Source organism: Mycoplasma aquilae ATCC BAA-1896, from assembly GCF_048074525.1.
GTDB classification, from domain to species: Bacteria; Bacillota_I; Bacilli_A; order Mycoplasmatales; family Metamycoplasmataceae; genus Mycoplasmopsis; species Mycoplasmopsis aquilae.
Genome location: NZ_CP182208.1, coordinates 865,070 through 922,740, shown reverse-complemented (window position 1 = coordinate 922,740; position 57,671 = coordinate 865,070). Strand labels below are relative to the sequence as shown.

General features: G+C 29.4%; 54 protein-coding genes, 8 tRNA genes, 2 rRNA genes and 1 pseudogene (2 of these 65 running past the window's edge). 52 read left to right on the top strand and 13 right to left on the bottom strand.

Annotation, left to right across the window (positions count from 1 at the left end; translation table 4 throughout):
- Nucleotides 1–332: the 3' end of a lysine--tRNA ligase gene (gene lysS / locus ACM0IS_RS03940; protein ID WP_416756207.1), read on the top strand. Its footprint begins 1,132 nt before the window's first position; the window shows 332 of its 1,464 coding nt (coding positions 1,133–1,464); its start codon lies beyond the left edge, outside the window; it ends in the stop codon at nt 330–332.
- 69 nt (nt 333–401) lie between these two features.
- On the opposite strand, the gene ACM0IS_RS03935 is transcribed toward lysS, so the two are convergent.
- The 3 genes from ACM0IS_RS03935 to ACM0IS_RS03925 form a co-directional block, all read right to left on the bottom strand.
- Entirely contained in the window at nt 402–1,193 is a 792-nt protein-coding gene (locus ACM0IS_RS03935; protein WP_416756206.1) for a Bpu10I family restriction endonuclease, read from the bottom strand.
- Between the two features lie 62 nt (nt 1,194–1,255).
- Nucleotides 1,256–2,395, bottom strand: coding sequence for a DNA cytosine methyltransferase (locus tag ACM0IS_RS03930; protein ID WP_416756205.1), 1,140 nt, complete (start codon nt 2,393–2,395; stop codon nt 1,256–1,258).
- Entirely contained in the window at nt 2,385–2,609 is a 225-nt protein-coding gene (locus tag ACM0IS_RS03925) for a helix-turn-helix domain-containing protein (protein WP_416756204.1), read from the bottom strand. Before ACM0IS_RS03925 ends, ACM0IS_RS03930 begins: the two co-directional genes overlap by 11 nt.
- Before the next feature lie 99 nt (nt 2,610–2,708).
- Between ACM0IS_RS03925 and ACM0IS_RS03920 the strand changes: the two genes are divergently transcribed.
- From ACM0IS_RS03920 to lepA, 3 genes are all read left to right on the top strand, one after another.
- Nucleotides 2,709–3,074 (top strand): helix-turn-helix domain-containing protein, encoded by a 366-nt coding sequence (locus ACM0IS_RS03920; RefSeq protein ID WP_416756658.1) that lies wholly within the window; start codon nt 2,709–2,711, stop codon nt 3,072–3,074.
- A gap of 203 nt (nt 3,075–3,277) precedes the next feature.
- Nucleotides 3,278–3,721, top strand: a complete 444-nt coding sequence (locus ACM0IS_RS03915) for an IS30 family transposase (RefSeq protein WP_416756656.1) — start codon at nt 3,278–3,280, stop codon at nt 3,719–3,721.
- Nucleotides 3,722–4,161: 440 nt separating this feature from the next.
- Entirely contained in the window at nt 4,162–5,970 is a 1,809-nt protein-coding gene (gene lepA, locus ACM0IS_RS03910) for a translation elongation factor 4 (protein ID WP_416756203.1), read from the top strand.
- Nucleotides 5,971–6,071: 101 nt separating this feature from the next.
- On the opposite strand, the gene ACM0IS_RS03905 is transcribed toward lepA, so the two are convergent.
- A complete protein-coding gene (locus ACM0IS_RS03905; protein WP_416756201.1) occupies nt 6,072–6,284 on the bottom strand; it encodes a hypothetical protein in 213 nt (70 codons plus the stop codon).
- Nucleotides 6,285–6,440: 156 nt separating this feature from the next.
- Entirely contained in the window at nt 6,441–6,770 is a 330-nt protein-coding gene (locus ACM0IS_RS03900; protein WP_416756200.1) for a hypothetical protein, read from the bottom strand.
- Between the two features lie 127 nt (nt 6,771–6,897).
- Between ACM0IS_RS03900 and ACM0IS_RS03895 the strand changes: the two genes are divergently transcribed.
- The 14 genes from ACM0IS_RS03895 to ACM0IS_RS03830 all read left to right on the top strand — a co-directional run bounded on the left by ACM0IS_RS03895 (nt 6,898) and on the right by ACM0IS_RS03830 (nt 15,644).
- Nucleotides 6,898–7,035 (top strand): hypothetical protein, encoded by a 138-nt coding sequence (locus ACM0IS_RS03895; RefSeq protein ID WP_416756199.1) that lies wholly within the window; start codon nt 6,898–6,900, stop codon nt 7,033–7,035.
- Nucleotides 7,036–7,040: 5 nt separating this feature from the next.
- Nucleotides 7,041–7,313, top strand: a complete 273-nt coding sequence (locus ACM0IS_RS03890; RefSeq protein WP_416756197.1) for a hypothetical protein — start codon at nt 7,041–7,043, stop codon at nt 7,311–7,313.
- Nucleotides 7,288–7,809 (top strand): hypothetical protein, encoded by a 522-nt coding sequence (locus ACM0IS_RS03885; protein ID WP_416756196.1) that lies wholly within the window; start codon nt 7,288–7,290, stop codon nt 7,807–7,809. The genes ACM0IS_RS03890 and ACM0IS_RS03885 overlap by 26 nt, the downstream gene beginning before the upstream one ends.
- 115 nt (nt 7,810–7,924) lie before the next feature.
- Entirely contained in the window at nt 7,925–8,281 is a 357-nt protein-coding gene (locus ACM0IS_RS03880; RefSeq protein ID WP_416754288.1) for a hypothetical protein, read from the top strand.
- Nucleotides 8,274–9,509: a hypothetical protein gene (locus tag ACM0IS_RS03875; RefSeq protein WP_416756195.1), complete on the top strand. Its 1,236-nt coding sequence runs from the start codon at nt 8,274–8,276 to the stop codon at nt 9,507–9,509. Before ACM0IS_RS03880 ends, ACM0IS_RS03875 begins: the two co-directional genes overlap by 8 nt.
- A complete protein-coding gene (locus ACM0IS_RS03870) occupies nt 9,509–11,434 on the top strand; it encodes a type IV secretory system conjugative DNA transfer family protein (RefSeq protein ID WP_416756194.1) in 1,926 nt (641 codons plus the stop codon). The genes ACM0IS_RS03875 and ACM0IS_RS03870 overlap by 1 nt, the downstream gene beginning before the upstream one ends.
- Nucleotides 11,418–12,299, top strand: a complete 882-nt coding sequence (locus tag ACM0IS_RS03865; protein WP_416756193.1) for a hypothetical protein — start codon at nt 11,418–11,420, stop codon at nt 12,297–12,299. The genes ACM0IS_RS03870 and ACM0IS_RS03865 overlap by 17 nt, the downstream gene beginning before the upstream one ends.
- Nucleotides 12,274–12,573, top strand: a complete 300-nt coding sequence (locus ACM0IS_RS03860) for a hypothetical protein (protein ID WP_416756192.1) — start codon at nt 12,274–12,276, stop codon at nt 12,571–12,573. Before ACM0IS_RS03865 ends, ACM0IS_RS03860 begins: the two co-directional genes overlap by 26 nt.
- A 1-nt stretch (nt 12,574) precedes the next feature.
- Nucleotides 12,575–12,943: a hypothetical protein gene (locus ACM0IS_RS03855; protein WP_416756189.1), complete on the top strand. Its 369-nt coding sequence runs from the start codon at nt 12,575–12,577 to the stop codon at nt 12,941–12,943.
- Nucleotides 12,944–13,309, top strand: coding sequence for a hypothetical protein (locus ACM0IS_RS03850; protein WP_416756188.1), 366 nt, complete (start codon nt 12,944–12,946; stop codon nt 13,307–13,309).
- The gene (locus tag ACM0IS_RS03845) at nt 13,302–13,943 is read left to right on the top strand and encodes a hypothetical protein (RefSeq protein WP_416756187.1); all 642 of its coding nucleotides are present in this window, start codon (nt 13,302–13,304) and stop codon (nt 13,941–13,943) included. Before ACM0IS_RS03850 ends, ACM0IS_RS03845 begins: the two co-directional genes overlap by 8 nt.
- Before the next feature lie 7 nt (nt 13,944–13,950).
- A complete protein-coding gene (locus ACM0IS_RS03840; protein ID WP_416756186.1) occupies nt 13,951–14,517 on the top strand; it encodes a hypothetical protein in 567 nt (188 codons plus the stop codon).
- Between the two features lies 1 nt (nt 14,518).
- Complete coding sequence (locus ACM0IS_RS03835; protein WP_416756185.1) at nt 14,519–14,998, top strand: hypothetical protein; 480 nt, start codon at nt 14,519–14,521, stop codon at nt 14,996–14,998.
- A 10-nt stretch (nt 14,999–15,008) separates the two neighbouring features.
- On the top strand, nt 15,009–15,644 hold the full coding sequence (locus ACM0IS_RS03830; protein ID WP_416756184.1) for a hypothetical protein: 636 nt from the start codon (nt 15,009–15,011) through the stop codon (nt 15,642–15,644).
- 20 nt (nt 15,645–15,664) lie between these two features.
- On the opposite strand, the gene ACM0IS_RS03825 is transcribed toward ACM0IS_RS03830, so the two are convergent.
- On the bottom strand, nt 15,665–16,117 hold the full coding sequence (locus ACM0IS_RS03825; RefSeq protein WP_416756183.1) for a hypothetical protein: 453 nt from the start codon (nt 16,115–16,117) through the stop codon (nt 15,665–15,667).
- Nucleotides 16,118–16,181: 64 nt separating this feature from the next.
- On the opposite strand from ACM0IS_RS03825, the gene ACM0IS_RS03820 reads away from it, so the two are divergent.
- The 14 genes from ACM0IS_RS03820 to ACM0IS_RS03755 all read left to right on the top strand — a co-directional run bounded on the left by ACM0IS_RS03820 (nt 16,182) and on the right by ACM0IS_RS03755 (nt 34,516).
- Complete coding sequence (locus ACM0IS_RS03820) at nt 16,182–16,697, top strand: single-stranded DNA-binding protein (RefSeq protein WP_416756182.1); 516 nt, start codon at nt 16,182–16,184, stop codon at nt 16,695–16,697.
- 11 nt (nt 16,698–16,708) lie between these two features.
- A complete protein-coding gene (locus tag ACM0IS_RS03815; protein ID WP_416756181.1) occupies nt 16,709–16,915 on the top strand; it encodes a hypothetical protein in 207 nt (68 codons plus the stop codon).
- Nucleotides 16,916–16,975: 60 nt separating this feature from the next.
- On the top strand, nt 16,976–18,514 hold the full coding sequence (locus tag ACM0IS_RS03810; protein WP_416756180.1) for an MAG3960 family lipoprotein: 1,539 nt from the start codon (nt 16,976–16,978) through the stop codon (nt 18,512–18,514).
- 171 nt (nt 18,515–18,685) lie between these two features.
- Nucleotides 18,686–20,989, top strand: coding sequence for a hypothetical protein (locus ACM0IS_RS03805; RefSeq protein ID WP_416756179.1), 2,304 nt, complete (start codon nt 18,686–18,688; stop codon nt 20,987–20,989).
- Nucleotides 20,990–21,003: 14 nt separating this feature from the next.
- Nucleotides 21,004–21,465, top strand: coding sequence for a single-stranded DNA-binding protein (locus tag ACM0IS_RS03800; protein WP_416756178.1), 462 nt, complete (start codon nt 21,004–21,006; stop codon nt 21,463–21,465).
- 6 nt (nt 21,466–21,471) lie between these two features.
- Nucleotides 21,472–21,951, top strand: coding sequence for a hypothetical protein (locus tag ACM0IS_RS03795; protein WP_416756176.1), 480 nt, complete (start codon nt 21,472–21,474; stop codon nt 21,949–21,951).
- A 6-nt stretch (nt 21,952–21,957) separates the two neighbouring features.
- Entirely contained in the window at nt 21,958–22,515 is a 558-nt protein-coding gene (locus ACM0IS_RS03790) for a hypothetical protein (protein WP_416756175.1), read from the top strand.
- A gap of 12 nt (nt 22,516–22,527) precedes the next feature.
- On the top strand, nt 22,528–22,890 hold the full coding sequence (locus ACM0IS_RS03785; protein ID WP_416754258.1) for an Mbov_0395 family pilin-like conjugal transfer protein: 363 nt from the start codon (nt 22,528–22,530) through the stop codon (nt 22,888–22,890).
- Nucleotides 22,891–22,902: 12 nt separating this feature from the next.
- Nucleotides 22,903–24,444: an Mbov_0396 family ICE element transmembrane protein gene (locus ACM0IS_RS03780; RefSeq protein WP_416756174.1), complete on the top strand. Its 1,542-nt coding sequence runs from the start codon at nt 22,903–22,905 to the stop codon at nt 24,442–24,444.
- Between the two features lie 3 nt (nt 24,445–24,447).
- The gene (locus tag ACM0IS_RS03775) at nt 24,448–27,153 is read left to right on the top strand and encodes an Mbov_0397 family ICE element conjugal transfer ATPase (protein WP_416756173.1); all 2,706 of its coding nucleotides are present in this window, start codon (nt 24,448–24,450) and stop codon (nt 27,151–27,153) included.
- 22 nt (nt 27,154–27,175) lie between these two features.
- Nucleotides 27,176–27,850 carry an Mbov_0398 family ICE element protein gene (locus ACM0IS_RS03770; RefSeq protein ID WP_416754253.1) on the top strand — a complete coding sequence of 225 codons (675 nt, stop codon included), beginning with the start codon at nt 27,176–27,178 and terminating at the stop codon, nt 27,848–27,850.
- Entirely contained in the window at nt 27,831–32,387 is a 4,557-nt protein-coding gene (locus ACM0IS_RS03765) for an Mbov_0399 family ICE element protein (RefSeq protein WP_416756171.1), read from the top strand. Before ACM0IS_RS03770 ends, ACM0IS_RS03765 begins: the two co-directional genes overlap by 20 nt.
- A 61-nt stretch (nt 32,388–32,448) precedes the next feature.
- A complete protein-coding gene (locus ACM0IS_RS03760; RefSeq protein WP_416756169.1) occupies nt 32,449–32,643 on the top strand; it encodes a hypothetical protein in 195 nt (64 codons plus the stop codon).
- Nucleotides 32,644–32,728: 85 nt separating this feature from the next.
- Nucleotides 32,729–34,516, top strand: a complete 1,788-nt coding sequence (locus tag ACM0IS_RS03755) for a hypothetical protein (RefSeq protein ID WP_416756168.1) — start codon at nt 32,729–32,731, stop codon at nt 34,514–34,516.
- A 21-nt stretch (nt 34,517–34,537) separates the two neighbouring features.
- Here ACM0IS_RS03755 and ACM0IS_RS03750 read toward each other — a convergent pair whose 3' ends face one another.
- On the bottom strand, nt 34,538–34,735 hold the full coding sequence (locus ACM0IS_RS03750; protein ID WP_416756167.1) for a hypothetical protein: 198 nt from the start codon (nt 34,733–34,735) through the stop codon (nt 34,538–34,540).
- Between the two features lie 132 nt (nt 34,736–34,867).
- The gene (locus tag ACM0IS_RS03745; protein WP_416756166.1) at nt 34,868–35,635 is read right to left on the bottom strand and encodes a ParA family protein; all 768 of its coding nucleotides are present in this window, start codon (nt 35,633–35,635) and stop codon (nt 34,868–34,870) included.
- A gap of 1,215 nt (nt 35,636–36,850) precedes the next feature.
- Between ACM0IS_RS03745 and ACM0IS_RS03740 the strand changes: the two genes are divergently transcribed.
- Both ACM0IS_RS03740 and ACM0IS_RS03735 read left to right on the top strand, forming a co-directional pair.
- Complete coding sequence (locus ACM0IS_RS03740; protein WP_416756165.1) at nt 36,851–37,807, top strand: Mbov_0400 family ICE element protein; 957 nt, start codon at nt 36,851–36,853, stop codon at nt 37,805–37,807.
- 106 nt (nt 37,808–37,913) lie between these two features.
- Nucleotides 37,914–39,140, top strand: a complete 1,227-nt coding sequence (locus tag ACM0IS_RS03735) for an Mbov_0401 family ICE element transposase-like protein (protein WP_416756163.1) — start codon at nt 37,914–37,916, stop codon at nt 39,138–39,140.
- A 657-nt stretch (nt 39,141–39,797) separates the two neighbouring features.
- On the opposite strand, the gene ACM0IS_RS03730 is transcribed toward ACM0IS_RS03735, so the two are convergent.
- The gene (locus ACM0IS_RS03730; RefSeq protein ID WP_416756162.1) at nt 39,798–40,349 is read right to left on the bottom strand and encodes a hypothetical protein; all 552 of its coding nucleotides are present in this window, start codon (nt 40,347–40,349) and stop codon (nt 39,798–39,800) included.
- Nucleotides 40,350–40,640: 291 nt separating this feature from the next.
- Here ACM0IS_RS03730 and rpsL point away from each other — a divergent pair, with 291 nt between their 5' ends.
- The 4 genes and pseudogenes from rpsL (at nt 40,641) to ACM0IS_RS03710 (ending at nt 45,010) form a co-directional block, all read left to right on the top strand.
- Nucleotides 40,641–41,051: a 30S ribosomal protein S12 gene (gene rpsL / locus ACM0IS_RS03725; RefSeq protein ID WP_078747258.1), complete on the top strand. Its 411-nt coding sequence runs from the start codon at nt 40,641–40,643 to the stop codon at nt 41,049–41,051.
- Nucleotides 41,052–41,112: 61 nt separating this feature from the next.
- Nucleotides 41,113–41,583 carry a 30S ribosomal protein S7 gene (rpsG, locus tag ACM0IS_RS03720; RefSeq protein ID WP_305938017.1) on the top strand — a complete coding sequence of 157 codons (471 nt, stop codon included), beginning with the start codon at nt 41,113–41,115 and terminating at the stop codon, nt 41,581–41,583.
- A 14-nt stretch (nt 41,584–41,597) separates the two neighbouring features.
- Nucleotides 41,598–43,688: an elongation factor G gene (gene fusA, locus ACM0IS_RS03715; protein WP_416756159.1), complete on the top strand. Its 2,091-nt coding sequence runs from the start codon at nt 41,598–41,600 to the stop codon at nt 43,686–43,688.
- A 235-nt stretch (nt 43,689–43,923) separates the two neighbouring features.
- Nucleotides 43,924–45,010: pseudogene (locus tag ACM0IS_RS03710) on the top strand (IS256 family transposase).
- Between the two features lie 558 nt (nt 45,011–45,568).
- On the opposite strand, the gene ACM0IS_RS03705 reads toward ACM0IS_RS03710, so the two are convergent.
- From ACM0IS_RS03705 to ACM0IS_RS03690, 4 genes are all read right to left on the bottom strand, one after another.
- Nucleotides 45,569–45,904 (bottom strand): transposase, encoded by a 336-nt coding sequence (locus ACM0IS_RS03705; protein ID WP_416756158.1) that lies wholly within the window; start codon nt 45,902–45,904, stop codon nt 45,569–45,571.
- Nucleotides 45,862–46,278: a hypothetical protein gene (locus ACM0IS_RS03700; RefSeq protein ID WP_416756157.1), complete on the bottom strand. Its 417-nt coding sequence runs from the start codon at nt 46,276–46,278 to the stop codon at nt 45,862–45,864. Before ACM0IS_RS03700 ends, ACM0IS_RS03705 begins: the two co-directional genes overlap by 43 nt.
- Before the next feature lie 68 nt (nt 46,279–46,346).
- Nucleotides 46,347–46,718, bottom strand: coding sequence for a hypothetical protein (locus ACM0IS_RS03695; RefSeq protein ID WP_416756156.1), 372 nt, complete (start codon nt 46,716–46,718; stop codon nt 46,347–46,349).
- A 28-nt stretch (nt 46,719–46,746) separates the two neighbouring features.
- Nucleotides 46,747–46,935 carry a hypothetical protein gene (locus ACM0IS_RS03690; protein ID WP_416756155.1) on the bottom strand — a complete coding sequence of 63 codons (189 nt, stop codon included), beginning with the start codon at nt 46,933–46,935 and terminating at the stop codon, nt 46,747–46,749.
- Nucleotides 46,936–47,392: 457 nt separating this feature from the next.
- Between ACM0IS_RS03690 and ACM0IS_RS03685 the strand changes: the two genes are divergently transcribed.
- From ACM0IS_RS03685 to ileS, 14 genes are all read left to right on the top strand, one after another.
- Nucleotides 47,393–48,028, top strand: coding sequence for a hypothetical protein (locus tag ACM0IS_RS03685; protein ID WP_416756154.1), 636 nt, complete (start codon nt 47,393–47,395; stop codon nt 48,026–48,028).
- A 172-nt stretch (nt 48,029–48,200) separates the two neighbouring features.
- The gene (gene parE / locus ACM0IS_RS03680) at nt 48,201–50,126 is read left to right on the top strand and encodes a DNA topoisomerase IV subunit B (RefSeq protein ID WP_416756153.1); all 1,926 of its coding nucleotides are present in this window, start codon (nt 48,201–48,203) and stop codon (nt 50,124–50,126) included.
- Nucleotides 50,127–50,215: 89 nt separating this feature from the next.
- Entirely contained in the window at nt 50,216–50,407 is a 192-nt protein-coding gene (rpmB, locus tag ACM0IS_RS03675) for a 50S ribosomal protein L28 (protein ID WP_416738512.1), read from the top strand.
- A gap of 161 nt (nt 50,408–50,568) precedes the next feature.
- Nucleotides 50,569–52,075, top strand: a 16S ribosomal RNA gene (locus ACM0IS_RS03670).
- A gap of 264 nt (nt 52,076–52,339) precedes the next feature.
- A 23S ribosomal RNA gene (locus ACM0IS_RS03665) occupies nt 52,340–55,220 on the top strand.
- Together the 16S and 23S rRNA genes with 8 tRNA genes alongside form the textbook arrangement of a ribosomal RNA operon.
- A gap of 112 nt (nt 55,221–55,332) precedes the next feature.
- Nucleotides 55,333–55,409 (top strand) — tRNA-Pro (locus tag ACM0IS_RS03660).
- Nucleotides 55,410–55,414: 5 nt separating this feature from the next.
- A tRNA-Ala gene (locus ACM0IS_RS03655) sits at nt 55,415–55,491 on the top strand.
- 5 nt (nt 55,492–55,496) lie between these two features.
- A tRNA-Met gene (locus ACM0IS_RS03650) sits at nt 55,497–55,573 on the top strand.
- Nucleotides 55,574–55,604: 31 nt separating this feature from the next.
- Nucleotides 55,605–55,680: transfer RNA gene (locus ACM0IS_RS03645), tRNA-Ile, on the top strand.
- 1 nt (nt 55,681) lies between these two features.
- Nucleotides 55,682–55,774: transfer RNA gene (locus ACM0IS_RS03640), tRNA-Ser, on the top strand.
- 21 nt (nt 55,775–55,795) lie between these two features.
- Nucleotides 55,796–55,870: transfer RNA gene (locus ACM0IS_RS03635), tRNA-Met, on the top strand.
- A 1-nt stretch (nt 55,871) separates the two neighbouring features.
- Nucleotides 55,872–55,948: transfer RNA gene (locus ACM0IS_RS03630), tRNA-Asp, on the top strand.
- Nucleotides 55,949–55,952: 4 nt separating this feature from the next.
- Nucleotides 55,953–56,028: transfer RNA gene (locus tag ACM0IS_RS03625), tRNA-Phe, on the top strand.
- A 90-nt stretch (nt 56,029–56,118) separates the two neighbouring features.
- Nucleotides 56,119–57,671, top strand: partial view of an isoleucine--tRNA ligase gene (gene ileS, locus ACM0IS_RS03620; RefSeq protein ID WP_416756151.1) — the 5' portion only. Its footprint extends 1,111 nt past the window's final position; 1,553 of the gene's 2,664 nt are visible here — the first part of the coding sequence; it begins with the start codon at nt 56,119–56,121; its stop codon lies beyond the right edge, outside the window.

The window sequence follows — 57,671 nt, the reverse complement described above, 5'->3', positions numbered from 1 at the left end:
CAATTGAAATATCTCCTCTAACAGCTAAAGGAAGTGATCCTAGATTTACTGAACGTGCTGAATTATTCATCAACACTAAAGAATATGCAAACATGTATACAGAGCTTTCAGATCCAATTGACCAATTACAACGTTTCCAAGAACAACTTGAGGAAAAGAACAATGGAAATGATGAAGCTAGTGATATTGACTGAGACTTTGTTGAAGCACTTGAATATGGAATGCCTCCTACAGGTGGATGTGGAATTGGAATTGATCGTTTAACTATGTTACTTGCTGAAAAAGATTCAATTAGAGATGTTCTATTATTCCCTACAATGAAAAGAAGATAATTATTAATTAAAAAATATCCAAATAAGATTGGATATTTTTTAATTATTTTAAAATCTGTAATCCATGCATTACTTATGAAGCATTCTTCCTGTCTTTTTTATTTTTTTATTATGTTGAAAAAAGAGATAAATAAAATTATAAACATCTTCATAGTACTCTGCGAAAGCTCTATAATCAAATGTATCAGTAGAATTCTTTCTAAGAACATAAATTTGATCTATTGATGAATCTTGTTCAACTGTTGAAAAATGATATTCTGCAAAATCAACGTAACCACATAAAACAAAACATTTTGAAAATGGAGTCGAAGACTTTATTTTTTTACTTGATGACATTATTTCACCTAACATTGTTGCATCAACATATGTTTTTACTTCAACTGAAATTAAAGGAAATATAATTTCTTTTGACTTGGTGCTTAATTGTAAGTTTATTTTGCGCCCTATGCAAAAATCTACATCTTTAGTCAAGACGTCAAAGGAGTTATCGTTGGAAATTTTGAGCCCTGCAAATATTTTTTTATTAAATACAGTAAATGAATTTTTATGTATTAAATCTAAATTTTCAAATAAATATATACTGAGCTCTTCTAAAAAACTAGAATCCAGTTTTGATTGTGACTTAATTTTATTTTCTTTTATAAATTCCATTAGATTCGCATAGTAATTTCAACATAAATTTGAAAAATCTATGAAGTATTCTTCATTTTTTATTTTTTTATTTAATTCTGATATTTTTTTTCTAAAGGGTAAATATTCATTATAATAGAAATCACTTATTCGATCTTTTTTGCCGTGATAATTTCTATTGACCTTATTCAATAAATTAGTTTCATGAGGGTATAATGTTTTTTTATTCATAGAATAATTATATATTTTTAGAAAAAAATACAAAGCCTACCTATGTCAGGCAGGCTTAAAAACTATTTTAAATATTTAATTAAATATTCTTTGATTTTTTTAGCAATTGCTTTAGCCAATAATGGAGGAACCGCATTTCCGATTTGCTGATATTGCGAAAGATTTTTCTCCCATGACATAGTTGTTCTTTTACCTTGAAATACATATCAGTCAGGAAATGATTGTAATCTTGCTGCCTCTCTTGCAGTAAAGTTTCTATTTAAGTGGGGGTGAATAAAATTTCCTTGAAAACTAGCAGCAATTGTAGGTGATGGCTTATCCCCATATGGTCGCATATTATTTTGAGCATACACCTTACCACTAATTTCGGAAATATTACCCCGTTTTCGCTGCATATGTTCTTTTGGGACATCGGCTAAAGAACAGCCGTTAGGAATTATTTTAAATCTATCAATTATTCTTTGCGTATGTTTCATTGCAACATGATTATATACATCAGTAGAATTTTCGCGTGCCCATACTTGAAAATTTGTTTTTGGAGGCATTTTGTATTTTGATATTTCAGCACCTTCACCTGCATTGATTGGTTCTAAGTCAGAAATTGCTGAATCTATTGAAATATAGTTATCTTCATTAAATAATACATCTGGCTTTAATTCATCTGGATAATATGGAATATCATTTCTAATGCCAATAAAAATAACTCTTTTTCGTGTTTGAGGGACTCCATAATCTGCTGCATTAAGAATAAAATAAGTGGAATTATAACCGGCTTTTTTATATTCATCAAGAATAATATCTATCACTTTAATATTTTCTTTTGTTTTCATTGAAAGAATACCAGGTACATTTTCCATCATAAAAAATGGAGGCATAACTTGTTTAACAATTCTAATAAAATCCATAAATAAACTGTTTCTTGGGTCGTTTTTATCACGTTTTCCACTCAATGAAAATCCTTGACAAGGTGGACCACCAATTACACCCACAGGAGATATGTGACTGTCATAATAACTGTGAATGTCATGCAATTTTGTTATATCTGTTGTTATGACTGTTGCTTCTTTATGATTATATTTAAATGTTTCTGATGCTCACAAATCTTTTTCAACAGCTATTAATGTTTTAAATCCCTCCATTTCATATCCAGTGCTTAAACCCCCACAACCTGCAAATAAATCTATAATATACTTATTCTTCATAATCGATCCTTTCTATTTCGCATATATCACTTATATTACACTCAAAAAAACGACATATCTTTACAATAACATCTGTATTGATATTTTTGCTTCTTTTCATTTTCGAAATTGTAGCTGAACTAATATTGGTTGAATTTAACATCTGTTTCACTGTAATATCTTTATCTATTAAAAGCTTTCATAATTTTTTATATGAAATTTTATATATTCTCATATACTTATTATATAACAATTTTAATAAATTAAAAGAAAATCTTAGTATACTAAGATTTTGGAGTGTAATTTCCACTGCAACACTAAAATACCTAGCTTTATGCCAAGCATATGGAATCCTAAATGCATTGCAACACCCTATATAATATTTATAGGGTGTTTTTGTTTCTTCTTGCATAAGAAAAGCACCCTGTTTAATTGACGAACCGAGTGCTTAAATAATTATATAAGTATGCAGAGAAAATACAAACGATTATCTCGGAAAGAAAGAGAAAATATTGAGGTGTTGTACTTTACTAGTCATCACACAATAAGAGATATCGCTAAAATTATAAATAGAAATCCATCAACTATTTCAAGGGAGTGAAAACGAAATACTGTTAATAATGAATATGAGTCACAAAAATCATTTTTAATATCTATGCACAGATATCATTTTAAAAAATCGTTTACGTGAATAGATTAAAAATATACAAAATTCCTTAAACATTTTAAGGTTGAATATTCTAAAAGTGTAATGAGTATCGAGGCAACATGACATAAAGTTAAAAATAAATGGGATTGTTTTATGCCATCAATATCTACAATTTATCGTTGAATAGACTATTATCAATGAAAGTCTGACTGGTTAAAAAAGCCTAGATATAAGGCAAAAAAATCAAAGAGTAAATCGAAGTTTATAGACTAACTCATAATAAATATACTTTCCAAATTACACTTATACCACATAAAATCGATGATAGAAGTGAATTTGGACACTGAGAAATAGATTTGGTTATAGGTAAAAAAGCAGGAATTCATGATCATTTATTAACTCTAGTTGAAAGACAAACAAGACTTCTTAAAATTATAAAAATTAACGGAGAGGACCCATTTGAAATTAATAAAAAACTCTCAAAACTTATAACGATAATGGAAGGTGAAGGGATGTATGTTTATTCAATCACAGCAGATAATGGGTTAGAATTTGAAAAGCTTCAGTTTGTTGCTAAAAGGAAAGGCTTTCAAATATATAAGGCACAGCCTTATTGTTCTTTTCAAAGAGGAAACAATGAAAACGCAAATGGATTAATTAGAAGAAGATATAAAAATGAACAAATTTTGATAATGTAAATGAAAAATAATTGGAGAAATTAGAGAATGAAATTAATTCAAAACCAAGAAAAATTTTTGAATGAAAATCTGCTCTAGATATGTTTGAAAAATTCAAAAAAAAGTAAAAAGCACTTAGTTCACTACGGAAAATTAAATAACAATCGCAGAAAAAACTATGCCACAAAATTAGGTGTAGATTTTTAGTGTTGCACTGTACATAAGAATACAAGAAGCTTAGGCTTTGCTTTTTTATACTTTTTTCACTAGCGTGTAGACAAAAAAGTGCAAAAAGAAAACTCGCCGTGACGAGTTAATTATTATGCGAAAGGCGTGTATATTTAACGCAAGCAGCGATACCTTATAGATATCTCATTCTTGATTTCTCAAGCACTGACATTATTATACACCAATTTGGAAATTTACTAAAAAATTAACAGAAAAAATATAAAATATATAACATGAACAAAGACAAGATTAGAAACTTCTCAATAATTGCACATATTGACCATGGAAAAAGCACACTTGCAGATAGAATTTTAGAATACACACACACTGTTGCAAATAGAGATCTAAAGGCTCAATTTTTAGACTCTATGGATCTAGAACAAGAACGTGGAATTACTATTAAACTTAATGCTGTGCAAATTAAATATAAGGACTATATTTTTCACTTAATTGATACTCCTGGGCACGTGGACTTCAACTATGAAGTATCGCGTTCTTTAGCTGCCTCTGAAGGAGCTTTATTGTTAGTAGATGCAACTCAAGGGATTGAAGCGCAAACATTAGCTAATGTTTACTTAGCACTTGAAAATGACCTTGAAATCTTACCTGTCATAAATAAAATCGATTTACCAAGCGCTAATGTAGAGGAAGTTAAAGAAGAAATTGAAAATGTAATTGGGATTTCAACCGAAAATGCTATTTTAGTTTCAGCTAAAACTGGGCAAGGTGTGCCTGAATTATTAGATGCTATTGTCAAATATATTCCAGCACCTAAGAACGCTGATGATAGTAAGCCTTTAAAAGCGTTAATTTTTGATAGCTACTTCGATCCTTACCGTGGAGTTGTTATGCTAATTCGTGTCTTTGAAGGAAAACTAAAAACTGGAGATAGATTTATCTTTATGTCTCGTCCAGCTGAAGAACAAGCCTACCACGTAATTGATTTAGGGGTAAGAAACCCTTATGAAACTAAGAAGGATGAATTAGTAGCAGGTGAAGTTGGATGAGTTTCAGCGGCAATTAGAGATGCTAAAGAAGTGCATGTTGGGGATACAATTACTCTAGCTGAAAACCCTACAGATAAAGCTTTACCTGGATATAAGAAGATGAAACCAGTAGTCTTTACTGGATTTTACCCAATTGATACTAGGGATTACATGGATTTAAAAGAATCTCTTGAAAAAATTTCTTTAAGTGACTCATCAATTACTTGAGAACAAGAAACCTCAAAAGCTTTAGGATTTGGTTTTAGAGTTGGGTTCTTAGGTATGTTACACATGGAGATCTTACAAGAGCGTTTAGATCGCGAATATAAAGTAGGAATTATAGCTACTTCTCCCTCTGTAGAATATAAAGTAACTACTACAAAAGGTGAAGTAGAAATGATTTCTAACCCTACATTATTCCCTGATCGAACATTTATTGAAAAAATAGAAGAACCTTATGTAGAAGCAAGTATTTTTGTGCCTAATGAATACATTGGAAATGTAATGGAATTATGTCAAAATAAACGTGGAATTTATAAAGCATTAGAAACAGTTGATTCAAGACGTTCAAAAGTTGTTTATGAGTTGCCTCTAGCTGAAACCATTTTTGATTTCTTCGACAGATTAAAGAGCACTACTAAAGGATATGCTTCATTTGAATATGAATGAATCGGATATCGTGAATCTGATTTAGTTAAAGTAGACATTTTATTAAATGGTGATAAGGTGGATGCTTTCTCAATTATTACACACCGTGAAAAAGCTTATGAAGCAGCAAGAGAACTATGTCAAAAACTTAAGGATGCTATTCCTAGACAAAACTTCGAAGTCCCTGTGCAAGCTACAATTGGTGGAAAAATCATTGCTAGAGAAACAATTAAAGCTTATCGTAAAGATGTTACTGCCAAATTATATGGTGGGGACGTAACTCGTCGTCAAAAACTTCTTAAGAAACAAAAAGAAGGTAAAAAACGTATGAAAAAACTTGGGTCAATTGAAGTACCACAAGAAGCTTTCTTATCAGTATTAAAAACTAATATTGATCCTAAAAAATAATATTAATCAAAGAATGGAACATTAGCTTCCATTTTTTCTTTGCCCTCGTAAAGAAAAAAAGAAAAAACCTCTTATCGAGGTTAGATTGGGAATTATAGTTACTATAAATAATTAATGTGACCTGATGAAATATAAATTAAAAATTGATCACTTGCAATAGTATCTAAATATTCTTTGATTGCATCAGAATCAGAGTGAGTGAGGACAAAATAATTTAATTTTTCGTCATGAGTCATATCTACAACTCGATTTAGATATACTTGTGCCATAATTGAACGCATATATCTAATTAGCATACCTGAAATGAAAGGCATCAAGAAACAGACAATACAAATAAGAACAATAGACCAAGTTGGATAGCGATAAATATTATGGTTTGTTACTAAAAAAATACTCATTGTGATAAAAAAGCATGAGCAAAGCCAATAAAGAATGGCATAAAAGTAGCAAGAACAAAAAGTTTTTTGCAATTAGCTTGGGTCCTTATAATTTAAATAGTTCTCTAATTGAGAAGTATCAATAGACTTCCATTTATCAAGATTATAAATAGTTTCAGGATCTTGGTCAAAAGTAGGGCGACCACCTAGTTTCCCGATTGAATAAATAAATGAAAAGACTTGTCAGATGCAAAGCCAAAAAGGGTGCTTAATTATTTGATCTTTTTTAGTATAAGAATAATTAATAGAATCAATTCTTAAAATTTCTTTATGATTAAGTGCTACATTAAGGCAGAAACCTGATATAGCAGGGAAACAAATAGGCACTACATAGAGTTTAAAAATCTTACTTTTAGTTTTCATTTTTACTCCTTTCCTTTATTTAACTAATATTTTTAGGGACCGTGAAAAATGAGTGTGTAGCTCTACTTCAAAAAAGAAGTAGGGCTTTTTAATTAAGCCTTGCGTAAATGAAAAAGTGAGGTGAATTATGGAAAACACAAAATTTGATGCTAAAGATTACGTTAATATGAATGATAAAGCTATTAATACACTTAAAGGTATGAAAGTTTGTGTTAACAGAGAGTTTAGCTTGCTTTTTCACAAAAAAATGTACTTTTTGTTTTAATGCTAATGAAACACAAAGAAGAAAACAATGAATGTATTTCACTTAAAGAAATGAGTGAAGAATACGGAATTAGTTTGAATACACTTTGAGGTGCTACAAAATATTTAGTCGCAAATAATTTAATCATCAAGAAAGCTAAAAAGAATTTAAAGTTAATGATGAAATTCAATATGCAAAATATGGTGAAAAATATATTTCAATTGATAATGATGTTAAATGGAATTTATTATTTGCTGGGAATTTTATTACATTATGAATTTCCCAAAAATGTTAGTTAAAGTACGTAGTAAGAAAGATTTAGAAAACGTTGACTTACCTAACAAAGCATTTAGATTTCTTGGAATTAGTAGAGTAACAATATATAAACAACTTAAATTGATTTCTGAAGTTTTATTGAATTGTGATTTCAATGATGTTTTTTGCACTGAAAAAAATTCATACAAATTAGATAAACCTGTTTTCGAAACATATACAAAAGAAGAACTTGAAGAAAAAATGTTAAATGATGAAGAATTTAATATTGATAAACAACTGTGTAAACACTGTTGTGATTTAGAATATTCTTTACATAAGACTGATGGATATAACTGAACTCGGTTTCGAAAGAACGGGTGATGTTACTTTTATAGAAAATCACAACACAAAAATAAAATTTACTGAAAAAGTCACAAAAACAAAATAGTTAAATTTATCAAGTCCGGATTACAGTATTTTACAAAAAGAACAGCGAATAGTCAGCTGTTCATAAATATATTAGCTTTAAAAAGTTTCTAACAGTACAAAAATTATCCTTAAGTATTAAATAAATTTAATACTATTTTAGCTCAAGCCTTGAAGCTTGTTTAGTGATAATTTGTTAGTTATAGAAAATGATTATAGAAGGTGATTTATGAAAGTTATTTCTAAAATAGAAGAAAGTTTTGTTTGAGTAAATTTTAAGAATTTTAATATTACTGATTTTTACAATAAATGAATTAATATCAATAATGATATTGACGAAAAATCAAGACATTTTGAAATAGTTAAGTTTTTTAAAAAAATTGCATCTAAACTTGACGTTAATATTAAAAATATTAATTACTCCTTTGAAAATAATTTTATTAATTTTGAATTAGATAACAATTCAGATATCACTAAATTTATAAGTGTACTTATTAAAAAAGACAATAACTTTGCATTTAGTAACATAACAGTGAATATTGGTAAAGTTATTTCTAGAGAAATAGGCTTTGATATAAATGGATAATTATTACACATCTTTTGAATTCACTAAATGAGGATTATCTAAAAGTTTGCTTAAAGGGCAAAATGAAGTACACGATTATGATTTTTATGCAAGTGGTACTTTTATTGACTACATTGCAAGAAGTGATGCTGTATATGTGCAAGACGATATTGATACAGATACTTTATGAAATATGTATAAAGCATCTAATTTAACATTTAAAGACTGATATAACACTCGTAATAAGCAAAATCTAAAAAGCAATAAGAGTGGAGCGTATAAATTATTCGAACAAGCTGATGATGTACCTATAGATAATATAAAAACTGATTTTAGTCAAATTAAAAAAGACCAACACATTTGAGAAATGATTATTAATTTAGGTAGTGATGGTGAAAAGTACTTTTTTATTGATAAAGAAAAATGAAATGATGCTTTAAACAAAACATTACCAACACTTTTAAGAAAAAATAATTTATCTGCAAATAATATTACTGGGTATTGAGCTATACACTGTAACACCGGAAATCCTCATATTCATTTAAGTTTTTGAGAAAAACTGCCTAACATTGAGCAAAATGGAAAGTTTATATATAGACCAAAAGGCGCATTTAACAAATATTCATTAACTATGTTTGAAAAAATGTTTAAAGCTGAAGTTCAAGCAATTGCAACGATGAATTCAAATCAAATTTCAATTAATGAAATAAGAAAATCCAAAAAGGAAATTTGAGATAAAAGAAAAGAAATCAAAAACGAATTAAAGAATTCACTCAAAATGTTTAATGATGAATTGCTTTGTTTAAATAAAGTTAAAGAAATTAAGGCTGAATTAAATAGTAAGGATAATAAAACATTTGCTAATTTAAGTGAAACTAATAAGCAAAATGTATTCGAAATATTTAATTATTTAATTAGAAATAATGAAGAGTTTAAACATTATGTTGATAGTTATAAGAATGCACTTAATGAAATTGAAGATAAAGAGTATCCATCTGAATTTTTAGACAATTATGTTAATTCATTTATAGAAAAGGAAAATGATGAGTTTATGTCACAGGTAGGCAATATTATTTGTAAAACAATTGATGCTTTAGAAACTAAAAATTACATTGATTATTATGTACCTCAAAAAAGAAAAAGTGAAATTGATTGAATTATTAAAAGATGAAAGTGAGAAGCTAATCGTGCTTTATGAATTAAAAAGCAACAAGCAATAAGAAATTTTAAAAAGGACGTACTTAACTAATGCTAGCGAAAAATAATAAATTTTGATTAATAATAAAATTGTTTTTAAGTTTTGTTCTAACTCCATTTGTATTAACTTTTGCTATGTTTGTGATTTTACAAATTATAGTTGTGGGAAGCAATGTTGTTAAGGAGTGAGTATTAAAAGAAACTAACTTTTGAAATGGCGTAAAAATCATTTGAACAGTTGATAAGTGGTATATATATCGAGTTTGAAATGTATTAATTCCACTGATTGGTTCACTTGCTTGCTTTATTTATCTTGTTCTATTCCCACAATTTAAAAACAGAAAAGGGGATAATAAGGAAGTCGAGGGCTGATTATATAACGAAGAAAATAAAACTGGAAATTGAAATAAATTTAGAAAGATATTTAAAGGTGGCGTAAATGGTTTTGCTTTAGGAAAAATTAAAGGAAGCTTTTATGCTAATGATAATGATACTCACGCAATCGTGATAGGAACAGCTGGTAGTGGTAAAACTCAAAAAATATTATTACCTAATATTGAGTACCTTGCAAGTGTAAAGTCTAAAAGTAATTTAGTTATCACAGACCCTAAGGGAGAAATTCTAGCAAGTAGTGGAAATATACTCAAAAATAATGGATATAAAATTGTTGTCTTTGATTTAGTTGACACTAGAAAATCTATTAAATGAAATCCACTTAAACTTGCTTGAGAACAAGTTCATAATAAACCAAAAGATGAAATCACACAGTATGAAATATCACGTGCATATGAAAGTATAAGCGACGTTATGAATGCTGTTTCCAAATCTATATCTGAAAATAAAAATGAAAATGATATTTGAGAAAGAAAAGGTGTTGATATCGTTGAATTGGTTCTTAAATTTATGCTGCTATATTCACTTGAAGATGATAATTTTAAACTAAATGACTTTTCAATTGCTAATGTGATGCAATTTATTAGCGAAAACAATTTTAAAAAAGGAAAATGGGTTGAGAAACTTAAAAAATATAGATATAAAAACGATGAATGAAAGAAACTTTATGCTAGCTGAGAAATTTATTTTAATACTAATAAAGATACATTAACATCAGCTTTATTTAATGCTTCAGATTTATGCGCTCCTTTCGCTGCATCTCCGGAAATTTCAAGTCTAACAAGTAATGATACATTTGATGTAAAAGAATTATTAAGAGGTGAGCAACCATTCGCTATTTACATTAAATACAATGATGCTAAAACGAAAATGAGATTTCTTATTTCACTATTTGTTACTCAGCTATATCAAAATGCAATTGATATAACACAAGAAACATCAAATGGGAAATTAAAAACTCCACTCAGATTTATGCTAGAAGAATTCAATTCACTTCCTAATGTTGATATTGCAAATTGAATGGCTATATCACGTTCTAGAAAAATATTTTTCTGCATTGTACTTCAAGATTTTGAACAGCTTGCAAAATATGGTGGTAGGGATAAAACAGATGAATTGATTAAAAATCAAGCTAGATTACTTTACTATTTAGAAACTAATTCGATTAATACACTTGAAACAATTTCTAAACTGCTTGGTAAAAAGATTATTAAAAGAAAATCAATTACCACAAATTCTAATGGAAAAAGTGAAAATGTATCTGAGCAAGAAAAAGATTTAATGAGTGTTGATGAATTGAAAAATAAGAAAACAAAAAATGTAATTATCTTTACTGCTGGTAATAAACCGGTAATGGTGGCTCCTAAAATGTTTTATGAGTATCATAAGGACCTAATTCCGTATGAAAATGATTATGTAAAAGATGAATTAATTACAAAAGCATTTGATTTTGAAACTTTTAGTTTGCATAATGTAGCGGATGAAATCGAGCAAGAAAACATTGATGAACTATTGAATAAATATAAACACAGTGCTTGAAGTTTTTTACTAGAAGGAGCAAGAAGAAATGTTGGATTTAAGTAGATATGATGACTTATCAATTGAGCAAAAAAGAGAACACACAAAAGAATATATCGATACTGTAAAACAATATGCGGAAAAGATATTTTCAAATCGGAGAGAATTGATGTCTTTTTTGACTTTTATCGCATATCAATTCAACGTCTTTAATGTTTGAACTTTAATTTATTTATATTCAAAAAGCAAAATGGACTTATCACTAAAACAAGGCTATATATTCTTTAAGGCTCAAATTGAAGAAAATAATTGAGCAAGTTATATAAATTCCATTTCTGATAAAAATATATATCAAGCTCTTGGTACTTATACATTAGAAGATGAGGGAAAAAATAAAATATTTTTCTATGAACTTATTAATTTAAAGGATGTTATTAACATTACACAAGACCTTGCGGGCAAGAAACTTAGATATATCGATAGAGATATTAAGGTTGATGCTTTAATAGGATTTAAAAGAGAATTGGAAGCTAAAGGATACAATATCAAAATTAACGAAGATATTAAGAACTACGGCGGAATAATCGATTTAGAAAATAAAAAAATCTATGTATCAAGAGATTTTGAAGATGATGTAAATGGGTTGGATAATAAATGAAGTTATTATGCATTGTGATATTTAATGGCTCGTAAGTTACAAAACAATATGCAATTAGAATTAGAAAAGAAAAAATCAGAAATTATTCTAATGCAAAAGATGTTAAAGATTTATTGCAAAGTTAATGATGTGTTATATGGAGCATATATTGATGACTTGGAATTTCTTGGCTTAGATATCTGAGATAAAGTAATAAATTTTGAAGCATTGTATTTGGAAGTACTTGATATTTTAAAGGAAGTACTAAATGATAGTCAGCCTAAAACAACTTAATGAGTTTAATAACGGAATACTAAAAGCTGATTTTAAAAATTTTTGTGAAATCAGTAGCTTGTATTTGTATTTAGATTTTGAAGCACTTGTAGATGACGACTTAAAGCAAAATGGATTGTGTTCAGCATATTTGTTTTATTTTGATTATATAGACTTATACAAGAAACTTAAGATTAGTGACTTTTTATATGTCGAAGCATTTTTGGAAAAATTAAGTGTTATAGATGAATATCAAGTTATTCGAATGTTTGTAAATATGATTAAGGAGGAATAATATGGGATATATACAACATAAGGGATTAAAGCTAAAGTGTAGTATTAAAGATTTTAATGAACTATTTGACCAAGAAGTGGTCAAAGAAATTAAGGGTTACATAGATTGATATGATGTACTTGATGCTTTAGAAATTACAAGTAATAGCATAAGCTTTGCATCATTAATTAACAAAAAAACCGTTTATGAAATTAAAGATATTACAAAAAAAGATGTTGCAAGATTTAGAAATTTTATATTCAGTTCTATTGACTTAATGAGCAATAAGAAACTAAATAAAGAATTAAAGGATATAGCTACACTTAAATTCGATTTCTTTAAATACACACGCCAATACTGACTAGATATCACCACTGATAAAGGGATATAGATGAAAATGCAACAAACTAGTTATAAACTAAATTTACTTGATAATGGAAGATTGATAAATGAATTTAAGGCTTGACTATTAGAAAATAATATTTTTGAAATTCAAGATTTGAAAGAAAAGTTAGATATTGGATTAAGAGAAAAAGGTGTAAATGCTACATTTAATTCATTGATTAATTCTGAATTAAGAAAAACATTACTCGAACATAATAAAGGATTTATTTTTTTGAGTAAGGTTGAAAAAGAAATTGATGGATATGTATTAAAATGAGAAACATTTTTAACAGATGATGAAGTAGTAGATATGTTTTTTAAGGATACAAATACAAAAAGAATACAAAAATCAATAAAGGAGAGCGATGAATAATACTGAAGAAAAAGTTTTGAAAAAAAGAGACGAATTAATAAAAGGTCTCGAAAATCAAATTGAATGGATTAAACAAGATGAGTATTTTGATATGGATGTTATTTATCTTAGATTAAATAGTTTTATTCAAAATAACATTAGAAAAGAAAATAGATTACTAAATTATGGAATTGCGGAACTTAATAATTCTATTAATTTAATTGAAAGAGGTGTATGAGACGGAACTATAACTTCAGCGGAAGAAATAGCTTTTGTTTCGTTTTCTCGGCCAATGGAAGATGGTAGTTTAACTTTTTCAGATAAGCTTGCAAAATTAGAATTAGATGCTGAGTTTGATAGTTTTCAAGAGATAAATGAACTACTATATAAATCTAACTTAGATATTGATAAGTTTGATAATGAACTAATTCATATTGCTGCTGTTGAACAAAAATTAGCTAAGGCATTAAATGAAAAATTTTGTTCAATGTATGTTAAAAAATTTGCTGATAATTCAAGCATAGATGATAAATCGCTTTTATTATTATGTGCATATGAATTAATGCAAGATAATGGTTATGACTACAAAGAAAAAATTAGTCAAATTAGACAAGATGTCGAAAATTTATCAAGTACACCAAAAAATAGTAAATAGGAGAAATATGAGATATAAGACAGAAGAATTAGATTACATAAAAAACAAAATAGATGCATATAGCAATACCTTTGATAATGAAGAAAAGGAAGAATTTGCTGATGTATTAGAAAATATGGATAATGTATTTTCAAAAATTGCATTTACTGATGGAATGAAATTAGAAATCTTACAAAAAATTTACCTTGTAGATGATTTTGATGAAATATTTGAAAAGCATTCACTTGGTGAGTTAAAACAAATAGATGAAATAATTACTGACGAAGATGATTTCGAAAATTATGTAGCTAGATATCAATATGATAACAAGGTATATACCGATATGGAACATTTTGAAAAGATATTAGATGAAAATTGAGATGTAGTTGGTTGAGAAGATATTGCATTTCAATATCAAGGTTTATGCGCTGGGGTAAATAAGCCTCAAGTGGTTGAACTTGATGTTTATGAAACGAGAATAAATAATAATTGAGCAAGCTATGATGAATTTAAAGATTATCTTAGATATGACTATTTAGTTGATGATGCATCACAAAAAATTCGAAGCGAACTAGGTCAAAGTCAAAAAAGATAATATGAAAACTAATTTTAATAGTGAAATATTTAACAAATATATTGATGCATTAGAAAATAGAAATGATGCTGATGCTGATGTATTTAAAGTGCTAGATGAATATTTTTATGCCTATGAATATTGTGCAAAAGATACTAGCGAATACTTAAGATATGTCCCTAGTGAAAAAGAGATGCTATGTAAAATTATAGGTCTTCCACCAATAATTGCTACAGAAGAAAACATAAATGAATTTATTAATCAAGTTGATTTAACAAAATTACAAGCTGCTAATGAAACAATTAATTTTATTGTAAGAAAGTTTGAACCTTATAATTGCGGACAGATTTCAAGGTATTTTGAAAAATACTCAAAGTCCGAAAGATGTAATCAATTTAATAAGGCAAAAAAATTAATTAGTGGAACAATGCATAAAGATTTCGAAAAAATTATGCAAGAAAAATACGCTGAGTTAAATGAAAACAAAACTCAGAAAAAATAAAGGAAGTTGTATGAATAAGTACTATTACATTTATTCTCTTGGTGATGATTTTATTGCCGTAGTTCCTAGTTTTGAAATGTTTGCATCTAAAGAAAATCAAAATTCAAATAATCTTGGATATGGCAAAACAAGCTTTAATAACAAGGTTTTTCAATTTCACTGTGAGCGCTGTAAAGAAATAGTAAAACAAGAATTTTATAAAAGTGAAGAAATGAATTGAAAAGCATTTTGTTTTGATGAAAATGATAAAAGTAAAACATTAGAAATTTTCTTATATTTTGGAACTGAAGAATTACTGAGCTATAAAAAAGTCTTAAAAAAATTTCGAAAGTTATATAAAGAGTTTTTACAACAAAAAATACAAAACATTTTAGCTATAGATGAAACTAAAGCAACAAAAATAAGTCTTATCACTCCATACTTTAATGAGATTAGTAACTTTTGAGGTAGTTTTTGATATGAATGCCTTATCGGTTTTGAGAGTGATTATTATCCATTAAAAGAGTATGAAAAACATTATTCTATGTGAAACGCAAAATATCAATACGTTATAGATAGTTTTGATAAAGATTACTATTCTAGAAAAGCAAATGATGAATATGTTGATTTATTAGAAGTTAAGATAAATGAAATTTTAGAGGAATAAAGAAAAAAGTAGTTTTGCAACTACTTAATAATGTTGATAAATTCTCCAGCTTTTAAGCTTTCGAAATTTAATAATTTCAAATATTTCATTCAACTGTTATCTTTTGTTCTTTCATATTTGAATTGATAAACAATTTTAATAAATAATGCATTTTCAAATTGGGATAAATAGTGTGGTATATATTCTAGCCATTTTGAATTTTTTCTAGTGTATTTATTTGTTTGCTTATTGACTTTAGGGATGGTTTTATTATTAGGATTAACCTTATAAACGTAATTATCTTGATAATTCATATCAATGAATAAAATTCTTTTTATGGGCGATTTGATTTGGATTATTAAATTACAATAAGGTATTTGCTTATCATTGCATTGCGTTATTTTATTATCGCTAGCTTCATCTAAAATATCATAATCATAATTATTAGATTGTAATTGACTAATAATAGTATCTCTAATTTCATTAAATTGCATTTATTCTCCTTTCTAGTGCTTAGCACTATAACAATTATAAATTTAATAAACACAAGGTGGTTATATGAACAAATTATTTTTAAGTGGCTCAATTGCGAAAAGCTCAGTTAAAAAAATAACAAGTGATAAAGTGATGGTTTATACATTTCAAATCAGATGTAAAAAAGAATACGGGCAAGGCTATGATTTTATAAATATTACTGCATTTGGGAAAACTGCTGAACATTTTGAAAAATTCTATAAAGAAAATAAATTTATAGAAATTATCGGACACATAAACCAAACAATTTTTACTGATAAGAATGAAAAGAAGCAATACAAGGAACAAGTAATTGCTGATGAAATTCATATTATCGAAACAAAAACATTAGAAGAAGCAATTGAAAATGTTGCTGATGAAAATATAGAAATTAAAGAAGAAATTGAAACTCAAGAAACAGAAAAATTAAATGAAGTTACTGATTTAAAAAATGAAAACAGTAGCTTAGAAGATGAAGTTTATGAAACTGAAATATTAGTTGAAAACGACGAAGAAAATGCTTCATCTGAAACAAATACTCAATATGATGAATTCTATTAATGGAGGCAAAAATGGAAGAAAAGAAAAATGAAGTAACAGAAAATGTTACTGAAAATAAAATTATCAAAAATCAAAATAGAGAAAAAAGTCAAAAAGGACTAAATAATTTCTTTAATCCTAAGAACAAAAAGTCACAAATTATTTTATTTAGTGCTTTAGCAATATTCTTAGCATTCTTAATTGCGATTATAACAATTTCAGTGCTAGGTATTATATAAAAACAATGTTATAAGGTTTTTAAATTTTAAAATGATAAAATTTAGTTATAAAGGAAGTTTATGAAAAGAAAATGATTATTAGCTTTTAGTTTATGTGGCGCATTAATAGCACCACTTAGTGCTGTGTCTTGTAATAAAGATTTTGTTTGAAAAATTGGTTTTGATACTTACAAACCTAAAGGTGATGGAAAAAAAGATAAAAATAAAGAAAATCCACCTTTAGAAAAAGGTGGAGACAAAATTGAAGCGCCAGTATTAAGTGATACATTTGCATATAAAGATAAAACTTATTATCTAAATAATTCTGATACTTGAAAGACTTATCAAGATAGAGAAAAATGAAGATATGACTATGAAGCTGTGGCTGAAGAAAATAGCTGAATGGAGCAAAAGATAAAACAAGATTTAAATCTTGGAACATATATTGCTGAAGTAAACACTGCTGGTGATGGAGTTATTTCCCAAAATATTCCATCGATTGCATTCATTTCAAAATATGTTAGAAATCTTGATTTTACTAAAAATGGAAAATTAGTAAAAAAACAAGATGGAAGTTATGCTACAAGTGAACAATACAAAATGCTACTAGAAAAATTAAAAGAAATTTTAAATCCTAGTGTAAAAACAGATTTTGATAGTAGAAAATATGGTGCTAGATATGCGGTAGAAATAGTTAAGCCAACTGAACAATATCAAGTTGAAAGTTGAAATATTCTAGTAAATAGTATAAAAGACTTAGATATATTCTCTTATTATTCAACCACAAATCAATATGCAAATAAAATATTAATAGCATCTGTTGAATTGGCACAAAATTGATGAAATCAAAACGGATATACTTCACCTTATGGTGGATGATACAATTATCCTAGTAAAAATAAATCATCAACCACTTTAGAGGTATTAATAAATGGATATCCAGATTTAACAAATAGCACAAATATTTTTGATGATGTGTCGGTAGCATTTACATCATTAAATATGGGTGTAAATGAGGCAAACCATCCAAATTATACTTACGGCAATGATATGAACCTTTATCTTAATCTAATATCTTCAAGTTATATTAAAATGCAAATGCTTCAATATCAATTGTTAAATGATTATTTAGATTTCTTAATTATGATGAGTAATAAGCAAGAAGATGAAACTATTAAACAACATTTAGCAAAAGAAGAAAACAGACAAATTTTAAACAAGTATCACAACAGATTAATTGAGTATCTACAAGCAAAAATGATAGTAGGAACTACTATTCCACGCGAAGATGGTACTTTTAAGAATTATGATTTAACTTTATTTGCTGGTGGGCAATATACACGAGCAAGTGATTATCAAGACACATACTTATGAGCTAAAGAACAATTTGAAAACGTTACACTTCCTTTAATGTATGATGAAAATAATACATCTAGAGATTTCAATAGAGATTTCAATAATCAATTTACAAAACAAGATAAATATCAACTTATTTGAACAGCACTAGAAAAAAGTACTGGGGCAAGCAAGCCTAGCGTGCCTAATGATACAGCATTAGCAAGCAAGCAAAAAGATATTTATCAATATGCAACTGAATTATTTGGTTATGAAACAGAATAATAAATATAAATCACCATACATTAAAACTAAAGAAAAAATCATTTTAGAAGATAGAGATATTAGAAATAAGTTCTTAATAGAACTTATGAAGAAAAATATTTAAAAAACCTTATAACATACAAGAATTTATTTGTGTGTTATGGGGTTTTTATTTTATGAAAGGAATACAAAATGAAATTTAAAAAATGATTTATGTTTCCGGTAATGGGAATGAGTGTAGTTACGCCGATTGCTACAATGTCTGCTACAACTGCAAATGAAGAAGCGAAAATTGAAAAGCTGATTATTGTGCCAGAAACAGAGGTTATTGTAAAAAACTTCAAGCCACTTTATATTGAACAATATTTAAATATACTAGATTTTTACATAGATAGTCTTAAAGAAAATATTCGTCAGGCTTATGGTGATGAAAAGATAGAGAAAAGTCGTTGAACGAACAAAACAGAAATATATTATACAAATTACAAAGAAAATATTAAAAATACAGTTTTTGCAAAAACTTATGTTGAGCAAAATGACTATTTTGATATAAAAAATAAAATATCAGACTTACTAAAAACCGATATCAATGATGAACTAGTGAAGTTGTTAATTAATCCTAATGAATTAAAAGAATATTTTAAGAGTACTAGAACTTCAAAGATTAATGATTTTAACACGAGATTTGATATTACTAGAAACACAAAATTCGATTATGCTAAATATCAATATGCAAAAACTGTTAATTTATTAATGGCAAAAGAATTCAACACCGACAACAAAGAAGCTGTTAAAGCATTATGAAATAGTATGGATGAGATAGTTAAGGAATTAATTAAATTTAGTCCAAACATCAGAAAACAAAAAGAAGATTTTGAAAGAAAATTTAAATCAAATCAGACTTTTGAAGATATGTTTTATAACAAGAAAAATAGAATAAAAGAATTCAGAATAAATGAATATATTAAAAATATCGATACAGAAAATGTTTTTGCTTATAAAAAATCAAACTATAACTTTAAAACTAATTATGAAAATAAATTAGAAGCTGAAGAAAAAATAAATATTTCTAAAAAATATTTAACTTATGATGAATTTAAAAGCTTATTTTATATTTCAAGTGGCAACCCTTATAATTCAAAAATTCAAGAATTCAACAATTATAATGAACTAACAAATGCTATTAAAAATGATAGTAATTTTAGTGGGCTTAGCAACGCATATATTGAAGATGTGGAAATACCTAGGCATTTAGTAGTTATGGAAAAATATAATAAAATGTTGAAAACTCAATATAAATTATTAAAACTTTGACTGTCAGACGAAAAAAATTATGATATTTTAGACATAATTAATTTTAATAATTCTTCAACTCAGTGATTAAAAAATTTAATAAGTATTAAATTAAACGATTTATACACGGAAGAAATTTATACTGATGATGCGTTTAATAAGTATATGGATGCAAACTTTTATTTCTATTGAGTACAAACTGGTGATGTATCTAGAAACGTTGAAGGTAAATCTATCGATTATCAAACTTTTATAGAAGGCATAAAAGAAAACAAAAATGCAATAAATGAAATGAGAGAAATTTTTGATACAGTATCAATGCATTGATTTCCATTGCATAGTTTTGGAGCATATGCATTAGGATATGCTGGTGTGCCTTTAGACTTTATAATAAACAATTTAAATGATAATGAAACATTGAAGGAAATAAAATATATTATCGAAAATAGTAATAATGATACAGATACTAAAGAAGTTTATTTCGACACTTATATTCAAAAATTAAAAGCAATTAAATCATCATTTAGCATTTCACCAGAAATAGCTAATAAGCAAATTGAGAAGTTGCACAATATCGAAAACGAAATTGTGAGCGAACTTAATTTAAATAATAAAAATAATAGTGAAAAACTGCTGATATTAAAAAGTTTTTTATCATCAATGGTAAGAAATTATGAAAATTTTTTAAAGGAAATATCAAAAACAGATGATAAAAGTAAGTTAGAGCTTAAGCTAGAAGAAATTAATACGATTAAACAATCTGCTTTTATCTTAAAAGAACTGGCAAATAAAGTTATTGATTATATGACTACAACAAAACAAATTGATTTATCACAACAAAAAGGAAAATTAAATAGTTTAAATTTAGAAACAGATAACATCAATGATTTAGTAAATAATTATCACGAAGCATTATTGTTATTGAGCAAATTACCATTTACTGAAGAAGATAAAGACACAGTCTTTAGTGAAAAGTTTGATAAAAATTTCAACAAAATACAAAATAGACCTGAAATGATAACTTTATTAAATGCCTTGCCAAAAAATACAAAACCACAAATAGTTATTAAAGATGCTGAAATAACACCACAAGAAGATAACAAAGGATTAAATCCAATTTTTGCTGGATTAATAAGTGCAACTGTGGTTTGTGGTATAGCTGCATTAATTGGACTTGGATTACTTATTAAACGTAAAAAATAAAAGAGGTAAATATTATGATTAATGAAATTAAACTAATGGGGAGAATTTCAAATGAACCCAAATTACAAGAAACCGCAAAAGGAAATCAATATGTAAAAATTGATATTGCTGTGGATACAAAAGGAAGCACTAACTTTATACCGGTTACATTATGAAACAAAAGCGCTGAATATGTAGTAAATAATTTAGAAAAAGGTGCATTAATTATGCTACAAGGTAAGATTAAATGCAATGTATTTACTAATGCAAGTGGTTATAACCAAAAACAATTAGAGGTTGTTGCTGATACTATTACTTGTTTAGAAACTAAAGCTGTACGTGAAGCAAGAAAACAAGATGTTGTAGAAAGCGAAGAAAATAATGTAGAAGAAAATACACGTAAATATGTAAGAAATGAAAATATAGATTATGAAGCTATAGAAAATATTAAACCTCAAGAAGAGGATGAAGAAGAAACATCATCAATGAAAATGTAGGTAATTATGGATAAACAATATTTATTAGATTTAGGATTAGAAACATTAAATTCATCAATTCATTTAATTGAAAATAGATTATTAAACACTAATGAGGAATTAAATTGAAATGATGTTTTAGATGAATTCATTACTGAAGATATTTTTACAAAACGTGGTATTACTGAAGACGAATTAGATTTATGCATAAGAAATAACTTTACTATTTATGAAATCATAAATATGAATGAAATTATTTCATATCAAAAGGATGATGATTATGAATATGTAGAACCTTTTGAAATGAGCTGTTATATTACTAAAAACCTTTTAGACGCTAAATTAAGTGAGGAAATTCTTAATATTTATAAAAAGTATCCTAATGCAAATGATAATGAAATACTTTTATTATCAATTTATTATAACCTTGACCAAAATGGATATGAAGGTTATAAGGAAAAAATAGAAGATTTTGATAATGAACAGTCTTGCGGAATGAAAATGTAGGTGATTATGGATAATTATCAAGATATCGAAGCGCTTAAATCTAATTTAGATGATATTTTAAATGAGCGTAAAAACCTAATTCAAAATGCTTTAAATGATTTCGAAAATGATTATAAAGATAGCTTAAATTCTGAAGAATTAAGTAACGCTAAAGAATGAATTAAAAATTTAAAGGATTTTAATAATTTAGATGTTGAAATACTAAAAGATGCATTACAAGATGCCGAAAATGCTAAATTCTATCATTATTCCATAGAAGATATTAAGGATAATTATGGTGACTTTATGGATAACTATGATGCTTATAATAGTATCTTGTATGAAAAATATATAGAAAATGGGCAAGATGATGCCGAGACTTTTGAATACTCAAATATAAGGGATGATTTAAATTTTCTTTATATTAATGATATTCAATGTCTTTGTCTACTAAATCTTATTAAAGATGTTTCTAATGATGAATATTATGAAACATTAAAAGATTTAAATATATCTACAGATATTTTAAACATAAACGAAAACTTAAATTTAGATGAAGAATGTGCTTCATCACTAAAGAAATAAAGGGAGGTTCTTATGAACGACAATTTAATTAAATTTTTTGAAGGTGGAAACAGTGAGACTATCACGACTGGGATTTCACAAATCGCACAACAAGTGCAAACATATGCAAATATTATACTTGGAGCTTTAGCTGGTTTATTTGTGCTTGCGATGGCTATTATATGTGCTATTGCTTTCTACAAAGGAGCAAAAAGCGAAGACGAAAACGAGAGAAAGAAACAACTTGATAAAGTTAAATGAGTTTTTATTGGATTTATTGCAATTTTAATCATTTGAGCTTTAACTGGTGCAATTACTGGTATTATGCAAAATGCATTTATGAATGGAACTGGGTCAAAAGCTGAACTAGTAACAAGTGCTTTAATTAATTTATAGGAGGTAATAAAAATGTTTGGTGGGCTATACTATTCAGTTTTTAGTACTTCATCAACCATTTTTGTTGCATTACCATTAAAACTTATTTCGGTGATAGTGCAAGCATATCAATTAATAGCGATTGATTTACCGCAATATATCCTCTTTGGTGTCAGAATACAAGATGGCATAAATGGTGCTGAAGTTCCATTTATGTTCGTTCGATTTATTGTAGTCTCATTGATATTATGGGTATTTATGGTTATGTTTAGTGTTGTACGGATGCACTATGCAAAAATGGATGATAGTGATAATTATGTAAAAATAGCAATAAAAAGAAGTGCTATTGGTACATTATATCTAATAGGTATACCAATTATTATTTTTGCTGCTAATATGATTATTTCTTTAATTGTTGGAGTAATTTTAGGAGAAGGTGGTTCTACTACATTGTCCGATACAATTTGAAGTTCTTTATATGATAAAAAAGCGCTAGCTAATAGAATTTCATTTGAAGAATGAAATAAATGAGGTTCGAATTTTAGTGAAGGGGAATATGTAATACCGAGAGGATATTATGATAAATTAAATTGAGGTGAAGGTGCTATGGTTATTGTTACTGGCGCAATGATTTCACTTGGAACAATTTATTGCTTGATTATGGGAATAATGCTAGTTGTTGGTAAGGTATTACAAATGTTTTGATTATTTATGATATCACCTTTTGTTATATCTGCTGCAATTTGCGATGATGGTAAGCGCTTAAAGATATGACGTACGCAATATATTGGAAAGCAACTTGCAATTTTAGCATTCTTTATTGGAATACAAATTTATGTACAATTTGTTTCACGCGCTGGTAGCTATATTAATGCTATAGATAATATTAACTTTTTATTAAGAATACTTTTATCTGTTGCACTATATGTTGGTGGTGCTTTAGCAATGCAAAATTTTGGTTCTGAAGTGGCGAACTTTATTGGAGAAAGTGCTAGTGTTAAAGAAGGAATGCAAGATATGAAATCAATTGTGACTGGTGGTAGAGCGCTTGGTATGATGACTAAGGCCGGTGTTGCTGGCGCAGCTGGTGCAGCCGTAATGGCTAAAGCTGCAACACACGGAACTTCTGGATTATCTGTATATCGCCAACGTAAAGATATTAAAAATATGCAAAGAGCCGGAAAAATTAGTGGAGCTGAAGCTAGAAAGCGCATTAGAAACTTACACGAAAGCACAAGACAAAATCGAGCAAATGTGAAAGCTGATAAACAAGTATTTAATGAAAGAAGAAATAACTTAAGACAAGAATTAAAAGCTAATAAGTTTGAAAGCAAAATGTATAAGAAAACCGGAGATTTGGATGGATATACTGACGCACAAAACAATTTAGCTAATTCAAATCAAAAGTTAAATGACTTTGATACAAAATATAATCACGGACTTAAAGGTAAATTAAACCACTGAAAACAAGCAAGAGAAGCAAGAATGGAAAAAGGATTAAAAAACGCTAGAGATTACTATGATGGAAAAATTAAAAATGATGAAACAAAAAATATAAATGGAACCGAGGAATAAAAGATGATGCTACAACCTAAAGGTAATAATAAAAATAAGCTTTTAATTTGACGAGATTTTAATCTTGGAGATTTTGCTGTTGCTATGGCGCTAGCTGTTCTTTCATTTGTTCTAGGATTTACCATCTTACCATCAAGCGTAAATGAAATATTTAAACTAATATTAACAATATTTTTTATGATTTCATTTAGCTTTTTGCTTATTAAGAATAGAAAATATAACTGTAGAACATACGTACTAGGCTTTAGAGCCTTAATGTACTTATTTTCAAGTAAAAAATATACAAAAAATAGTACTAAAGGTAATACAACTTTTAATCTGTTTCCGTACGAAGATATCGAAGATGAAATGTATATTAAAACCAAAAACATCAAGGGTGGAAAAAGATATTTGGGTGTAATTGCATTTAGTGGTAATAATCCGTGAAGCGAAGATGAAAATGATGCTGAAATGTTTATTAAACAATTTACAGATATTTTAGATGCAAGTGAAACTCAAATGAGTATTGTAAGATTACGTGATTTAGAAGATTATTCTAATAATGTTAATTGCCTTAAAAAGAATAGAAAAGAAAAAGAAATTTTATTAGCTAAAGCAAGCGAGGAAGTCAAAGAAAACTTTAAAAAATATTATGATGCTAGAATGCAAGATTTTGAAATACTTGATACAAATTATGAAGTAGATAAATACTATTTGGTTCTATATTCTAAAAATAAAAATAACGTTTTTAAAAGTTTAAATAACGTTTCAGACGCTTTAGATAAAATGGGGCTTTTAAATGAAATACTAAAAAAGGAAAAGCTGTTTAAGTTTTTAGCTAACAAAGAAGATATTGATATCGATAACGAAACAATTGAAAAATATTTTTCAGCTGAAAATTGAGAAGGTGATGACCATATTTATTTAGATGAGCTGCTTACTGTGGATGAAATGATTTTTAAAAAGAATTATTTCAAGAAAAATGAGTTATTTTACAGCATACAAGTAATGAGCGATTTACCATTAAAACTGCCTAACAATTGAATGTTACCACTATTAAGTAATAACTCTCAAGTTGTTGTACAATGTGTTCCATTTAACGAAGATATGCAAGCAATAATGCTAGATAAGGGTACAAAACGTACTGAAGATAATATTAATGGGATTAAATCAAAATACGCCAAAAAGACAAATGAATTACAGCTTGAAGCGATTGAATATTTACAAAATCAATTGATTACTAATCAAAATAAACTTTATGATGTTCAATTTCTAGTTATTAATAAAGCCAATTCATTAGAAGAATTAAAAGAAATTGAAAATAGTAACTTTAGAGAAGCGCGCAAAAGCAAAATAAACTTAAATCCTTTACCATTTAAACAATTTGAAGCATATTCACAGGCTTGTTTAATTACGACAAATAATTTAAAAGAACAAATGGAAATGAGTTCTTACAATTTAAGTCACGGTTGAGCATTTGAAAATGCGATGGTAAATGATGGAAACATTAATATTGCATCATTAACTTATGATACTGCTGAGCCACTTATTATTAATAGATTTTATAAAAATAGTAGTAAAAGAAGTAACTACAATGCTTTTGTGCTTGGAAGTTCTGGAAAAGGTAAATCTACTTTTCTTGGAAAAGAAGTTCTTTCATTACTAGCCGAAAATAATAGAGTATATATTTTAGATATTCAAGGCGAATATGTTAAATTATGTGAAAAGTTTGGTGGTGAAGTTATTGACCTTGGAAGTGGTAAAAACACTACATTAAATCCACTTGAAATCAGATATCAACTTTATGATGAAGACGAGGTTGATGCTTTAGGAGTAAAACTAATAATTAATAAACATCTTGAATGACTAGAGGCTTACTTTAAACTAATTTGCGATGAGTGAAAGACTGCGCAAATTATGATGATATTAAAGCTAGTTAAAGGGTTATATGAAGAAATGGGCGTTTATAAGATTAAAACTATTGAAGAGATTAGTAATTTTAAATATCCTATAATGAGTGATTTAATTCAATATGGAAAAAGATATAAACTGCCTAAGGGAGAAAACATTACAAGCAAGCAAATATTGCTAGCTGATATTGTTGAAACGCTAGAATACTTGTTTGAAAATAATGGTAAGTATGAATTTATTTATAATGGGCAAACAAATATGAACTTAGATAGTGACTTTATAGTCTTTAATATTTCTAAATTAGATATTGCTGATGATGAAATATCAGCTGTTGCTGTATTTGTACTTATCTCTTATTTACAAACTAAGATATTTAATAATTTTATCTTAGATAAGAAAGTAAATACAACAATTCTTGTTGATGAGTTCCATCGATTTAAAGATAATAAACATACAATGGATGCATTATTCTTTATGACTAAAACTGTTAGAAAATATAATGCTGGAATGCTTATTGCATCACAAAATCCATCAGATTTCTTAGCTAGTGCGGATGCAAGCAAAAAAGCTGAAGCTATTATGATGAACTCTCAATATTCTTACTTTTTTGGGTTAAGACAAAATGATTTAGAAGCTGTTAAAAAGCTGTATGAAAATAGTGGTGGGTTAAATAATTCGATTACTACTTTCTTGGCTAAAGCTGATATTGGAACTAATTTAACGTCACTGCACGAGTATTCAAAAATAAAAGCTGAAGTATTTTACAACGATTTTGAAAAAAGCATTTTATTTAAACAAGGTAGTTTTGGTAAAAACTAATTAATTAGTTGAAAGGGGAAATATGATAAATGAAGATGAATTAATGAGCAAGCTTGCACAAAAGGAACAAGAAGCTCAGAATGAAAAAGAAAGTAAAATTGAACAATTAATTAAAAGAGATTTAGCTAAAGTAAAACAAGCTGAAAAGCGAGCAAAAGAGAAGAAACAAAAAGAAACTGGAATTGCGACTACAATACGTTTTTATAATGGCGATGATGTTGCACGACTAAATAAGCTTAAAAAGCAACTAGCTGGTCAAAAAGTTTCTTTAAGTGCATATTTAAGCGATATGGTAGCTATGCAGCTTGCTAATGAAGAAAAAGAAATTGTTCTCAAGGATATTAAATCTGACTTATTTTATTCATTTAGAAAAAGTTTTTATGCATCATTAAGCCCTTTTCAACATAATATTATTGCTGAAATAGAAAATGTTGAAGATGAAGTAAAAATTTTAAACGAAAAAGTCGACTTAATATTACAAGCATTATGTGGATATAACATCACAAAAGATGATATAGAAAAAATTAATGCGCATAAAAAAGCAATGTTACAAGAAAGAGAAAAAGAATGAACAAAACGCAAGAAATTAGATGAAACACGAGAAGAAACACTCAATACATTTCAAAATTATGATATTGAACAAAAATTTGATAGTGAAATTCTAAAGGATGAAATTGATGATGAAATATTTGAATAAAAAAGTTAAAAATCTAATTTTATTAGGCGCAAGTACAATTGGTACTGTACCTTGTTTTGTATCTGCATTCATCAACTATGATATACCTGCCGGAGAATATGATGTTTCACGAGCATTGGCTGATATGCAAAAGAAAATATTAAATCGACCAATTGGTAGTTGTGAGTGAAGTTGGTCAACTAATAGTGAAATTAAGTCAATTGGAGATACTGTTTATTTAAAATTTGGCGAAAACAATATTTATCAAGGGATGCAATTACTTGATGATAACGAATTTATAGTCAGCACAGAGAGTTTAGGTTCTTGAAGTACAAAAACAAATTATAAGCGTAAATTAAGTATTCATCCGGATTTTGTAGAACAATTAATTCAAGGTATGGATGTAACTGTACTATACCCAAATGGGAAGAAAATTTTTTCTGGGTCTACAAATGTACTTATTAATAGTGATAAATGAAAACTATGAAAATTATCAGATACTGATACTAAACTTGATACTAATTGAGAAATACAATATGCTAAAGTAAATAGTAGAAAAACTTATACATCTACTGAAACGAAATGATATATCACAGGGCTATCATTTACTTTTAAATATGAAGAACCTAATTTAAAAATTGATAAGTATAATGCTGATAAAATAGCTCAACAATATAACGATTTTGTTAGTGAACTAAAAAGTGAATGAAGAAAAGGGATGAATATTACAACTGATACTGGGGGTGATATTTATACAGAATTACCTAATGAACACGAAAAATCAACAAAAGCTAATAGTGAATATTTAAATGAAGAAATTAAAAGAGTAAATTCCGCAATACGTAACAAGTTATCTAGCAAAATGCATTTAAGTTTAGACAAAATTATTTCTTTAAAAACAAGTATTGCTACTAATACTCACATAAACTTGTATTTAACATCTCCTTGAGGTGACTATTTAATTTATAAAAACTTAAAAGTTAATTTTATTCCATCAGAATACTTTAAGTCAAAAAATGTTGATAATAGATTAACAATTGATTTAGGTAAATGAGTAGATTTTGAAACTGGAACAACTGCATTAGTTAATGATAAATTAGTAAGAGTTGCTGGTGATAAAGAAATTAAGTGTAATGGTAAGAAATGTTATCTTGGTAAATACGAAGTGCATACTCCATTAAAAATTTCATTTATAACAGTTAATGAAAATGAAGTATTAAAAATCAATGGCAAAAGAATTGATGTTTTAAACAAATATTTCGAGGAAGAATTAAAAGATAATAGAAATAATGCTAACGATAATGAAAGAGTATTTGATAGTGGTGTTCAAACCGTAAATGCTAATGGAGAAGAAGTAGCAAAAACAGAAGAAAATTCACATAAGAAAAATGAATATAGAATTGAAATTTATTCATATGATGGTCAAGGAAATTTAGATAAGAATTTAGTTAAGCAATATGAGAAGATACTTGTAATTAATTCTAAAAGCATTCAAGAAGATTTTAAATGATATGCTTGGAACCCCGACGAAAATTATCATCAAAAAGTATTAATTTCACCATACAAAATAGATGAAGATGGAAATGAAATTAAAGACGAAAAAGGGCATAAAATACCTAACGAGCTTTATGATGCAAGTATTGATGTTAAAACCGGTACTAAAAAGCAAATAATTTGAGTACCATCTGAAGGCTTTAATCAAGGGGATGATTATGAAAAATATACTGAAAATGACAATGATTATATTTCGTCATGAGAGCATAAATATGATGAAAGAAGTAGTGAATATAACTATTACTTAAAAACTTTATTGCCTTATGGAGCAAAAACATTATTTAAGCCGGAATTAAAAGATGCTGGATTTATTGCCGAAGCTGTAGTACTTGGTAAGGGTGGATTAAAATCTTATATTGGTGATACAAAAGATGTGCATATCTTTAAAATATTTAGTGATAGCGATGTTTTAGGATACAATAGCGAGTTTGAAACAGATATAAATCAAAGTTCGGAAAATAATTATTTTAGTGAAAGTGGTTTATACCTAATTGTTCAAGATGGCCAAAACGCAATTTCGAACTTTAAATTTGTGCTTATTGATGAAAAAACAAATCCACAAAGCTTATTTACAGATAATGTGCAAAATAAATACTTAATCCCGTTTTGAAATTCAAAAGTAGGTGCTGAGATGTATAACTTTATCTCAGATAAATATAAATTAAAAGATGATGTTATATTTTCTTTAAAATATGAAGATGTCATGGAATATTATAAATTGTTTATGAATGCTATTTATAATAATGAAAAATTTAATGCGCATATCGCAATTACACCATTGCTAAAGAAATATAATGTGCTTACTAAAGAAGAATTTAATGAAAAATTTAAAACAAATGATACGTGAAAATTCAATGATATTAAAAACTACTTTTTTGATAACTTTAAAGGTAGTCAATATGTAGAAATAGATAATGTAACATTTGATGATAATAATAATGTTATTTTGCATTTAAAACTAAATTCATTTAACATTAATCACAAACTCAGTAGCGAAACAATATCGATACCATTAAAAATTAATGGGATTAATAAAACTGTTATCACGCTAAATTGAAATGCTAGCTATTTTCAAAATGAATTAAGCAATAGTATGAATGCTGATGAATATAGCAATAAAATGTTAAGCAATAAAGAAAAATGATTTATTAACTTTAACGATTGAGACAAACTGATTGCTACAGAAGAAAAAAATAATGTTTTCGTAAAATTTGGCATCGTTTTGAAACCGGAATTTCAAGATAAATATTTACTTGCCGGTAGTCCAACTTTTATGATTGATATTACTGGTAAATTTGGAAAAGGTAAAAAGCAAAATACCAAAAATATTTTCGAAAATTTTGGTGAATTAACAATAAATTTAAATGGTGAGACTGATGTTGAAAAGATTAAAAAGTTAATAAAAGAAAAAATTGTAACCTATTACAATTCTCTAATTCTTGATGTAGATTATGAAATTAAAAATTTAGATACTGTAGCTAATGAAAGAAAATTTGTTGAATTGCTTTTAAATAAGGATGGTATTGGAAGCAAATATTCTACATTAGAATTAACTGCTAAAGAAGGTAAAAATGGGCGTGTATTAGTAAAAGTATATAACACTGCACATAGTATTTATGATAAAGAAATTGATTTAAGTAAAATTGTATTAAATGAAGTTACAATTAAAAATGCAAGTAATACTGAAATGTTAACTGAATTATATACAAAAATTAATAATCAGTTAAAAGCACACAATATCAGCGTACCTAATGATATTGACTTTACCATAAATAGTGATTTAATGTTAAGCATTTTGAAAAGAAAAGGTTCTTTTAAAGCAACATTAATTGGTAAAAATGCAATGTTGAAAAATACTACAACTATAAATATATTGACTAATATTGATGCTAATACAAAAGAATTAATTGACTTAAATCAAATAGATAGCTTAAAATCCTTAAAATTCAATGAGAATAAGCTTTCAGTGCTTAAAAATAAATTAATAAACACAATTAGTAATTACTTATTTGAAAAATATTATTTAATTCAAAACAAGGATTATAAATTCGATTTGAATGAAATTAATAAAACATTAAGAGAAGTAATTAAAAACGATAATGTTGAGCATAGTGGATACATTAATATTTATGGAATAAATAATATATCTACTGGTACTAAAGCATTTGAATTTAGTAATAAAACCGATAAAGAAATTGAAGATGATTTGGTAGATATTATTGATTTAGATAATATTCCTAATTGAGAAGAGCATTCTTATAGTTTTAATAGTATGAATTTACTAAGAAATTCGCTTATTAATGATGTAGTTGCATATCTAGCTAAGCAAAAGCTAACAATTTATAAGGATTACACATTTGATATTGATGAAATTAATAAAACATTAAGAGATGTGGTAGTAGGAGATGGAAAAATACATAAAGGCTTAATTAATGTTTACGGTGTTAATAATAGAAGTCAAGGTACTAAAGCATTTGCATTCAGCAATACGACTGATAAAAAGCCTATTGATGATTTAAATAAGCAAATAATTATAAATGGAGTTGCCAAAGCCAAAGATTTAAGCGTAATAAAAGGCGCAAGCTTTATATATAGTGAAAACGACCTAGAAACATTAAAATCAAAATTTATTGATGATTTAAGTAAATATCTTGATGCAATATATGGTATTGAATACAATATTGATTACAATTTAGATGTTAATGAGCTTAATGAAGCTATTAGAAATGTTTCAAAATCTGATGGTATTATTAGAAGTGCATTTGTTAAACTTCATCCTTTAGGTGATGTTAAAAATGATGGTTATGTAACATTAATGAACCGCACAACGCAACAAATTAATGATAATTTAACAAATAATATCAATGATAAGCAAGATGACAAGAATATTGCTAAGCGCGTTGTATGATTTATTGGTATTCCACTTGCATTATTAGCGGTGGGTGCTAGTTCAGTATTGGGATGATTTATTTATGTACGTAAATATCGAAATAAAGTTAAATAGAAATAGCAAGGGTTTCCTTGCTATTTTTGTGTAAAATTATTTATATTAAAAAGGAGATATTATGCAAAAACAATATATTAGTGAAATTCAAGGGATGTTTGATTTTTATGCTGAACTTGGTGTTACACCTAATTATGATTTAAATACTGATGGAGTAATAAAAGGAACTATTATAGAATTTAAGAAAAATAAAGATTTAGACGGGGGGGGTGAAGCACCATATTGAACAGATAATAAGATATTTAAAAGCTTATAATTCAGCTGGAAAAAAAGTTCCATCTAAATCTTATTTAATTTACTTAAATAGTGGTGAATTTATTAAATTTCAAAACTTGGAGCTTTTGGAAACTAACGGATATGAATTAGATGAAATAAATCGTGGGAAATGAATGGATGTCTCTCAGTTTAGAAATGATGAAGATTTCGTTAATAATAATGAATATTTAAGAGGATATATTGATGAATTTTCGATAATTTCTTACAATAACTTGTTTTGCGAAATGCTTTCAGAAAAGAAAGGTAAAAAATATACAGCTAGCAAAGAAGAAGTTAAACAAGAATTTATAAATCCTCAATTACTCAATATTAAGCCATTTGATTGAAATAAACAATTAAAAGATGAAGAAGAGACACCTAGATTTGGATGATTGCATTTTAATATGAATATGTTGGGTGGTGTTTTATTGAAGAAACAGTTAGGTGCTTTCTTCACACCGGAACAATATGTAGAAATCTCTACCAATTATGTTTTAGAAGCCATAGAAAGAAGTAAGGAATTAGGTTATAAAGATTATTTAATAATAGATAGATGTGCTGGCACTGGAAATTTAGAAAGACTATTTAATGAAGAAGTTCTATCACATTGCATATTAAATACAATTGATTATACTGAATGAACAACTTTAAAAGGTCTATATGAGGGTCGAGTAAGAGAAATTATCCCGCCAACAAACGAGTATATTACAGATATGGGGCTGTTAAGTGATGGTGATGCTTTGAGCGAAGGATTTAACACTTACTTGTCAACACTACTTTCGAAGGTAAATCGTGAAGAAACATATTTAATATTTTTAGAAAACCCTCCATTTCGTGATGAAACAAGCACTTTATCATCCAAGGATAAAGAAAGTAGAAAGCATATTACTTATATTGATGGCTTAATGGTTAATGATAAAAAAATTAAAGGCGCACTAAAAAACGAATTAGCTACAAAATTCATATGAAGTGCATTTAATATCTATAAACCTAATGAATATATTTTATATTCGCCAATTAAATATTGAAAAAAAGACCATATTATAGATAAGAAATATTTTAATGGTTATATTTCTAACAGAAAGAATTATAATGCTAACTATGATGCTGGACTGCCTATAATGAATTGAAGCGACGTTGATGATGTGAATGAAGAACTTATACTAGAAAATGGAAATATTAAAAAAATACATAATAGTATAAAAACATTACTGGACAAAACTAAAAATAATGACTATTTTGCAAAAATGTTCATTATGGCTGGTGAATTGCGTCCCATTGGTACTAGTTTAGATAATGGAAAGCAAATTATTAATGATACACCTTGCTTATTAAATGAGAAAAATGCTTTGGAGCAATTACCATTATTTGCAGCAGCAAAATATGAGCCAAAGGATTTAGAACTTTCTATTCTTATGAAAAGTGGGGATGGTGGTCGCTCTTATCAAAGAGATAATGAATTTATGAATGATTGTTTTATATGAGCTTGCTTAACTAACAAAAATAAGTGCATAAGCGATGACTTAAGATTAAACGAAATGGCATTATCCCAAAATTCTCGAGCTGATAATATTTTTAATTCATTTAAAAATAAAGAAAAATATGAATTCATAATGGAAAGCTGAAATAAAATTTTAAATTTTATTAAAAACACAAGCGAATATATAAGCACATATAAATATGGACTTCATCAAATAGAAACTGAAATTAATATAAAAGTTTGAAATGGTGAGTATAATAAAAAACACGAAAAAGTTTTTGTACATAAATATCCCGAATTAAATGATGCAATTAAATATTTAAAGGATAAGTTAAATACTTTATATAGAACTGATATTGAACCTAAAATTTTCAAATATCAATTAGTTAAATAAATAATAGCAAGGGTTGCCTTGCTATATTTTATACTCTTTAATTAAAAGCTCTATGATTTGTGAGCGGTTCATTATATTACCTTTTTGTGTTTTGATAAATTCAAGTTTATCAATAGCTTGTTGGCTTAAGGTTATAGAAATAGCTTTCTTTAAACTATTATTGTTGTTTGTTTTGGTTTCTTCTACGCTGTAACTAGAAACTCTTTCTTTTAAATTCATCTTTCCTCCTTATTTGATAATCATACTGTCGAGCATTGGTATAAAAACATATTTAGATAATATACCTAGCACGATAAAAAGAATAATAAAACCTAGAATATATTCAAATATTTTCATTGTTAAATTCCTCTTTTATTTAATTTTTAGTGATTTAAAGTAATTGGTTAATACGCTTTTGTAGCTAGCGTATTTTTTATATCCTAAAATAGGTTGATTGTACATTAATACATATCGTCTTGGTGATTGTGAGTTTTTAATTCGATGTTGTGAAATAGGTAAGAGTTTAAAATGGTCTTTTAATTGAAATATTAAATCTTCCTCTATTTCGCTTCGAGCATTTGTTATTGTAGGCACTAATGATAATATTTCAAGCTTATGATTTTCCTTTTTAGCGTTATTTATAAAGTTTATAACGTTAGTTAACCCGCTAATAGAGCTAAAATCTGGATTAAAGGGTATTATTAAATATTGTGAGCCTAATAAGGTGTAATATAGCAAGTTGCTTAAATTAGGGCTTGTATCAATAATAATATAGTCATATTTCTTGCTTGATATGATTTCATCTATTATTTCATTAGATAATTTAAATTTCTTCTTTTGTTCCATTAATGATAATAATGTTTCATCGAATTGGCTTAATTCAATTGATGATGTTATAAAATCAATGGTGTTTTTTGAAATTATGGTTTGTTGATAAGAAATATCATTAAACATTATGTCCCAAATAGAATATTTTGCTTTTGGTAAGTAAAAAGTTTCAGCCACATTATTTTGTGCATCAGTATCAATTATTAATACCTTATAACCTTGTTGTGCTAAATAAACTGCGTGGTTAGTGGCTAATGTTGTTTTTAAAACACCACCTTTGTTGTTTAAATAAGTAAGTACTTTTGTTTCCATTTTTCTTCTTTCTATATATATTATATCACAATATAAAATATTATAAAATAATATATTTAATATAAAAGTACTCTGTTTTTTAGCATTAAAAGAAATTTTAACCATAATATAAAATATTATTTTATAATATAAAAAATACTTGACTATATAAAAAACTATGCTACAATATTAATGTAATCATTGTTGATTATAATATTAAACGGGTACGGGTGTAACATCTTAATGAAGATGCACCACGAGGAAGCATTAAGATAAGCCTATTGTACACCGCGGTGGCTAAACTAGGATAAATGTATACAATTTAGTAAAGGATATGTAGACTGGCTAACTAAATAGTGATTTATCAATAGGTGTACACATATGATAAAAAATCCACTTTAATTAGTGGTTTTTTATATTACCTTATAATCTAACATAATATAAAATATGATAAACAATATTAAAATGCTCTATTTTTTAGTTCTAAAATAATTTTAAATCATAATATAAAATAATATTTCATAATATAAAAAATACTTGACTAAAGAAAAAACTATGTTAAAATATTAATGTAATCATTGTTGATTACGATATTAAACGGGTACGGGTGTAACATCTTAATGAAGATGCACCACGAGGAAGCATTAAGATAAGCCTATTGTACACCGCGGTGGCGCACTTGGGTAAACGAATACAATATGGATAAGGAGGCAGAGAGTGGCTGTCTATATAGTGGTTTATCAAAAGCTCTCGACTTAACTAAAATCTGCACTTGCAGATTTTTTTATATTACCTTATAATCTAATATAATATAAAATATGATAAATAATATAAAAATTCTCTATTTTCAAGCAATAAAATAAATTTACAACATAATATAAAATAATATTTCATAATATAAAAAATACTTGACTAAAGAAAAAACTATGTTAAAATATTAATGTAATCATTGTTGATTACGATATTAAACGGGTACGGGTGTAACATCTTAATGAAGATGCACCACGAGGAAGCATTAAGATAAGCCTATTGTACACCGCGGTGGAACACTAGCGCAAACGGATACAATTTAGATAAAGACATTCAGGCTTGAGTTGTCTAAATAGTGGTTTGTTCATAGGCCTGTTACTAATAAATCTACTTGAAAAAGTAGATTTTTTTATCATCTAATTAATAAAGGTTTTTGGGACAATTCCATTCGCTTAAAAAATTAATATAATTTAATATGGAGGAAGAATGGAAGAATTAAAGATAATTAGAGATAAAAAAACTAATGCATATACTAAAGCAAATGAAACAATCATTTTTGATGATGAAGGTAAATCAATTTTGTCTCATTTCACCGGGTATAATAATAGACCACTAATTATATTTGAAATAAATAATAAAACTTATTACTTACCTATAAGAGGAGCAAAAGATGCATCAAAAAAATTGCCTTTTGAAGTTGAGATAACTAAAGATGATGATTTAAATGATAAGTTATCTAAGAATTCTTGAGTTGATACAGCTAATATTCAAATAATGGATAGTGATAAGTTTCATAAAATTTATAGAGAAAAACAATTTTATACATTAAATGATTTAAAAAGTGAAAAACAGCTTGAGATAATATCAAATATATTTTTAAATATAAATAATCAAAAAGCTACAATTCAAGAAATTGATTTTGATAATGACTTAAAAGCCTACTCGAAAATGATTAAACAGAGAAATACATACAAAATTAATGATGAAAAAGCATATGAATTGTATAAAAACACACTACTTTATAATTTAGGTAAATATATTTTAAAGAATAGTGGTGAAAATGATATGTTTAAAAACTATAAAGAAAATAATAATGTATATGAAATTGGTGAACTATACGATATCATTGATAATGATATTAAGCAAAATGGAATTAGAACACAATATGGTAAGTTGATACCTCAATTTAAAGTAATAATTAGTAAAGATATTACAAAATATCCTTTACCTTTATTAAAAATAAATGATGATATGACCTCATTAGAATTTGTGAATATAGATGAATTTACTTTTATTGTGCTTAATAATATAAGCAAAGAAAAAGAAACTTCTAAAACAGATGAATTACTAAATAACGATACATTAATAGAAGATGGCGAAACTTTAAATAATGATGAAGAAATTATAGAAGATAATGATGGAGTAATAAAAACCAAAATATAAAAATATTTTTAGCTATAACTTAATTTTATGTGTTATAATATTGCTAATATATTTATGAACAGCTGATTATTCGCTGTATTTTTTTGACTTTTTTTATAATTAAATAATGAAAAAACTAATTAATATTGCACAATTGCAAATGCAGCAATTTGTTGATACATTAAATAATAAAGAAAAAGAATTCAGAGAAAAGATAAGAAAAGATAAATTCCCAACGTGAAATATATGTCGTAGAAAACAAAAGAAATTTATTACAAAGTACGGTACATTTTTATTAAATATTACTATGTACGAAACTAGAATAAATGGAAAAGTAAAGAGATTTACATATTATCACGATGATATTATGAAACAGATAATGAAATATAAATATGATTATGAGTTAATGAATGATTTATGCTATAAGTATCTGAATGGTGAAAATATTGGGTCCATTAATGGAAAAAGAATATCAGCTAATCATATTAAATATTGAATAAAACTACTCGGGATTGATAAAAATATAGAAGAAGAAAATAATAGATTAATTGATGAAATAAAATCAAAAAAGCTAAATGATTGTAACTCTGATATTGATATTGAAATAGATGATACATATAATGGTGTAAACTCTAAAATAAGTTCAAAAAAGCATTGTTTTAGACAAGCTGTTATTCACTCTAAGCAAGATAATACAATAGGTAAAAATGGTGTAGTGATGCTAATGCTTTTAGGAGATGAAAATTCAAAAACTAGTGGTAAAAAAATTAATGATTTTGAAAATCATATATTAAACAGCATTAATGAATTTACAAGCAAAGGGACAAAATTATATCTAAAAGCGGATGGTGCAAATTGAATAAAAACAATCGCTAATAATATACAAGCTAATTACATTTTAGATTTATTTCACTTAAAATTTGTTACAAGAAAGGCTATAGGATATTCTAAACATAGTAATAATCCATATAAAAATTTCTTTAAAAATTGATATTCAAAAACTTTTAATGCTCGATGATATGATTTATTCGAGTATGTTTTTGAATACAAAACTTTACAAGATTGTGATAGTTTGATGAATATTTTTATGGCTGAATTTGATGAGCTTAAATACGAAAATAATGAGCTGAAAGCACACATTAGAGCATTTATTAAATATATCGATAATAACAAAAAGGGGATATGAAATAAAGAAGGAAAAAGAATAAAACGTTCTTGTTTTACTGAACATTTTGTATATGCTAAATGCAAAAAACACATTCAAAAAGCACAGGCTTTATATAGTTATGAAGCTATAAAATTAAAAATAATGTACGGAAATCTGAAGTCTGGATACTGTACATTATTTTATTAGCAAAAATGTGGTGATGCAGATTTGATGCACAAAATTGAAAAATTCATATTACTATGTAATATGTTTTCTATTTTTTGTCAAAGTGATGCAGATTTGCATCAGATTTTAATTTGCTGATGCAGATTTAACACATAAAAAATGCTTAAATTAAATTACTACGTAATTTACAAGATAAAAAACTGCACCACGGTAAGTGGTTTGATGCAGTGCTTATCTTGCCTTAAAAGGGCGCGCATACGCACGCGTGTAGTTTTTTCTATGAAAAAATTCGATTGAAAAAAAACTGGAAAAAGTGAAAAAAATAGAAAAAATATTAAAAAAAATGCGAAAGTAGTATAATACTATTGAAGTAGCAGGTACGCTACATACTTAATTTTCACGGTTCCTATTTTTAAGATATAAGAAATAGCTATTTAGGTATTTATTTTTAGCATGCTTGCTAAATAAATTTTTTGAATTCTTTAAATTCTTTGCTTGCGATTGTTTGCAAATACTTTTTAGATCTATCGGGAGAGATAAAATAGCATTCAACCTTTCAAGCTATGTCAGTATCATGTATTCTATTTAAACTTATTTCTAAAAATCATTGAGATATTGTACTTTTAGAATAAATTATTATAAACACCATCATAAATAAAAAACATAATAATGCAACAGCTATAATAGGACTAGTAATGGGAGTCATGAATATGATACTGTATCAATCAGTACTGTTATAAAAGATAAAATCATTCCTAATAAAAGTCCCATAACTAGAGGCATAAAAAGCATTAGATGATTAATTTTTTTAGAGTTAATATAATCTTTATATTTAAAGTAGCGATTTATTTCATTTTCATCTGTAGGCTTGAATATTTCTGACTCAGTTAAATTGGAATTGTTATTTTCCTTATAAGCGTTTTGACATAACAAAATAGAACATGTGGCTTTATAAAATGGATGAGCAAAATAAAGTTTCTCTCGATTTCAATCATAATGAGTTGCATTAATTCTTAAAGCTGTTTTGGGATAACTTACTCAATTTATAATATAAAAAATTAGAAATAAGCCTAATAAAATAGAAAATACTATAGTTAGATATTTGAAAGCTATTTGATGCTTAGTTAAATACAAAATTAAGCTAGTTGTATCAATACATAGTAATAAGCCTATTAAAAATTGAATTCATATAGGCATCCAGTAGCAAAATATAGTCTTAGTTTTTGACATCAAACCTCCTTATAGTATGCCTATTTATTAGTCTAGTTAATAAATGATACATGATTCTTAACCTTTAGAAGAAAAATGAAAAATAAAGCAATTTAATTTAGTTTATTTCGAGAAATTAAAAGGTACTTTTAGTAAAGTATCCCTAAAAATAGGAATAAAAAAAATAAAAAAGTTTGACACACTCGGCTAAGTTGTTATATAATAGTTTTGCTATTTTAGATAGCCTAAAATTTTTATTAGAATTAATCTTATTTTTATTACAAACATAAAATAAACGAAAGGAAGCAAAAAATGCCAACAACTAATCAATTAGTTACAAATGGTCGTAGCTCAAAAACAAGAAAGCAAAATGCTCCTGCATTAAGCTTAAGCTACAACTCATTAATCAAAAAAGCTAAAAAAATGGCTTCACCATTTAAACGTGGTGTATGTACTCGTGTTGCAACAATGACACCTAAAAAACCTAACTCAGCTTTACGTAAATACGCTCGTGTTAAGTTATCAAACGGAATGGAAGTTACAGCTTACATTCCTGGTGAAGGACACAACTTACAAGAACACTCTGTTGTTTTAATCCGTGGAGGTCGTGTTAAAGACTTACCTGGGGTTAGATACCACATCGTTCGTGGAACACAAGATGCTGCTGGTGTAGCAAAACGTAACCAAGGACGTAGTCTATACGGAGCTAAAAAAGCTAAATAATAAAAGCATAATTTTATTGAATTAATAACATAAAACACATTAAAAAATTAGGAGGACAATTATGTCAAGAAAGAAAAGTGCACCTATCCGTGAAGTACTTGCAGATCCAGTTTTTAATTCTGTAATCGTTACAAAATTAATTAACCAAATTATGCTTGACGGAAAGAAATCAATTGCTCAAGATATTTTATATTCAGCATTTAACATTATCAAAGAAAAAACAAATAGAGAACCAATGGAAGTTTTCTTAGAAGCTGTGGAAAACATTACTCCACAATTAGAAATTAGAACAAGAAGAATTGGTGGAACAAACTACCAAGTTCCTACAGAAGTTTCTCCACGTAGAAAACAAACATTAGCACTTAGATGATTAGTGCAATACTCTAGATTAAGAAACGAAAAAACAATGGATGTTCGTTTAGCTAACGAAATCATTGACGCATCAAACAAAACAGGTGGAGCTATCAAGAAACGTGAAGACACACATAAAATGGCAGAAGCTAACCGTGCTTTCGCTCATTTCAGATGATAGTTTTATAGGAATATATGGCTAGAGAATATGAATTAAAAGATTACCGTAACATCGGTATTATGGCCCACATTGATGCAGGTAAAACAACAACTACAGAAAGAATTTTATTCCACACAGGAAAAATTCACAAAATTGGTGAAACACACGATGGTGCTTCACAAATGGACTGAATGGCTCAAGAACAAGAACGTGGAATTACAATTACATCAGCTGCTACAACAGCTTTCTGAAAAGGAAAAAGAATTAACATTATCGATACTCCAGGGCACGTTGACTTTACAGTTGAAGTTGAACGTTCACTTCGTGTATTAGATGGTGCTGTAGCTGTACTTGATGCCCAATCAGGTGTTGAACCACAAACAGAAACAGTTTGAAGACAAGCTACAAACTACAAAGTTCCACGTATCGTTTACGTTAACAAAATGGATAAAGCTGGTGCAGACTTTGCTGCTTCAGTTGCTTCAGTTAAACATCGTTTAGGTGGAAATGCAGTTGCTATCCAATGACCTATTGGTGCAGAATCTGACTTCGAAGGAATTATTGACTTAGTTACTTTAGAAGCTATTAAATACAACGGTGAAGCTCAAGAAGAAGAATTCCCAACAGAAATCCCAGCTCACTTAGTTGACATCGTTAAAGAAAAACGTCAAGAATTATTAGAAGCTGTTGCTAACTTTGACGAAGACATGATGATGGTTGTTTTAGAAGGTGGAGACGTTACAGTTGAAGACTTCAAGAAAGCTATCAGAAAAGCTACATTAACATCAGAATTCTTCCCAGTAGTATGTGGTACATCATTCAAAAACAAAGGTGTTAAGAGAATGATTGATGCTGTAGTTGACTACTTACCATCACCACTTGATGTTCCAGCTATCCCAGCTTACGATGGAGAACACACAGTTCACGTTGAAGCTACAGATGATGGATACTTCGCTGGTTTAGCATTCAAAGTTATGACTGACCCATATGTTGGATCATTAACATTCTTCAGAGTTTACCGTGGAGTTCTAGAAAAAGGAAGCTACGTATACAACTCAACTAAAGAACAAAAAGAACGTATCGGACGTATCTTACAAATGCACGCAAACAACCGTGTTGAAATCGATGAATGTCGTGCAGGAGATATTGCTGCTGCTGTTGGACTTAAATACACAACAACAGGTGATACTTTAATCGATGAAAAATCACCAAAAATCGTTCTAGAAAAAATGGTTTTCCCAGAACCAGTTATCTCACAAGCTCTTGAACCAGAATCAAAAGCTGCTACAGAAAAACTTTCATTAGGACTTCAAAAATTAGCTGCAGAAGACCCTACATTTAGAACATACACAGACGAAGAAACAGGACAAACAATTATTGCTGGTATGGGTGAATTACACCTTGACATCATTGTTGATCGTCTAAAACGTGAATTCGGTGTTAAAGCTAAAGTCGGAGCACCTCAAGTTTCATATCGTGAAACAATTACAATTCCAGCTGAAGTTGAAGGAAAACACATCAAACAATCTGGTGGTAAAGGACAATACGGACACGTATGAATTAAATTTGAACCAAACCCAGATGGTGGATTCGAATTTGTTGACAAAATCGTTGGTGGTAAAATTCCTAAAGAATACATTAAATCAATCCAAAAAGGACTTGAAGAAAAAATGGCTGCTGGTATTTTAGCAGGTTACCCAATGATCGACATTAAAGCTACATTATTTGATGGATCATACCACGATGTCGACTCTTCTGAAATGGCTTACAAAATTGCTGCTTCTAAAGCACTTACAAAAGCTAAAGACAAAATTGGTACAGTGTTACTAGAACCTATCATGGATGTTGCAGTAGTTGTTCCTGCAGACCACATGGGGGATGTAATTGGTGACTTATCACGTCGTAGAGGACTTGTTAACGACCAAGAACAAAGAAACGATGGAGCTGTTATTGTTAAAGCTATGGTTCCACTTTCAGAAATGTTTGGATACTCAACAGAACTTAGATCTATGACAAGTGGTCGTGGAACATACCAAATGCAATTCGATCACTACGAAAAATGTCCTAAATCAATCGCTGATGAAATCATCAAACGTAGAAACATTCAAGATAAAGATGAAGATTAATTATCATTCATTTAATAATTTAGGTTGGCTTTAGCCAGCCTTTTTTATACTTTTTTCACTATATCCTGTGTTTCCAAGTTGATAAGGAGTAAAAAACGAATAGCCCCGTAATATAGAGCTATTCGTTTTTTTGATACTATCCAAAATCTTGTGTAAATTTAAAATTACCCAAAAAAGGGTAAAAAGAAAAGATAAGTTACCTTATAATTTTTTTGAACAAGAAAGGAACTTATCTATGAATAATTTTAAACTATTAAACCAAGATTTTATTAAAAACTTTTCTAAAAGTATAAATAGTATTGATGACTTTATGAAACTAATGCTTGAACAATACAAAAACGATATTCAACATATATTAAACGAACTATTAAAAGATGGATTAACTGAATTTCTTAAATACGAGAAATACAAAAGAGCAGATACTGATAATTATAGAAATGGGTACTACACAAGAAAATTATTATTAGAAATCGGAGAAATTGAACTAAATATTCCTAGAGATAGAAATGGGGATTTCAATAATAAACTAATTAAAAATATCAAAGAACACAAGAAGAAGTGACAAAATTAGTCAAAATTTTATTTAAAAAGGGAATGGATTATTCAGATATTATCGATGTCACAACTGATTTATTTGGAAAGCAGTTATCTAAACAATCTATAACAAATATAACTGATAAATTTTTGGTAAATGTTGAAGAATTTAAGAAAAGACAACTTAAAAAGAATATAAAGTTGTCTACTTGGATGCAACATTTTTGAGCATTAAACGTGGTACATATAGCAAAGAAGCTGTTTATATAGCACTCGGTATAAGCCTTGAAGGAAATAAAGAGGTACTAGCTTTTGATATTAATCCTAATGAAAGCGCAAACAACTGAGATGAAATACTTCAAGATATAAAGAATCGTGGTGTTGAGAACGTCGAACTTTTTGTTACTGATGGATTAGCCGGAATTAAAGATGTAATCTTCAAAAACTTTCCATCTACTAAATTTCAAAGATGTTGAACGCATATATCTCGTAATATATCTACAAAAGTGAAACCATCAGATAATTTTGAAATTATCCAAGACTTAAAATTAATTTACAATCAAACCGATGAAGAACAAGCTATTCAAAAATTCAATTCATTTTTAAATAAGTGAAACAAGAAATACCCAAACATTACAAGAGGACTCCTTAAAATTGCGGATGATTTATTTGCGTTCTATTCTTTTCCTTATGCAATACGAAAATCAATATATACGACTAACTTAATAGAAGCATTAAATTCACAAATAAAAAGACAATTAAAGGGTAAAAACAATTCTCCACAGTAGAAGCTACGGAGAAAATACTTGTTGCAATGTTTGAAGAGTACAATTTTAAGAATTCTCAATACAAACATTGTGGGTTTAAAAACATTTAATAAATTATGTATAATTTGTATACCATAAGAATTATAAAACTTATCTTTACAAATTTACACAAAATTATTTATAGTATCAAAATCAATATATACGACTAACTTAATAGAAGCATTAAATTCACAAATAAAAAGACAATTAAAGGGTAAAAACAATTCTCCACAGTAGAAGCTGCGGAGAAAATACTTGTTGCAATGTTTGAAGAGTACAATTTTAAGAATTCTCAATACAAACATTGTGGGTTTAAAAACATTTAATAAATTATGTATAATTTGTATACCATAAGAATTATAAAACTTATCTTTACAAATTTACACAAAATTATTTATAGTATCGTTTTTTGTTCTTAAAATTACATAGAAAAATTACTTTATTAAGTTTAAAATGTAATGGTACAGTTCGATTTCTTCTTTAATTTCATCAGAACTTCACATTTTTTCTTCAACGACTACACCATCCACCTTTTTAAAATTAACCATGGCAGATTTTATTGCTAATAATATTTGCTTGAGATGTTATTTTATCTAATACACCAAGTTTTTGGGCTTGGTTTTTATTTACTAATCATGTTAAATAATTAAGAATAACTAATGCAATAAAGCAAATTGTTATATGTCCCAGAACATGTTCATCAGTTCTGACAAACATAGGTCTAGTTTCTAAAGTTGTTTTTAAGTCTCTAAAGTTATTTTCAATTCTTCATTGATTTTTATAAATGTCTAAGATTTCTTTAATTGATAAGTCTCATCTTGTGGTTTCAAAAACTATATAACCATCGAGTTTCTTATCTTCTCTAACTTTGTCCATATCCATGGCGAATTTAGATTCTTGTATTTCTTTGAAATATTTATACTTTTTATAAGATATCATGCTTCTTGCTGTGGTTGTTCCATCAGTAGATTTAATTTTATTAAATCTTTCGATAACTTCGTTTCAAGTGCTGCATCTCTTTTAGCTTTGTATTTATCGTAAATCACTACTTGTCTAACTTTCATTGCATTATTTTCTGCATCAATATTAACTTGTTCAACCTCTTTACAAAGTAAACCATCAATTTCTTTATAATCTGTTTCATTTACAACATACTCTTTGAATTTTTTACTTGTACCTTTAAGTCTAACTGGAAAAATGTAATTTAGGCCATTATTTTTTAATCACATTTTGTTTTGATATTGATTCATACCTTTGTCAGCAATAACTGTGACATTGGTTATGTTATAAATTTCTCCAAGTTCATTTATTGTGGGAATTAAAGTTTTTGATCAGCAACATTACCAGGTAAAAGTGCAAAATCAAGAGGTATTCCATTGCTATCTGTAACCATCCCTAGCACAACTTGGTCTTCTTTAAACTTCCCATCTTTTGAATATCCAGCTCTTTTAAGAGTGAATTTTTCTTTTAAGTCTTCATTTGTATTTACAAATGTTTCAAAATATAATGTGGTGGCATCCATGAACACTAGACTAACATTTCTGTTTGTAAATTCTGAAATTTTATTATTCACATTTTTAACTAGTTTTTGCTTATTTTCAGCTACAAAATCTAAGAAATTATAAACAGTTGATTTTTTGACATTAATTTCGTTAATAAACTTATGTTTATTAGTAAAACTTCTCAACATACTTTCAGGTTCTAGTATTCTTTTGCAATTAGAAATTCAAAAATTTCTTCTGTTTGTTTCTTTTTCCTTTTTCTAACCCTTGAAAAAGTTCTAAATCCTTAATTATTTTGTAGAGTAATTCAACACCGACGTTATAAGTTCCAAATTCCGCCTTAGTTAATTCAAAAGCTTCCGATATTTTAGATTTAATATACTCTTTATCAGCATCAGTAGGCAATGTTTTCGCTATTTGTTTTAAAACATCTAATGCATTTTCATGCGTCTTTTCAAGTACTGATAAACTTCCGATACTTATTGATCTCTTATAACCTTTACCATATCCACCTGAAATTCCAAGACTTACGTAGTAATCATCTTTTTCTTATTTTTTACGACTATTCATTTTTCCATGCCCTTATTATATCACTTTTCTATGTAATTATGTAATAAAAAATAAAAATTTTTGGATCAGAAATTAGAGCTATTTATTTCATAAATAGAAAATTAATTTTTAATAAAAAATACAAAAAAGTGTCTCCAACTTGGAAACACAGGATTCAAGATAAAGATGAAGATTAATTATCATTCATTTAATAATTTAGGTTGGCTTTAGCCAGCCTTTTTTATACTTTTTTCACTATATACTTGTTTTTTTTTTTTTTTTTTGTAGAATCAATTTGGAGGAGAACTATTTTATGGAACTAACAACAACACAAAAACAAAGATTAATAAATAACATAGATGATGCAATTAATCAAATTAACTCTAAAAGAAAAAGCGAATACAAAGTAATTGATATTCTTAAGAAAAAAGTATGATTTTTAACTAATTTTATAATTGGACCAATATTTGGATTCTTAATATTAATTGGAGCAGTTGCATTCTTTTTATACGAACAGTCCCAACCTGGTGTAGAATTTGTTAATAAGGCTTTAGATAAATATACTGATAATCAAATCTATTGTATTGTATTTATGGTTATTGCATGTGTAGGTTTTGCTTCAACACCAATAGAATATTTTATGAAAAAAAATAAAGTTGAAAAGTTAGCTTCTTCACTAAATGACGTTATTAAAAACAATGAAGCTTTTAAATTTTATGGAAAAGTAGATAATAAAGTTAAGAAAATTTATGATGTTACATCAGTAGATTTAACACATCAACTCACAAAACCTAATTTTTGAATTGAATTAGATAAAGATTTATCTCAAGCAGTAGAAGCATTAGAACAACTTAAAAATCAACTTATACTTAATTCTGATGTTTTTATTGAACAAATTTCTAGTAAAACCGGAGAAGATGCATTAATAACTTTTTCTGACACAATTTAGTTAAATATTTTTTATACACTTACTATGCCATTTTAAAGACAAATGGCATTTTTCTTTATAATAACAAGCTTTAAATGTATTAGATTTTTTGAAATCGATATTTTAGTTAGGCGTCCACAATTAGTAAGAAATGATATAAAAAATAAAGCAAAAAAGCTTTATAATTAATTTTATGAGTAAAACACAAGAATATAATGCAAGTAGTATTCAGCAATTAAAAGGGCTAGAAGCTGTTAGAAAAAGACCAGGAATGTACATTGGAGGAACTGATGTGCATGGTTTACACCATTTAGTTTGAGAAATTGTTGATAATGCAATCGATGAGGCACTAGCAGGATATGCAACAAATATTGATGTTATTTTACACGAAGATGACTCAGTGGAAGTTATTGACAATGGACGCGGAATCCCAGTTGATAAAATGAAGGGCCAAAATCGTACAGCAGTAGAATTAATTTTTACAGAATTACATGCTGGTGGTAAGTTTAATTCAGGAGCTTATAAAACTTCTGGAGGATTACATGGAGTTGGATCTTCTGTAGTTAATGCTTTATCAACTAAACTAGTTGCTACAGTAGCTCGGGACAAAAAAGTTTATGAAACTATATTTCAACAAGATACTATATTAGTGCACACACATGAAATCGGAGTAAGCAAAAGCAATTGAACTTCAATTCGTTTCTGACCTGATTATGCATTTTTCAAGCGTGCTAAACTAAGCTTTGATAAGATTTCTGAAAGATTAAAAGAAAGCTCATTTTTAATCTCTAATTTAAAGATTACTTTAGATGATCGTAAAAATAATAAAAAAGAAGTATACGAATATTCAAAAGGTCTTGAATCATTCTTAAACTTTATTAATGATTCAAAAATTAGCATTACTGCACCAGTTTCATATAAGGATAGCAAAAAAGATATTGAAGTAGATTTTGCTTTTCAATGAACTGATTCATATAATGAAATCATTTTAAGTTTCGTTAATAATGTTAAAACTCGTGATGGCGGAACACATGAAATGGGACTAAAATCAGCCTTTACCAAAACTTTTAACGAGTTTGCGATTCGTGAAGGAATTATTAAAAATGGTAAGCTATTTGAGGGCGATGATATTAGAGAAGGCCTTGCATGTATTATTTCACTTAAAATTCCCGAAAATTTACTTGAGTTTGTTGGACAAACTAAAGACAAATTAGGGACGCCTGAAGCTAAAAATGTTGTAGAAGAAATTGTTTCTAAGTACCTTGAAATCTGAATAAATGAAAATAAAACTCTTGCAAAAGATGTACTTGATAAAGTTAAAAGAGCCTTTGAACTTAGAATGGAAGAAAGAAAACTAAGAGAAGAAAGCCGAAAAACTAAAAAGATTGCAAGTGAAAAATTAATTCTAAGTGATAAGTTAACTCCAGCAACTTCTAAAAATTCTGAGGAAAAAGAATTATTCCTTGTTGAGGGAGACTCAGCTGGTGGTAGTGCTAAAAGTGGACGTGATCGGAAATTTCAAGCTATCTTGCCTTTAAGAGGAAAAGTAATTAACTCTGAAAAGAAAAAGATTAGTGAAGTGTTAAAGAATATTGAAATTAGTACAATTATTAATACAATTGGAGCTGGCTTTGGAAAAGACTTCGATTTAGAAAAAGCTCAATATAATAAGATTATTATAATGACGGATGCTGACACTGATGGTGCACATATTCAAGTTTTACTATTAACATTCTTCTATCGTTTCATGAAACAATTAATTGAAAAGGGGCATGTTTATATCGCCCTTCCCCCTTTATATAAGGTGAGTGGTAAAACTTCTAAGAAAATTCAATATGCTTGAGACGAGGAACAGCTAAAAGATATTCTAGAAACAATCAAAGAGCCTTATGAATTACAAAGATATAAAGGGCTGGGAGAAATGAATGCAGATCAATTATGAGAAACAACCATGAATCCTAAGACTCGTACTTTAATTCAAGCCACTATTGAAGATGCTTCATTAGCCGAAAGAAGAGTTAGTGTACTAATGGGAGAAAATGCAGAATTCAGAAAAGACTGAATTGATAATAATGTGGATTTCTCAAATGAAGATGATTTTTTCGAACAAGTTTTATAAAAAAGAATTTTTTGTTATAATAAATGCAATTTAATTTATAATAATCTCGATAATCGATTTTAATTAGCTAACTAAAGAAAGGATTATTTATGTCAAGAAGAGATGTTCTAACAGGAAAAGGACCTCAATCAGGAAACAAACGTTCTCACGCATTAAATGCTTCAAAGAGAAAATTTAATCCTAACTTACAAAAAGTAAGAGTGATGATTGATGGTCAAAAGATGACTCTTAAAGTTAGTGCTAAAACACTAAAGACTTTAAAAAACAAAGGAATGATATAGTAAAAAATCATTCGTTCGAACGATAATAAAAAAATACCAAAAAAGGTATTTTTTTATTTTGCATTTTAAAAATCTGTTATATAATAATATCGCTTGTTAAGTAAACAAACACAAAAAAGTTCTTTGAAAACTAGATATATACAATGTACATGACAGTCAATTTTTTCGAGAGTTTGATCCTGGCTCAGGATGAACGCTGGCTGTGTGCCTAATACATGCATGTCGAGCGGAGTTCTTCGGAACTTAGCGGCGAATGGGTGAGTAACACGTACTTAACGTACCTTCTAGATTGGGATAACGCTGAGAAATTAGCGCTAATACCGGATACTTATAAGAAACGCATGTTTCTTATATAAAAGGAGCCCTCAAGCTCCACTAGAAGATCGGGGTGCGGAACATTAGCTAGTTGGTAAGGTAATGGCTTACCAAGGCTATGATGTTTAACGGGGTTGAGAGACTGATCCGTCACACTGGGACTGAGATACGGCCCAGACTCCTACGGGAGGCAGCAGTAGGGAATTTTCCACAATGGGCGAAAGCCTGATGGAGCGACACAGCGTGCAGGATGAAGGCCTTCGGGTTGTAAACTGCTGTTATTTAGGATGAAAAAATAGTAGAGGAAATGCTATTATCTTGACAGTACTAAATCAGAAAGCAACGGCTAACTATGTGCCAGCAGCCGCGGTAATACATAGGTTGCAAGCGTTATCCGGAATTATTGGGCGTAAAGCGTCTGTAGGTTGTTAGTTAAGTCTGGCGTCAAAACTTGGGGCTCAACCCCAAATCGCGTTGGATACTGGCTAACTAGAATTGTGTAGAGGTTAACGGAATTCCTTGTGAAGCGGTGAAATGCGTAGATATAAGGAAGAACATCAACTTGGCGAAGGCAGTTAACTGGGCACATATTGACACTGAGAGACGAAAGCGTGGGGAGCAAACAGGATTAGATACCCTGGTAGTCCACGCCGTAAACGATGATGATTAGCTGATGGGAACCATCGGCGCAGCTAACGCATTAAATCATCCGCCTGAGTAGTATGCTCGCAAGAGTGAAACTTAAAGGAATTGACGGGGATCCGCACAAGCGGTGGAGCATGTGGTTTAATTTGAAGATACGCGTAGAACCTTACCCACTCTTGACATCTTCTGCAAAGCTATAGAGATATAGTGGAGGTTAACAGAATGACAGATGGTGCATGGTTGTCGTCAGCTCGTGTCGTGAGATGTTCGGTTAAGTCCTGCAACGAGCGCAACCCTTATTCTTAGTTAAATGTTCTAAGGAGACTGCCCGGGTAACTGGGAGGAAGGTGGGGACGACGTCAAATCATCATGCCTCTTACGAGTGGGGCAACACACGTGCTACAATGGAAGGTACAAAGAGAAGCAATATGGCGACATGGAGCAAATCTCAAAAAACCTTTCTCAGTTCGGATTGTAGTCTGCAACTCGACTACATGAAGTCGGAATCGCTAGTAATCGTAGATCAGCTACGCTACGGTGAATACGTTCTCGGGTCTTGTACACACCGCCCGTCACACCATGGGAGCTGGTAATGCCCGAAGTCGGTTTAGTCAACTACGGAGACAACTGCCTAAGGCAGGACTGGTGACTGGGGTGAAGTCGTAACAAGGTATCCCTACGAGAACGTGGGGATGGATTACCTCCTTTCTACGGAGTACACATAAATAACATTTATTGTTACTTAATTACCTTTTTTATAAAACAAATAATTTTGTCATGGGATATATCTAGTTTTGAGAGGACTTTCTCTCAATGTTCTTTGAAAACTGAATAGTAAAGATATTAATATAACAACGACATCAAAAAATAAATTAGTCAATTTGTTTTGTGATACCGAGAAATTATTAGAAATAATAATTCGTTAAAATGTCTTTGAATACATCAACAACAATAGGAAAATATTGTTACAACTTTTAAATAAGTAAGAGTTTGTGGTGGATGCCTTGGGTCTGAAAGTCGATGAAGGACGTGATTACCTGCGATAAGCCTCGTGGAGCTGGATATAAGCAACGAAACGGGGATTTCCGAATGGGGAAACCTAACTAGAGTAATGTCTAGTTGCTATGGAATGAATAAAATAGTTCCATTTGCGAGACACGTTGTGAACTGAAACATCTTAAGTAGCAACAGGAAAAGAAAATAAAAATGATTTCATCAGTAGCGGCGAGCGAACGTGAAAGAGCCCAAACCAGTTTTTAAACTGGGGTTGTAGGACTATCTACATAAAGTTACAAATCTTTGTTATAGCAGAATAGTTTGGGAAAACCAAGCATAGAGGGTGATACTCCCGTATGCGAAATGGCAAGGACTTTTGATAGTATCCTGAGTAGGGCGGGGCACGTGAAACCCTGTCTGAATCTGCCGGGACCATCCGGTAAGGCTAAATACTAATCAGACACCGATAGTGAACTAGTACCGTGAGGGAAAGGTGAAAAGAACCCCGGGAGGGAGTGAAATAGAATCTGAAACCACTTACTTACAATTAGTCAGAGCCCGTTAATGGGTGATGGCGTACATCTTGCAGTATGGACCGGCGAGTTATGTTAACATGCGAGGTTAAGCAGAAAAAGCGGAGCCGCAGAGAAATCGAGTCTTAATAGGGCGACTAGTATGTTGACATATACCCGAAACCATGTGATCTATTCATGAGCAGGCTGAAGCTTGGTTAATCCCAAGTGGAGGGCCGAACCGTAGTACGCTGAAAAGTGCCCGGATGACTTGTGAATAGCGGAGAAATTCCAATCGAACTTGGAGATAGCTGGTTCTCCTCGAAATAGCTTTAGGGCTAGCGTGTGATGTTAAACTTTGATGGTAGAGCACTGAATATGGAATGGCCACGTCTAGTGGTACTGACTATAATCAAACTCCGAATATCATTGTGTATTATCATGCAGTCGGAACCGGGGTGCTAACGTCCCGGCTCGCGAGGGCAACAACCCAGATCGTCGGCTAGGGTCCCAAAATCGTGTTAAGTCAGAAAGGTTGTGAGATTTCATAAACAACTAGGAGGTTGGGCTGAAGCAGCCATCCTTTAAAGAGTGCGTAATAGCTCACTAGTCAAGAGATCTTGCGCCAATAATGTAACGGGAGTAAAACACGATACCGAAGCCACGGGTACATTTAGTACGTTAGAGGAGCGTTCTTAATGCGGCGAAGTCAGACCGTGAGGACTGGTGGAGCGTTAAGAAGTGAGAATGCCGGTATGAGTAACGATTTGAGGTGAGAATCCTCAACGCCTATTGGGAAAGGTTTCCTGGGAAGGTTCGTCCACCCAGGGTTAGTCAGGACCTAGGAGAGGCTGAAAAGCGTATCCGATGGACAACAGGTTAATATTCCTGTACCACCTGCGTAAGTGATGGAGTGACGAAGAAGGATAGCACTACCTATTATCGGATTTAGGGATAAGTGATTACTGGTGAATATAGTTAAATGCGTATTCTATAACCGGGAGTCATTATGTAGAGCCACTTGTGGCAAATTGTGTGATTTCATACTTCCAAGAAAAGCTTCAAGCGTTATTAAACAAAAGGTGCCTGTACCGAGAACGGACACACGTTCCCAAGATGAGTATTCTAAGGCGAGCGAGAAAACCAATGTTAAGGAACTCTGCAAATTAACCCCGTAAGTTCGCGAGAAGGGTGCCAACTTCGGTTGGCCACAGTAAATTGTGAGGGGCAACTGTTTATCAAAAACACAGCTCTCTGCTAAATCGTAAGATGAAGTATAGGGGTGAAGCCTGCCCAGTGCCCGAAGGTTAAGCGGATTTGTTAGCTTATGCGAAGCATTGAAGTGAAGCCCGGGTGAACGGCGGCCGTAACTATAACGGTCCTGGCGTAGCGAAATTCCTTGTCGGCTAAATACTGACCTGCACGAAAGGCGCAATGATCTCTCAACTGTCTCAACATTGGACTCGGTGAAATTATGGTCCCAGTGAAAACGCTGGGTACCCGCATCAAGACGAAAAGACCCCATGGAGCTTTACTACAACTTCGTATTGAAACTTGGCCTAACATGTGTAGGATAGGTGGGAGACTTTGAGGCTAGGACGCCAGTTCTAGATTAGTCGACCTTGAAATACCACCCTTGGTATGTTGAGTTTCTAACCTGCCACCGTTATCCGGTGGGGAGACAGTGCGTGGTGGGTAGTTTGACTGGGGCGGTCGCCTCCTAAAAGGTAACGGAGGCGTTCAAAGGTACACTCAATACGGTCAGAAACCGTATGCAGAGCGCAAAGGTAGAAGTGTGCTTGACTGCGAGACTTACAAGTCGAGCAGGTGCGAAAGCAGGACTTAGTGATCCGGCTGTACGTCATGGAACGGCAGTCGCTCAACGGATAAAAGTTACCCTGGGGATAACAGGCTTATCTTGCCCAAGAGATCACATCGACGGCAAGGTTTGGCACCTCGATGTCGGCTCATCGCATCCTGGAGCTGGAGTCGGTTCCAAGGGTTTGGCTGTTCGCCAATTAAAGCGGTACGCGAGCTGGGTTCAGAACGTCGTGAGACAGTTCGGTCCCTATCTGATGTGGGCGTTGGAATATTGATGAGAGCTGCTCTTGAGTACGAGAGGACCGGAGTGGACGTACCGCTGGTGTTCCAGTTGTTCCGCCAGGAGCATAGCTGGGTAGCTAAGTACGGAAGGGATAACCGCTGAAAGCATCTAAGTGGGAAGCCTCCTCAGAGATAAGTATTCCCTTGAAATTCCTTGTAGACTACGAGGTTGATAGGATGGAAGTGTAAGTGTAGTAATACATTCAGCTGACCATTACTAATAAATTGATAGGTTTAAAAGTTAATGTATTCAGACATTTTAATGAATTATTTAATTACTATTCAGTTTCCAAAGAACATTAAAAATTTTTTTGGAACTAAAAAAAGTTATAGTATAATATAAACGCAGTTCTTGGAGAAGTAGCTCAGTTTGGTAGAGCACTACATTTGGGCTGTAGTGGTCGCAGGTTCAAATCCTGTCTTCTTCACCATTTATGGGGGGTTAGCTCATTTGGCTAGAGCGCCTGCCTTGCACGCAGGAGGTGGTGGGTTCGAATCCCATACTCTCCACCATTTATGGCACTGTAGCTCAGTTGGTTAGAGCATCCGGTTCATACCCGGAAGGTCATGAGTTCGAATCTCATCGGTGCTACCATTTTTATACTATTTAAAACTGACTAACAGTCGGACCTATAGCTCAATGGTTAGAGCAACCGGCTCATAACCGGTCGGTTACAGGTTCGAGTCCTGTTGGGTCCACCAAGGGTGATTACCCAAGTCTGGCTGAAGGGACTAGTCTTGAAAACTAGCAGGGGCTTCACGGCCCGCGGGGGTTCGAATCCCTCATCACCCGCCAACTTAAATAGTATAAAGTTATAGCAGAGTGGAGCAGTGGAAGCTCGTCGGGCTCATAACCCGAAGGTCGAAAGTTCAATTCTTTCCTCTGCAACCATGGTCCAGTGGTAAAGTGGTTTAATACGCCTCCCTGTCACGGAGGAGATCGCGGGTTCAATTCCCGTCTGGACCGCCATAATGGCCTTGTAGCTCAGTTGGTAGAGCAACAGATTGAAGCTCTGTGTGTCGCTGGTTCGATTCCTGCCGAGGCCACCACCAAAATTCCTCTATTTTGTTAGCAAATAACTGTTAATGAAATAGAGGAATTTTTATTTTTAATAAATTTTCACAATGAAAGGATATAAAATGGATTACAAAAAAACGCTCAATATGCCAAATACAGCATTTGAAATGAGAGCTAATTTAACTACTAAAGAACCTCTTTTTAGAGAGCAATTACTTAAAAACCAAGTTTATAAAAAAGTTTTAGAATTACACAAAAATGATCCACAATTCATCTTGCACGATGGTCCACCTTATGCTAATGGTGATATACACGTAGGTCATGCTTTAAATAAGATTCTAAAAGATTTTATTGTTAGATATAAAACATTAAGTGGTTTCTATTCACCATATGTACCTGGATGAGATACTCATGGATTACCAATTGAACACAAAATGCTACAAGAAATGAATGTGTCTAAAGATGAATTGGACCCAGTTACATTACGTAAAAAAGCTCATGCCTATGCATTAAGCCAAGTCGAAAGACAAAAGGCTCAATTTATTCAATTACAAATGTTTGCAGACTTTGAAAAGATTTATGTAACATTAGCACCTGAATATGAAGCAAAACAATTAGAAGTATTTGCTAAAATGATGCTTGATGGATTAGTTTACAAAGGTTTAAAACCAATTTACTGATCACCTTCATCTCAAAGTGCTTTAGCAGAAGCTGAAGTTGAATATCAAGATGTCAAAAGCCCTTCAATCTATGTTAAAATGCATGTTCAAAACTCTGATTTTAATAAAATTCTCCCTGGAGATAGCTTTATTGTTTGAACAACTACGCCTTGAACATTAATTGCTAATGCTGGGGTAGCTTTAGGAAGAGATATTGAATATGTTGTTTTTAGTCACAATGATCAAAGATATGTAATGGCAAAAGACTTATATCAAGACTTCATGGACAGAATTGGATGAGAAAGCACGATTTTAACTTCATTTTACGGGCAAGAAATTGAAAATAGTAAGATCGAATATCTAACTCCTATTTTACGTAAATTAGCTCCTGCAGTTATTGGACACCATGTTACAAATGAATCGGGAACTGGTATTGTGCATATTGCTCCTATGTTTGGGGAAGATGACTTTATGATTGGACTTAAGAACAATCTAGAAAACATTATGCACGTTTCAGATAAAGGATACATTGAAAATACCAATACTCAATTTGATGGTAAATTCTATGCTGATGCTAATAAAGAGATTTCTGAATTCTTAGGTAATGATTTAATTCATTTCCAATGAGTAAAACACTCATATCCACATGACTGAAGAACACACCAACCAATTATCTTTAGAGGTACACCACAGTGGTTTGTTTCTATTGATAAAATCAGAAATCAAATCTTAGAACAAATAGATACTGGTGTAAATACATACCCAGATTGAGCTAAACGTAGATTATTCCAAATGATTGAAAATAGACATGATTGAACTATTTCACGTCAAAGAACTTGAGGTTTACCATTAATTATTTTCTATGATCCAAATGGTGAAGCTATAGTGGACAAAGAACAATTTGATCATGTAATAAACCTTGTAAGACAACATGGTAGTGATATCTGATGAGAATGAGATACTGAAGCTTTATTATTACCTAAATACCAAGGTAAAAACTTCACACGTGAAATGGA